The organism is Methylomonas sp. LL1 (genome assembly GCF_015711015.1).
GTDB lineage: Bacteria > Pseudomonadota > Gammaproteobacteria > Methylococcales > Methylomonadaceae > Methylomonas.
Genome location: NZ_CP064653.1, coordinates 2,304,244 through 2,361,914 on the forward strand (window position 1 = coordinate 2,304,244; position 57,671 = coordinate 2,361,914).

Consider the following 57,671-nt stretch of genomic DNA (forward strand, 5'->3'; position numbering starts at 1 on the left):
TTCCGACGTCTCTCAGTACTAGATCTTTGAGTTCCTGCCCGAAATTCATTGAGTTTGCGCTTACCTGCCAAGCACCCGCCTCGATGGTCTCCGGTGTTACTGAGGTCGGGTTATTTTTATCGCGACCTTCATTCCAATTCCATGATGATTCAAAACCAGCGAGTACGCGCATCACTTCTAGCATGACGGCACGTCGATGTTTTATATCCTTCCAAGGACCGAGCGTGTTTTTCACGCTTGAATAGATATCACTTATAAGATTGGGAGCGAAGATTTCATCGGGCGCTTGCTTACCCCAGGAAACTAGCTGATCAAGGAAGTCGTCGGGAGGGGTGCCTCGGTTAGAAACGTGCTGTTTGGTAGCAAGGTATTTCATGGCTAGTTTTTCCTCCACGTCTTCTGGTTTAATAAGCTTATTTATTTCAAAGTGCATAGGGTCATTGAATGACTTGCCCCAGGTAAATCCAAAGAGCTGAAAAACAGGGGCTATAGGTGCCACAGAGTCTCCAAATCCAGGATCATTTTCATTCAAGTCAATCGCAATTCCAAAGGCATGATTGGAAGGAAGCTTGCTTAAGGCACCGCTAGTTGGTTTCCGCAAACGTGGGTTCAGTGTTCCTGCACAGGTTTTAACCAGGGGAAGCTGGCCTTTAGCTTCAATTGAATTAAATACTGCTAGTAGTTGTTGGTGAGCCTGTTTATGAAAACGCAACTTTCCATTGTTAGAGCCTGGAATATCCTTAAGTTGTGGGATGACAATAGGCGTCACATCATTCAGATCGAAGCCAGCAATAAATATTATTCTATCTCCACGTTTCCATTCGGAGCTAGCCGTGCGAAATTTGATGGGACCGAATAATGGGTGAGTAAAGCTGCTTTCTGGCATGGTGTTCTCCTAATAGACGAGTTAACGGATTTTGGCGGGTGAAGAGCATAACAAGGACAAGATAAATTATTGATCAGCATGTAAATTTCGTTTCTGTATGTCATTCGGCGACAAGGCATTATGACTAACTACCAAAGCGCTGTCATTAATCGAATGGACGCTCGCTAAAAACCTAAAAGTGGTCTGCTTGGAACTTGATGTGGCTACACTAAACCGGACACACTTTTTAAAATAACCTGAAAAAGCGTGAATCCAAAATGAGCCAAGAAAAACCCAATACCTATACAGCCGAATTCAGAGCCTCAGCCGTCAAGTTGGCGAATGAATCCGATAAACCGATCAGCCAGGTAGCCCAGGATCTTGGCATTAACGTCAATACCTTGCATACCTGGATAGGAAAATACAGTCGCCCCAAAGACAGCAATAAAGCGGTCCGTACCGATGAACATCTGTACGATGAACTCAAGCGCCTTAAGAAGGAAGTGGCCCGATTGACCGAGGAGCGCGATTTACTAAAAAAGGCAGCGGCGTACTTCGCCAAGGAACAAAGATGAAGTACGCCTGGATCAAGCAGCATGCAGAGGACTTTGCGGTAGATACCCTGTGCCGGTTCATGAGGGTATCCCGAAGCGCCTACTACGACTGGCTGAAGCAAGGCCCCTCTGCGGGCGAACAAGACGATGCCGCCCTATCCGAGATGATCCAAAGCACCTTTGGCAAAAGCCGGGCAACCTACGGTACGCGCCGTCTCAAAGCCGCCTTATCCGCTCAGAACCGAACCGTCAGCCGCCGCCGTATCGGTCGTTTGATGCGGGAAGCGGGGTTGGCCTGTAAAACCAAGCGCAAATTCAAAGCCACGACGAATTCGAAGCATCATCAACCGGTTGCGTCCAATCACCTGGATCGGCAATTTGCCGTGGAAAAGCCCAATCAAGTCTATGCCGGCGACATCACCTATATCCATACGCAGGAGGGCTGGCTGTATCTGGCCGTGGTGATTGATCTCTATTCCCGGCAAGTCGTGGGCTGGTCTATGGCCGAACATATGCGGACCAAACTGGTGAACGATGCGCTACTGATGGCGGTTTGGAAGCGCAAGCCCGAGAAAGGCTTGCTATGGCATACCGATCGCGGCAGCCAATATGCATCGGACAGCCATCGAGCCTTATTAACGCAACACGGCATCCGGCAAAGCATGAGTCGTAAGGGAAACTGCTGGGATAATGCCGTCTCGGAAAGTTTCTTTCATACCCTGAAAACCGAGTTGATACATCACCAGACCTATCGAACCCGATCCGAGGCCAGGCAGGCCGTATTCGAATATATCGAAGTGTTTTATAACCGCGAGCGACTTCATTCCGCCAATGGCTACCTGTCGCCCGTTGACTACGAAGTGCAGCTTAAAGCTGCTTAGCTGTGTGTCCGGAAAAGTGTTGACACATCATATCGTCGCGGCTAAAGCCCCTCCCACACCGGCGACATGCAATCGTCGAAAACGAAAAGTTATGTTTGGCGAAAGCCTAAAAATCTCGCCGTTCCCGTTCGGAGCGAGATCATCCGAGCAAAAAGCCTCGTTATTCCAACAAAAAGCAAGACCATTCCCTTTCGGAGCGAGATCGTCCGAGCTAAAAGCCTCGCCGTTCTCGTCAAAAGCGAGACCGTTCCCTCTCGGATCGAGATCATCCGGGCAAAAAGCCTCGCCGTTCTCCTAAAAAGCGAGACCATTCTCTCTCGGAGCGAAATCATCCGGGCAAAAAGCCTCGTCGTTCTCGTAAAAAGCAAAACCATTCCCTTTCAGAGCGGGATCGTCCGAGCTAAAAGCCTCGCCATTCTCGTAAAAAGCGAGACCGTTCCCGCTCGGAGCGAGATCGATGATGTTTTGAGTTTATAGGCCGGAACATGGGCACAGCAAAAGACCGATTCAACATCCGACAATTCAGCTTGAACACCAGCAAACGGCGGCTTATTTGAAACGGTTTTCATCAGAACTGCTTGCCGCCGGTCCGCGTACTGTTTAGGATGGAAATATGTTGGCACCGCAGAAAACAGACCATGGCTTTGGCATTGAAAGACCGGCAACATCACACTTACGGCGATTATTTGGGCTGGAAGGACGACCTTCGTTACGAGCTAATTAACGGCAATGCTTATTTAATGCCAACGGCACATGACTTGCCGCATCAGGACGTAGCCGGAGAAATTTATTGTCAAACCGCCCACGCGCTATCAGGCCAACCCTATAGAGTTTTCATCGGGCCGCTCGACGTGCGTCTGCCCAAGAAAAACGAAACCGATAACCAAATCGACACCGTTGTCCAACCCGACGTACTGGTGGTTTGCGACAGCAACAAGTTGGATAAACGCGGCGTGCGCGGCGCGCCGGACTGGATCGTGGAAGTGTTGTCGCCATCCACCGCCGGCCACGATCAAATCAAGAAACGCAATCTCTACGAACGCCACGGCGTCCGCGAATACTGGCTGGTGCATCCGGTCGACCGGATGTTGACGGTGTATCGCCTGCAATACGGCGAATACGGCAAACCGGAACTATCGCAACTGGAAGGCGAAACTCCAGTCGGCATTTTGCCTGAGATCGTGATTCGCTGGGACGAACTGGCGGCGCGCCTGCCAAAGGATTATTGAGGCTGATCGTTTGAGAATCTTCTTACCGCCGCTACACCAGTTGGCCATTTTTATAGTCACTCATGGCCTGCTCAATCTGTTCGCGTGTATTCATCACGAAAGGCCCATACTGGACTACCGGCTCGTGTAGCGGGCGTCCTGCCAACAGCAGAAAGGCAGCGGACCGATCTTGAGTGCGTATTTCGATGCTATCGCCGCTAGACAGGACGCCGGCGGATTGCGATTCCAACTGACGCGCCTTATCGATGGGGCCGATCTCGATTTGACCTTCATAGGGATATACAAACGCATTGAGCTCCGAGGCAAACGCTTGGCTGAATTGTCCGTTGGCTGGCAAGCGAACATCCAGGAACAACGGTTCGGTAGTGATACCCTGAATTGGACCCCAGATAAGTTTGCCATCCATGTCTACAGAGCCGGCTATCACTTTAACTTCTCCCCCGTTAGGCAGAGCTATCCTGGGGATTTGATCCGGCTGAATGTCCTGATAACTTGCTGGTTTCATTTTTTCCTTGGCCGGCAAATTGACCCAGAGCTGGAAGCCTCGCATTCGGCCGCTTTCCTGTTGCGGCATTTCCGAATGGATAATGCCGCGTCCGGCCGTCATCCATTGGGCACCGCCGCTTTTCAAGTCGCCCTTGTTGCCAAGATGGTCTTCATGCAGCATATGGCCATCCAGCATGTAGGTGACGGTCTCGAAACCGCGATGGGGATGACTCGGAAAACCGGCGATATAGTCATCGGCGTTCTCCGAAGAAAATTCATCCAGCATCAGGAAAGGATCAACGCGCAGGGCTTGAGTTTGCCCCAGGCTACGGCGCAGCTTGACGCCGGCACCATCGGATGTGGCGATGGCGGGAATGATTTGTTGAAGGATACGTGTGCTCATATCTGACTCCTTAGCGGCCGATGGCAATTGGACAGCCTGTTGTCATCGGCCAAGGGTTTAAAAACCGCCGTTTCAAAAGCGCTCATGTCACCGAGACTTAGGCGATTTATGGAAATAAAGTTACTCAATCCGAGAAATTTGCCGTTGACTGAGCGGAGTCGAAGTCCATCATTCGCTTCGACTCCGCTCAGCGAACGAAGGTTTGGCAATGGGTACAATCTTTCTCAAAAGTCGTCTTATTGTTTGACGGCTTCAACCGGGATGGTGATGGTGATTTCGTCACTCACTTGCGGCGCATATTTGCCCATATTGAAATCGGTGCGTTTGATCACCGCCGTGGCATTAGCACCGCACGCATCTTTTTTCAGCATCGGATGCGGCATGCACTGGAAGGATGTCACCGTTAGGGTAACCGGCTTAGTGATGCCTTTCAGGGTTAGCGTGCCATCGACGGCAACCGGATTTTCACCCTCGAATTTGAACTTGTTCGATATAAAACTCATCGTCGGGTACTTGGCGCTATCCAGAAAATCCTCGCCTTGTATGTGTTCGTTGAATAACGGAATGCCGGTGTTGACTGAAGCCGTATCAACCACGACCTCTACCAAACCGGTCTTGGCTTGACGGTCCAGCACAATCTTGCCGGATGTTTTATCGAAGCGGCTAACTTGGGTGGAGTAACCAAAATGGCTGTAGGAAAAACGCGGCAAGGTGTGGTCGGCGTCGATGACATAGGTTTCGGGGGCGGCCAGCGCCGTGCCTGACAGTAATGCGGCTAATGATAATAGGGCTGTGTGTTTCATGTTAAAGCTCCTGGTTTTGGATGATTGAAAAATGAGAGCGGTATGTTTATGCAAACGGTCTAGCTGTTGCCTAGTTTCATGCGGCCAATGCGGTAATGCGTTGTTGAGCGGCCAGTAAGGCTTTGTCCTTGGCTGGCTCTCCCATGTTCAAGCCTTCCGCATAGATGAATTCAACATCGGTGATGCCTATAAATCCTAGAAAATCGCGAACATATGTGGTCTGACTGTCGAGCGCGGTGCCTGCATACAGACCGCCCCTGGTTGCGAAGACATAGACCTTTTTGTCTTCCAGCAAACCTTCGGGGCCGTTCTCGGTATAACGAAAGGTCACCCCGGCGCGGGAGATCTGATCGAAATAGGCTTTCAGGGTCGAGGGGATACCGAAGTTATACATCGGCAAGCCCATGACAATGATGTCCGCCCGTTGAATCTCGCCGATCAAGGCATCGGATTCCTCGACATAGGCCTGCTGCTCCGTTGTTCTGGCTTCCGGCAAGGTGAAAAATGCCTCAACGCGTTGGGCGTCGAGATGGGGCAATGGATCGCTAGCCAAATCTCGAACCTTGATCCGTGCATTCGGATTATGGCCTTGCCATTGGGCAACAAATGCATCCGCCAATTGGCTGGAGTTTCCGCCCGATGAAAAGATACTTGAATTGATTTGTAACAATGTGGTCATAGTGTTTATCCCCAATCAGTAAACGTGGTGCTATTTAACGCTTTAAATGATCGATAAAAAAGCATAATAATTCGCGCATAATGATCCATTCATTCGATAGGTAACCATGAGCCCTCATATTACGCTGGAACAATGGCGCTCCTTGATCGAAGTGGTCGATGCGGGTGGTTATGCGCAAGCGGCTGAAAAGCTGTGCAAAAGCCAATCGGCCGTCAGCTATGCGGTACAAAAAATTGAATCTCAACTGGGCGTCAAAGCCTTCGAAATTCAGGGCCGCAAAGCCATACTGACTCCAACCGGGCAAATGCTGTACCGGCGCGCGCTAGCGCTCGTGGATGAGGCCAACGAATTGGAGCGGGCAGCGCATAGGCTTTCAGCCGGCTGGGAAGCGGTTATCACCATTGCCGCTGAAATTCTGTTCCCGGCTAAATTACTACTGAACTGTCTTGAGCGCTTTGGACAGGAAAGCCCGGGTACCCGGGTTGAACTGATTGAATCGGTATTAGGCGGAACGACCGACGCTTTGCTGAGTGGATACGTGGATTTGGCCATTTCGCCACGAATCCCGCCGGGGTTTTTAGGCGAACTTCTGACTCGAATCCGCTTGCTGGCAGTGGCGCACGCGGATCATCCACTACATCACCTAGGCCGGGAGCTGAGCCATAGAGACTTGCGCCACTACCGCCATCTGGTTGTACGGGATTCCGGGGCTAAACGCGATCAACGCGCGGTGACGGTTGAAGTGGATCAACGTTGGACGGTGAGTCAGGTTGCCACTTCGATTCAGGCGGTCTGCATGGGTTATGGTTTCGCCTGGTTACCCGAAACACAGATCGGCGAAGAACTTCGGACAGGGCTGTTAAAGCCGCTACCCTTACGGGAAGGTCAGCTACGCGAGGTACCTTTGTACTTGATTATTGCTAATCCGGATGTTGCCGGACCCGGGGTAAGGCATATGGCGAATATTCTCAAGGCATCGGTCATCCCGTAAAAAAATAGGTTTTTTGCTGTATGCCGGAACAATCGATTAATCTCTGGACTTTCACTAACGGGCTAACTACCATTCCAATGCAAATTCGCCCGTCAGCCACTTCACGGTAATACGCCACACAACATGCAACAATCAACCGCCTTCGTTAATTGGTTTAGAAATTCCTCACCCTATATCCACGCGCATCGCAATCGCACCTTCGTCATCTTCTTTAGCGGGATGGCGGTTACCGAGCCTGACTTCGACAATCTGATTCATGACTTTGCCTTGCTAAGAAGCCTGGGCGTCAGACTGGTCTTGGTGCACGGCATTCGTCCGCAGATCGACGAACAGGTGACAGAGCACGGCGACATCCCGAAATTTCACCACCATTTGCGCATCACCGACGCACAAACCCTGCAATATGTAAAGCAAGCCGCCGGCCTGGTGCGGGTCGAGATCGAAGCATTATTATCGATGGGGGTATCGGGTTCGCCGATGGCGGGCGCCAAGATTCGGGTTGCTTCCGGCAATTTCGTCACGGCCAAACCGCTGGGCGTGCTGGATGGCATCGATTACTGCTATACGGGCAAGGTACGGCGCATAGACAGCCAGGCAATCCATCAACAACTGGATCAAAACAATGTGGTGCTGATCTCGCCTATCGGTTATTCGCCCAGCGGCGAGGTGTTCAACCTGTCCGCCGAAGAAGTCGCCACCGAAGTCGCCATTGCCTTGCAAGCGGAAAAACTGATCCTGTTGACCGAGCAAAGCTGCATCTCGCCGAAGGATAACCAGACTATCCAACAACTGACGACCGATCAAGCCGGCGAACTCTTACAGCAATCAACCGACATAGCCGTCGCCGTTGCGCTGTCGCTGCAGGCCGCCATCCAAAGCTGCCAAAAAGGCGTGCGCCGCGCCCATTTGGTCAATCGCCATTTGGACGGCGCCTTGCTGCTGGAATTATTTACCCGGGATGGCATAGGCACATTGATCAGTTCCACCGCGTTCGAAACTCTCCGCCCGGCCACGCTCGACGACATCGGCGGTATCATGGAATTGATTAAGCCGCTAGAACAAAATGGTATCCTGGTGAAACGTTCGCGGGAAAAACTGGAAATGGAAATTGGTGATTACATCGTGATCGAACGCGATGGTTTGATTATCGGCTGTACCGCCTTTCATGTTTTACCGGATCGGCATAACGCCGAAATCGCTTGTCTCGCGGTTCATTCGGATTATCAAAAAGGCGCGCGCGGCAACCGGTTGCTGGAACACTTGATCAATAATGCCCAAAAACAGGCCATTACCCGCTTGTTCGTCCGATCGACCCAGACGGTGCATTGGTTTGTCGAACGCGGCTTTATTCCTTGCAAAATAGAGGATTTACCCGAACCGATGAAAAGCGCCTATAACTATCAACGAAAATCCAAGGTCCTGTTTAAAGACGTTGACTGACCGCGAACACATGATCCGCTTCGATGCCCCTCTCAAGCCAGCTATTGCCGATTCAAAAATGCTTAGTCAAGACATCTTTATTGAAACCCTAAAACACACGCCGCTGGTATCCATCGATCTGATTGTCCGCTCCGCCAATCACGAACTATTGATGGGCAAACGGCTCAATGAACCCGCATCGGGATATTGGTTTGTGCCGGGCGGCAGAATATTCAAATCGGAAACACTGGAAGCCGCATTCCACAGGATTTGCCGGGCGGAACTGGGTCTAACTTACCGTTTGGGCGACAGCCAGTTGGTGGGCGCATTTACCCACCTGTACCCGAACAATTTTGCCCAGGTACCGGGCGTAAGTACACATTATGTGGTACTGGCTTATCGGTTAAACCTGGACATTGAAATACAACAACTCCCGCGGCAACAGCACTCGGATTATCGTTGGTTTAAGCAAGATGACAACTTAACCGAAGTACATCCTTACAGCCAGGCCTATTTCGGCTATTTATCATGAGCGGTTGCCGGCCACGACTATGCTAAAAGTCCTGCAAATCACAGACATGCACTTGTTGCCGCACTCCGGCGACATCATGCTGGGCATTGATACCGAGCATTATTTCAAGCTGACCCTAGAGCACGCCCACGCAGTCCATGGCCGCTTTGATTTGATTCTGCTAACCGGCGATCTGGCGCAAGATCCCTGCCCCGGCAGTTACCAACGCCTTTACCGACACCTGAACGGCTATGACACGCCTTGTCTGTGCCTGCCGGGAAATCATGACGATTTAAGTCTGATGACGAAATATTTGAATAATGGCTTGGTCAGTTGCCAAAAGCATTTGGTGTTGGGAAACTGGCTGATCATTGGCCTAAACAGCCAAAAGCCCAACAGCCCCGTTGGCGCGCTTAGCCGAGAGGAATTAGTGTTTTTGCAACGGACGCTGCAATCGAACTCTGACAGGCCAACATTGATTGCGGTTCACCATCACTGCTTTGCCAGCGGCTCGGCATGGCTGGATACCATGCAAATCCAAAACAGCGAGGCTTTTTTGAAATTGATCGAAGGATTTGGGCAAGTCAAGGCGGTGACCTGCGGCCATATTCATCAGGAATTCGCTTGCCAGGAAAAACCGATAGCCTTCTTTGCCACACCAGCCAGCTGTTTTCAATTCACGCCAAATTCCAGTGAGTTCAGCATTGATGAAACGGCCCCCGGTTACCGGATATTTAATCTATACGATGACGGCGGCCTGCAATCGGATTGTCACCGCTTACCGGTCAAGCTGGACAATTTAAACCGGAATGCTCACGAATATTAACCGGACAGGCCGGTCAAATAGCTTGTCGCGTCAACCTGAACATCCTCGGCGATCAACAAGGAACCCAGTTCATCCATGGCCTTGCGGTAAACCCGGCGCTTGAAATACACCACATCTTGCAGCGGGTACCAATATTCCACCCATTTGAAATTATCGAATTCCTGCTTGTGGCCGCAATCGAAACGCACCATCGATTCATCGCTCAACAGGCGCAGCATAAACCAGATTTGTTTTTGGCCGATGCACAGCGGCAGTGAATTCTTGCGGATATAGCGTTCCGGTAGCTTGTAACGCAGCCAGTAGCGGGTACGCCCCAGCACTTGAACATGCTCGGCGCGCAAGCCTGTTTCCTCCCACAACTCCCGATACATCGCCGTTTCCGGGTCTTCGTCGCCATCGATCCCGCCTTGCGGAAACTGCCACGAATTAGCGCCCTTGCGCTTTGCCCAGAATACACGACCCTCGTCATTGCAAAGGATAATCCCGACATTAGGCCGGTATCCTTTCGAGTCTATCATGTAAAAAACCTGTATTATTGCGGCCCGTTTTCGATGACTGAATGCTAAAATCAAAAATGGGCCGACCATTAAAATCAATGGCGCAATTGTTCCATAAATAAGCGGCATAAGCCATACGCCGCTTTGTTTTATTTACTTTCAACGGGTTTAACGTGAGCTTAGCGATTTTTGATTTGGACAACACGCTGATCGCAGACGACAGCGATTTTTTATGGGGACAGTTTCTGGTCGATCGCGGCATCGTCGACAAAGACTATTACGAAGAGGCTAACGCAAAGTTTTACCAAGACTACCAACAGGGCAAACTGGACATCATCGAGTTTCTGGATTTCTCACTGAAACCCTTGGCCATGCACGATGCCCAGCAGCTCTATCTCTGGCGCGATGAGTTTGTCGAAACCGTGATCAAACCGATTACACTGGCTGCCGCTCACAAGCTGGTCGAACAACATCGGGCCGCCGGCGACACCTTATTGGTCGTCACCGCCACCAACCGCTTCGTCACCGAACCCATCGTCAAACTGTATGGCATAGACAATCTGCTGGCCACCACCCCGGAATTCATAAACGGCCAATATACCGGCAACTTTATCGGTACACCGTGTTTTCAGGAAGGCAAGGTCAAACAACTACAAGACTGGTTAGCCGGCTCGACCGAGAGCTTGGCGGGCAGCTGTTTTTATAGCGACTCGCACAATGATCTGCCCCTGTTAAAGCTGGTCGACAAACCGATAGCCGTGGATCCCGACCAACAACTGCGCCTAGTGGCGGAACAAGCCGGTTGGCCGATTATCAGCCTTAGATAATTAAACGATCAGGCTACAAAATGCTTTGAATCCTGATTTTAATATTGAATCGCTTCTATTTTTTCTGTATAAAGAAAATCTGTTTGTCGGCTTCCTTTAGAATTTTCAGCGGAACATGTCCGGCCTGATCGATATAGACACCGAAATCCAGATGAGCGGCCGGATCGGTGGCAATCACCTTGACCACTCCGCCGCTCTCAATTTCCATAATCGCCTTTTTCAGGCGCAATAACGGCAAGGGACATTGCAAGCCGCTGGCATCCACTTCTAAGTCGAACTCGATCATTACTTTGTTTTCTCAATTGAGCCATAAACGCTTTTATCATATCACCAACTTAAACCCACGAATATCAAGCAGCGATGGATTACTTTCCCCTTTTCGTTAAACTCAAAAATCAGCCCTGTCTGGTGGTAGGCGCCGGCGAGGTAGCCGCGCGCAAAATCGAAGTATTAGGCAAGGCCGGTGCCAGAATCACGGTGATAGCCGAACAACTGGGGCCGAGTGTTGCGGCATTGCAATCCGCACTGAACCTGACATTAATACAAAAGCGCTTTTCCGCTGACGACGTGTTGGGCATGCGCCTGGTGATTTCCGCCACCAATAACAGGGCCACCAATGAGCTAGTCGCCGCCGCCGCTGAAAACCATCGGATTCCGGTCAACGTGGTTGATAACCCCGATCTGTGCAGCTTCATTTTCCCGGCCATCGTCGACCGCTCGCCGTTGATTGCCGCGATTTCCTCCGGCGGTGCTTCGCCGGTCCTGGCCAGAATTTTACGGGCCAAGATAGAAAGCCTGATTCCAGCCGCCTATGGTCGTCTGGCGCAATTTGCCGAGGAATTCAGGCTTTTGGTCAAGCAACGGATCAAACAACCCTCACAGCGGCGCATCTTTTGGGAAAACATGCTGCATGGACATGTGGCCGAATTGGTTTTCACCGGAAAGATTCAGGAAGCGGAATTAGAGCTCAAGTCCCAATTGTTGCTTGCGGAACAGGCTACAACCAAGGGCGAGGTGTATTTGATCGGCGCCGGCCCTGGTGATCCGGATTTGTTGACCTTCCGCGCCTTGCGCCTGATGCAGCAAGCCGACGTGATCGTGTATGACCGCCTGGTGTCGGATGGCATCTTGGAAATGGCGCGGCGCGATGCCGAGAAAATCTATGTCGGCAAACAACGCAGCAATCACAGCCTGCCGCAAGAATCGATCAACGAATTGCTGGCTAATCTGGCCTTATCCGGTAAACGAGTAGCCCGATTAAAGGGCGGCGACCCGTTCATCTTCGGCCGTGGCGGCGAGGAAATTGAAACCCTGATGCAGCAAGGCATACCTTTTCAAGTAGTACCCGGCATTACCGCCGCCTCCGGCTGCGCCACCTATGCCGGCATTCCGCTGACCCACCGCGATCACGCTCAATCCTGTACCTTCGTCACCGGACACCTAAAGGACGGCAGCATTAATCTGAACTGGAAACAGCTTGCGGCCCCGAATCAGACTATCGTGATCTACATGGGCCTGGTGGGCCTGTACACGATCTGCCAGGCTTTGATCGAGCACGGCTGCCCACCGGATCACCCCATCGCCATCATTCAACAAGGCACCACCCAAAACCAGAGGGTTATCACCGGCACCCTGACCGACATGCCGAGACTGGCCGAGCAGGCCGACATCAAGCCGCCAACCCTGATTATAGTGGGCACCGTGGTATCGCTGCATGAAAAACTTCACTGGTTTCAATCCGGGCAGCCGCCACACTCTTAACGCCGGCATTTTCAGCGAAGTTTAAGTTTTAATCATGACAATACAGCCGCAAGCCAGTGAAATCGTCCTGTTTTAGCGAAAATCGATTGAATTTTTCTGTAAAATTCCCTATGCTTTGCCGACTTTTTCCATTGGTCCGTGGGTTGCTCCGGCAACTCGTAGTCCTTTTTTTAATCACAACGAGAGATCATAATAATGAAAAAATCATTTGGTTTATTGGTAGGCGCGGCTCTGATTGCAATCAGCGGTCAAGTAGCTGCAAACGAAGCAGAAGAAGTTGGCGCGAAAATTTATGAGCGTGCTTTCGGCCGTGGTTGCGGCGCTTGCCACGACATCGCTTCCAACCCACAATTGAAAGAACTGATCAAAGCCGGCAAACTGCCTAAAGATCAATTCGCCAAAGTTCTGAAAGAAGGCAAAAACGGTATGCCTAAAGCAACCGCCGCCATCATGGAAGTCGGTCCTGTGAAAAAAGCAAACATGACCGAAGACCAAGCGATCGATGCCGTTTACTCTTATCTGGCAAAATAAGACCGACGCTTAGGCAAACAAAAAAGCCGCCCACGATTTGTGAGGCGGCTTTTTTATGCCCGTTAAAAACCCACGGGATCGGCTAATCCTGCTGACTACGACTCAGATAAATGGTATGGCTTTTCTGGTGGGTCAAACGATAGCGATGGCGCAACCAAACGCCCGCCACGGCCGCAATCATAAGCCCGCAAGAAATAAAGGTCAGATATACCAGATCCTTCAAATCGGTTAACTCCTTGATCAACTGCTGGTTAACCTCGGCTTCTCGAGGACTACCAACCTTGGGACCATCGGTATAAGCGCTGAGCACTTTTACATCGCTTTTCAAATCCTGAATCGTGTTCAATGAGTCGACGACACTGCCGCGCTTGATATTTTCCTCGAGCGAGCGCAGCTTGCTTTCGATGGATCCGCTAACAAGGCCAAATAACTGGCCCTTAAGGGTGTTGATCTCCGCTGAAATCGCCGGATTCTGCAACGCATAAGCCGCAGTCGTGGCCGGGTCGGCCTTGAGGTCGCTCAATCGATTTTGATTGGGCATTAAAACCAATCCCATCACAACAACCGCGACCATCAACAAAAACACCAACATCAACAAAAAACGATTGACCTTGACCAAGGCGTGATGTTTTTGGACAGCCTGAAGTATCGCTAGTGCACGTGATTCACTATTGGCATCATCCAGATTAATCTCAGGCATATTGCTCATTATTATTTTAGTGTGGCTAATCAGGAAGCTTTAGATTAAGGCCGGCCCATGCCGCCGGGGAGAACCCGATCCGTTATGAGCGCGAACTTAACCATACTAATTCATTATACAAGCTTCACTGAAAATGTCCTGCTTTAAAGGCCCGGAAAGATCTTATCGGCCTTTTTTGGCGGCAATCCGCATTCTCAAGGCATTCAGCTTGATAAAACCCTCGGCGTCTTTTTGATTGTAAGCGCCGCCATCTTCCTCGAATGTGGCGATATTTTCATCGAACAGACTATTATCCGATGCGCGGCCGACCACGATGACATTGCCCTTGTACAATTTCACCCGCACCTTGCCGTTTACATGAACCTGCGAGGCGTCGATCATGGTTTGCAGCATACTTCTTTCGGGACTCCACCAGTAACCGTTGTAAATCAACGAGGCATAACGCGGCATCAACTCATCTTTCAAGTGTGCTACTTCGCGATCCAGCGTCAACGACTCGATGGCCCGATGCGCTCTGAGCATCACAGTACCGGCCGGAGTTTCATAGCAGCCGCGCGACTTCATGCCAACATAACGGTTTTCGACGATGTCCAGTCGCCCTACCCCATTGGCGCCGGCGATTTTGTTCAGCTTCTCCATGACTTGATGCGGCGTGTGCGGCACATCATCGATGGCAACGATGTCACCGTTTTGATAGGTCAACTCGACATAGGTCGCTTGATCGGGAGCGTTTTCCGGTGAGACGGTCCAACGCCACATATCCTCTTCCGGCTCGGTCCAAGGATTTTCCAAGATACGGCCTTCGTAGGAAATATGCAGCGAGTTGGCATCCATCGAATAAGGCGAGGTTTTGCCTTTTTTCATCTCCACCGAAATGCCGTGTTGCTCGGCGTAGTCCAGCAGTTTTTGCCGTGAGTTCAAATCCCATTCCCGCCAAGGCGCGATGACCTTGATATCAGGGCGCAGCGCATAGGCGCCCAACTCGAAACGCACTTGGTCATTACCCTTACCGGTCGCGCCATGCGAAATCGCATCGGCGCCGGTTTCATTGGCAATCTCGATCAACCGTTTGGCAATCAGCGGCCGGGCAATCGAAGTTCCCAGCAAATACTCGCCTTCGTAAATCGTGTTGGCCCGGAACATCGGGAAGATAAAGTCACGGGCGAATTCCTCGCGCAAATCGTCGATATAGATTTGCTTAATCCCCGCGGCAGTGGCCTTGGCCCGCGCCGGCTCCAATTCCTCGCCCTGGCCGATGTCGGCGGTAAATGTCACCACCTCGCATTGGTAGACATCCTGCAACCATTTGAGAATAACCGAGGTATCCAGACCGCCTGAATAGGCCAATACGACTTTTTTGACTTCGGACATAATGCGCTTCACACCTTTAACGATTAAAAAAATGGCCTGATTATAACGGAAAACGCCTAGCGTTTCCGCAAACAACCAGCGACGCAAGCATCTGTTAAAGCCTCCGAGACAGCAAATCGGCTATGCGTCGCGTCGCACCCTGATTGCGCAATACGAAAGCTTTGGCTTTGGCGGTCAACTTGCTTCTATAACCGACATCGGCATGTATCCGCGACAGCGTTTCGGCAATCTGATCAAGATTGCGGCACTGCACGGCCGCTTCCTCGGCCAATATACGCTCGGCGATTTCCTTGAAATTAAACATCTGCGGCCCGAACAACACAGGCACACCGACCAAGGCCGGCTCCAGTACGTTATGCCCACCGACCGGCACCAGACTGCCGCCGACAAACGCCGCATCCGCCGCCGCATACAGCATCTTCAACTCGCCCATGCTGTCGGCAATATAAACATCAACATTCTCGGCAACAGGCTGATTTTCACTGCGCATCACCACTCTCAGACCTTGATCCAGACATAATTTCTTCACGTTCTGAAACCGCTCAGGATGCCGCGGCGCAATCATCAATAGGATTTGTGGAATCCGTTGCTTTAATTGGGCAAACACCTGCAATAACTGCTCTTCCTCGCCTTGGTGGGTGCTGGCCACAATCCAGACAAAACGACCGGTAAAGCTTTGCTGTTTTAGCGTTTGTCCTGCTGCGATTACGCTGTTGTCAATCGCAAGATCGAACTTGATATTACCTAAGGTCGTCACCCGCTCCGCTACGGCACCGATTTCAATAAACCGCAACCTGTCTTCCTCGGTTTGAGTGGCAATTTGGGTAACGCATTGCAAAGCCGGCTTAACCAAGGCCGGAATTTTTAGATAGGCTCGCGCCGAACGCGCCGACAAACGGGCATTGATCACAAATAAAGGAATTTGACGCTCGGCGCACTGCGCAAACAGATTGGGCCAGATTTCCTTTTCCATGAACACCGCCATTTTCGGGCGAAAATGCTCGAAGAAGCGTGCCAGAACAAGCTGCACATCATAAGGCAGATAGACATGTTCGACCCGATCCGCCAGCACATCGCTTACCCGAGCGGAACCGGTCGGCGTGGTAGTGGTCACCAAAAATCGTTGGCCGGGATGCTCGGCTTGCATCAACCGGATCAACGGGAATGCCGCCTCGGCCTCGCCTACCGACACACAATGAAACCAAACCACGGGCTGCCCGGATTCCTTGTTATAAAAGCCCAAGCGCTCTTGCCATCGGCGCCTGTACTCAGGGGCCTTGAAACCACGCCAGTAAAGCCGCAACAACACGGCCGGCAAGCCAACATAGAACAGCAAGGTGTAAAGCCGACGCACAGCGTTCAAGCCAAACCCTCGCTGGTAAGAACCGGTTTTGGCAAGACATTAAAACTAAAGACAACCATCATCACGCTCTCCTCGACAAGGCCGAAAAGTATAGCAAAGCGCCTAATGGAATTGAGTGAAATCGGCTAAATGCCGGATAAAAGCAGCATAGCCATCGAAATTCGAGCCAGGCACAAAAAGCTGGGGAAGCACTTCGGTCTTGCCCAAAACCTACCTGATAGAAGGGTTAGCCATCCTTGGCGGTCATCCTGACGAATCCTGAAACCAAAACTCCTTGCGCGGACAAACAACTTGTCTGTCCGCGACTTTCTCAAACGTTATTCCACATTCACCGCATCCTTGCGAGAGCAAAGCCATTCCTTCCCTGTAATCACGTGAAAACCTTCCCTGGCAGAGTCATCCTGACATATCCTTTATAATTTCCTTTTTTATTACAGCTTATGCAGCGACCGCGGCTTTGCGGCGGCCGAATCCAACCAGACCGGCGACAGCACTACCGAACAACCAGACTGCGCCGGGGACTGGGACGGCTTGCACATTAAGCGCATAGCTGGCTTGATTTCCGCTCCAGGTTTGACCGCCGTCGCTACCGCCTAGAATTACCGTATAAGTGTGACCAGCCAAAGCATGGAAGATCAGATAATCTTGATTATTGGCATTTAAAGTCAGGTTAGAACCATCTGAAAATCCAACAAAAGTTAAACCAGTCATGCCGATTGGATCGTTGCCGTTGATTCTAGCCAAGTTGGTTACGGACTGATCACCCAGGATATAACCGCCGTGCCAAGAACCGTGATGACCCCATGACTGCACATTGGTCATGCCGTCGTAAACGCTGATACCAAAATTGCTGTCGAAGCCGACAGTGTTAGCCAACACGCTTGCTGACAGACGAATGTCCGTATCCACAGCAGTTTGAATCAAGCCGACATCAACCGCATGGCGCCAACCAGTAGGAGCCGGATTATTTTGAGCATTCAACTGTGCGTCAACCCAAGCGCCTTTGCCGGTGTCGATGTCGGCGGCAACACCGTAACGATCAATCGCATCTTGGCGAGAAATGACGCCGGAATCAGTAGCCGAGGTCAATTGAACGGCCCAGTTCAAAGCGGTTTTGCCGGTATAACCGAATGGAACAGAACCAGCACCACCTGCCCAAGCATTCAATGTGCCACCTGTTGCGCCATTTTGTTTGCCGTCAGAATACAACCAGCCATCCGTTGTTTGTGCACTAGAGCTATAAGTACCTGGAGCTTGTCCCACGTCCCAAGTGTTGTACATGGTGGTCGAAGCCATTGCACTAGATGCGCCAGCAGACATTGCAACTCCGGCAACGGCTAGGGAAACCGCTTTAGCTAATTTAGTTTTGATCATAAATCTTCCTTTTCTTTTTGACTTAAGGTTATGGTTAAACAGCTTTCGACGCCGTGGACCGGATAACAGCGCTGTAAGCCCTGCCTGACAGCTGTATTTCTAATTAAGCAAACCTTATGCCAACAGCTAGAGTCTCGAAATATCTAGGCAAAAAACGAGGCAGCATCAATATCTCCAGAAAAATATGTGATACCCCTCACATCATTGCGTGAAATGCCTTATTTCCAATTACAACATCCCTACTTAACGATGTACTAATAAGACTTGAGGCCGAGCTTTTGTCCTCCGAAACCGACAAAACCCTTTATTAAACAGGATTTACAGAGTTTGACACTACACGGCAAAATCATGAATCGGGGTTTTAAGTGAAATGCCCTATTTAAACCAAAAACTCCAGATAATGGGATTTTGAACGCTCCCAATATGGAAACCCGAATTCAGCGCAACAAAAAAGGCGCATTCCTACAAATGCGCCTTTTTTAGCCTAGCGGAATAGTATGCCGCACCCTCGACAAGCACATCCGCCTATCCTCGACCTACAATCAAGCCGTGGCAAACAATTTGCGGCGACCCACACCAACCATCCCGACCAATGCAGTGCCGAACAACCAGACGGCTGCGGGCACCGGAACTTGAGAGACGGCGATGGTGTTGCCGGATAGGCTAAATTGAAGGTTATCAGAGCTAAACACGACTCGATAATCGCCATATCCTCCGACAATGGTATTGCGGATAGTATCGCTTGTATTGATGCCAGAAGCCGCCTCGGTCTCCGTCAAACGATAATCCGCCATCACAAACAAGTAATTGCCTGCGGCCAGCGTTACCTCGTATGCGGGATCGCGCTGGTAGTGAATCGAGCCGTCACTGGCACCAAAGGCTGCGCCCAGGTCGGTCAATTTAAAGCCAGGTGTGTCGACGGCTGAACAATTGTTGGCAATATCATCACAACGGGCCAAATGATTCGCTGCGTTTAGTAGCGAATTGGCGCTGCCGTCATCCTTCCAAAAATGGGTATCCGGGTCGATATAGGTAAATTCACCATCGCCGTTGAGATCGACAGCATTTGTCGTTGAGTTATCCGTGCTTTCGTAAGCTAACACGTTCACCTTGAAACTACCGGCTGTCGGCATGACGATTTTCCAAACATCGAAAGTCGAACCACCGATTTGCTGAAAAAGGCTGCCGTTGATTTCCAGGGAATTAGCCGCTTGCGCGGGCGTCAGATAGGTGCCGCTGACCAGTGTGGCGGCCGTAAGGATTTTAAGCAATGAATTCATGTCCGTTCCTTTTGACAGATGGAAACTAAAAAGGCGAAGCCTAAGCTTCGCCTTGACTTGATTTTACGCAGTCACTGCCGCTTTACGGCGGCCAAAGCCGACCAAACCGGCGATGGCGCTACCGAACAGCCAGACCGCGCCAGGGACGGGAACCGCAGCTACCGACATACTTGCTTTATAGAACTCATTCACATTGTCAGTGCCATTGCCCCCAACCCACAAACTGTAGTTACCAGCGGCCAGGTTATTAAAGGTATATGTTACTGAACCACCGTCCACAGTGGTTGCCGCGTGGCCGACATAGGTCAATTCGTTACTACCACGCGTGGTTGGTGCAAAAGGGTTTGCGTTCCATGAACCGTGCTTGCTGCTGGTAGCTGTAGCATCCCAACCACTCCACAAGGTAAAACCAGGAGCGAATGTGGAAGCCAGACTGGAATCGGCTTCGACCGTAATGGTCAAGTTTCCAGCCACTTCCATATTGATCAGACCGAAATCCAACGCATTACCCCAGCTTGAAGCTGGCTTCCATTTATTGTTAATGGATTCCAAAACAAAATTTGATGCAGCCCCCTTGTTGTTGATCGCATCAGCCGCCGATATTTCGTAAACAGTATCAACATGGTGAATATTGGCCACCCAGGTGACAGGCAAATTACCGTCATAAGAAGGTGCACCACCCGTCCAAGAGCCGGTTGCATCGGAACCATTGACGTTTGGAGCTTGTCCGCCGGCTGCATCCAAATGATAGGAAACATGCGCTTCAGCAGCAGTTGCACCCATGATTGAAGCGGCAATTGCTCCCGCGATAGCCAGTTTTTTAAATTGAATCATTGCTTTCCATTCCTAAATTGTTATGTAAATTGCATTCTCATCTGAACGAATGCACTCGCACCCCTCGTCTCCGAGAGGGCAACCCGGCCATCTTGTTAGGCTCAAGACCCGTGGCTTTCCGAACCCGCCTCGCGACGGGGGTGGCTGAAGCATGAAGCTCCCCAACAATCCTTTGACAGTGCTTTTGCTTACCACAAACAAGCCAAGTACAAAATCATGAACACGGCGAACCAGAGATTTGCCGGCATTCATTCAGCATGGGCCGGAAAAAATTTTGTAAGCACTGCCTGACAACTGCATTCGGACTAATGCAACCCTTATGCCAATTGCCAAACACCTGAAATACAGGGACTAAAAATAAAACCAGCGTTAGCAAGGACTCGGAAATACGTGATATGGCTCATCACGCAACGTGAAATACCCTATTTTCAGCTCTAACACACCTCATTTAGGCCGCATGAAATGATTATCAAAGAAGCTCATTGTCGGATAATACCGACGCATCATTAAAAACCGCCTTAGACGCCATTAAATGCCACGGAAGATTGAGAATTGGATTTTCCTTTGGGCAGAGGGTTACGATCGTCAGCACAAATAAACGCAGCTAATGATCGGACGAAAAATATCTTCCAGAAATTTTGGGAAGCAATATGGTAGATACTCTGTTCCAAGTCAACAAAATTCCATCACTTTTTCACTCAGCGATGATGGGTGTCGGAATGACATAAAACCGTGTGTTATCGAACGGCTGGTCGTGCTTTAGCATGCCATGGATCGCATGCAGTAATTTACGCATCACTGCGCAGACGGCCTGTAAAGGTTTCTTGCCGTTGTCGACCAAGTGCTGGAAATAAGCGCTGACATGGGGATCATGCTGTTTGGCGCTCAAGGCCGGCATATACAATGCCGAGCGAATATGCCGGTTACCCGCCTTGGACAGCCGCATTTTCTTATGTACGCTTTTGCCGGATTCAAAGGCTTTGGGATCGAGCCCGGCAAACTTGACCCATTCGCGATGCGACAGGTTGGGTGGCAATAACAGCAGTTCGCCCATCAAAGCAATGGCGCTGGTTTGGGCAATGCCTTTGATGCCGGTCAGCAACTCAAAAACACGCTTGAGTTCCGGGTGCTGGTTGATCAAGGTCATCGCTTCGGCGGCCAAGGTATCGATGCGTTTTTCCAATTGACTGATCGCCAGCTTGGCATCGCGCAGCAACGCCTTTGGAGTTTCCTGAGTCGCACTCAGTGCATGCAGATGGTTTTTCGCGGCAGCTTTCTGACCGGTCAGCGCATCAATGCGGCGGGCAAACCCGCGCAAAGCCAGGGTCTGATTCGATGGCCGGGTCCAGGCGACAAAGTCCATGCGCTCGACGTATTCGGCCAGGGTATTGGCATCAACGGCATCGGTTTTGCTGTTTCTCATCAACACCTTGGCGAAGTTATGCGAGGCCTTGGGATTGACGACCATCACGGGAATACCGGCGTCATGCAACGCAATTGCCAGGTCGAAATGGTAAATGCCGGTGGCTTCCAGGCAGACTTTGATGCCCGGCAGCTTGATCAGCTTGTTGACCAAGCGGGCACGGTCAGAGCGGGTATTGGCATATTTTTGTGGATCGAACGACTTGCCGTTCTTGCGGATCACCAGCACCAATTCATCGGCTCCGACATCCACGCCGGCAAACAGGCGGTGGATAGATTCAGCGATGGCATTGATTGGGAGGTTCGTCATAATCGTTTTTTAATTCAGTTAAAGGTTAAGTACACTATTCACCGGTTCCCGACCCTGCGCATGCACCTACCTTCCTTGTGTATGCAGGCTCTAAGCCTCGGATACTCCACGGTATGGGTGAATAGGGCGGGGGCCAATCTACAGCACAGGCTCTGGTATTTACCAGTCCTCAGGGGCGAACGGCCTCCCAATGAACGATGACAGCTTAATCGGTTCTTCTAGGCTATCGGTTGTTAAAATTCATCATACAAGGGGCGAATTCATTCGCCCGGTGAAATGCCATGAGGCGAATAAATTCGCCCCTACAGCAGACTCTGATCACAACCGCAATCGAATCGGGAAATTAATTTTTGCTGAATCCTGACTTGAAATATTTCGCAAGCGAGGATTTCTGCCTGTGCGGAGTAAAAATCAGCCGGTTAACGCCCCAAACGCCGTTCCAACTCCAGCACCCGCCGGGTGGTCTGCAGCACGGTGTCGGGATTTAAACTCATCGAGTCTATGCCGATCTCGACCAGATATTCGGCCATTTCCGGATAATCCGACGGCGCCTGGCCGCATAGCCCCGAATGCCTGCCGTTGCGTCGAGCGCCTTCCACAGCCATTCGAATCATGGTCTTGACGCCGGGATCGCGTTCGTCGAAGTCGTTGGCGACAATTTCCGAATCGCGATCCACGCCCAGCGTTAATTGGGTCAAGTCATTGGAGCCGATCGAAAAACCGTCAAACAGCCGGCTGAATTCGTCGATCAGAATCACGTTATTGGGTATTTCGCACATCACATAGATTTCCAGTCCGTTGTCGCCGCGCTTCAATCCATGCCGTGCCATCGCCTCCAGCACTTTCTCCGCCTCGCCGATGCGCCGGCAAAACGGGATCATCAACACCACGTTGGTCAACCCCATCTGCTCGCGCACCCGCTTCATCGCCGCGCATTCCAGCGCAAAGCCTTCGGCATAGGCCGGATGCACGTAACGCGAGGCGCCGCGAAAGCCGATCATCGGATTGGCCTCTTCGCGCTCAAACCAGCGTCCGCCCAGCAAGGTGGCATATTCGTTGGTTTTGAAGTCGGACATCCTGACCACCACCGGCTTGGGATAAAACGCCGCGCCGAGGGTGCCGACGCCTTCCGCCAGGCGTTGGATGAAAAAGTCCTCGGGCTTGGCATAACCCTCGGTCAAAAGTTCGAGCCGCTCCAATTCATCGGCATCCTCGACCCGCTCCGGATGGATCAACGCCAGCGGATGAGCCTTGATGTATTCGGTGATGATGAATTCCATCCGCGCCAGCCCGACACCATCATTGGGCAGGAAGCTATGCTTGAAGGCCAGCTCCGGATTGCCCAGATTCAGCATGATCTTGGTTTTCGGCCGCTGCATTTGCGATAAATCGGTACGAATGACCTCGAAATCAACCCGGCCGCGATAGACCTTGCCGGCATCGCCCTCGGCGCAACTGACCGTCACGTCACTGCCGCTGACGATAGTCGCCGTGGCGTTTTCGCAACCAATCACCGCCGGCACCCCCAACTCGCGGGCGATGATTGCGGCGTGACAGGTACGGCCGCCGCGGTTGGTGACGATGGCGGCGGCGGTCTTCATCACTGGCTCCCAGTCCGGCGTGGTCATATCCGCCACCAAAACCTCGCCGGGTTTGAAGGTCGACAATTTGGAAACATTGTCGATCACCCGGGCCGCGCCGACCGCAATCTTGCTGCCGACCGCGTGCCCCCTGACCAGAACCTCGCCGCCCTGCTTGACCAGATATTGCTCCAGCACATTGCCGCTGCGCTGCGAAGCCACGGTCTCCGGCCGGGCTTGGACGATGTAGAGTTGCCCGTCCAATCCGTCCTTGGCCCATTCCATATCCATCGGCCGGCCGTAATGGCGCTCGATCTTGATCGCATAATCGGCCAGTTGCAGCACCTCGGCATCGCTTATGCAAAAAAGGCGGCGTTCTTCGTTGGCGGTGGCGACATTACGGATAGGCTCGCGGGTACGGCCGTCGCTGTAGATCATCTTGATTTTTTTCGCGCCCAACGTTCGCCGCAATACCGCACGGTAGCCTTGGGCGAAAGTCGGTTTATGCACGTAAAACTCGTCGGGATCGACCGCACCTTGCACCACATTTTCACCTAGGCCGTATGCGCCGGTAATGAATACCGCATCCTTGAAACCGGACTCGGTATCCAACGAAAACATCACGCCGCTGGCGGCCAGATCGGAACGGACCATTTTCATCACGCCGATCGACAAGGCGATCTTGAAATGATCGAAGCCCTGGTCGAGACGGTAATGTATCGCGCGGTCGGTGAACAGACTGGCAAAGCAGCGTTTGCAGGCATCCATCAAGGCTTGGCCGCCACGGATGTTCAGATAAGTATCCTGCTGGCCGGCAAAGCTGGCGGTCGGCAGGTCTTCGGCGGTCGCCGAGCTGCGCACCGCGACGCTCAGATCATTACCGTATTGCTGCTGAAGCCGAGCAAAGGCGCGGTGGATTTCGGCCTGCAAATCGGCCGGCAGCGGCGCGGCGTAAACCAGATCGCGGGCCTGCTGGGCTCGATAGGCCAAATCGTTGACATCCTCGGCATCGACTTGATCCAGCAGTTCGTGCAAACGTGGCCAAGCTCCGGCCTGATCCAACATGTAACGGTAAGCTTCGGCGGTGATCGCGAAGCCGTTCGGAACTATCACGCCCTCCCCGGCCAGTTCCCGGTACATTTCGCCCAATGAGGCATTCTTACCGCCGACCAACGGAATATCGTTGATGGTCAGTTCGTTAAACCAACGTATGTAATGGTAGGATTCCGACATGTTGCGCTCCTTGGCTTATTATGATGACGCTAACAAGCATAAGCTCGGGCCGATGGAACGGCAAGCCTGGATGACGACACGCGTGGTTTCGACCTCCAAAACCATTAGGTTACTTTTCATTTCGGGCTACAATTCGTTTCAACGCCTTACCGCGGCTGGAATCGCCACGGAGCAGGCAGCCCCGAGGCAACCCACGCTTCGGCTCCGCTCGACGAGCCGGCATTGCCTTCGAGCAGACGATGTCATCTTCCGGGCTATTTCGATGAACAGGACTGATTAACATGACGAGCTCGAACTTTCCGGTTGTCTTTATCATGGCGCTGTCGGTGATGGTCCAGTTTACAGCCGCCGTGATGGCAATCCGCTTGATCGGCATTACCGGCAGACGCACGGCCTGGAGCCTGATCGCCGCCGCGCTGGTGTTGATGACCTTGCGCCGCCTGATGCCGCTCTACCGCCTAATGACAGGCGATACCTCTTTTCCGCCGGATCCGAGCAATGAAGCCATCGGCCTTGCCCTGTCGGTCGCAATGGCCATCGGTATCTCGCGGATAGCACCGCTGTTCCATGAACGTAGACAAAGCGAAGAATCGCTAGGCCGGCTAAATCGCGAACTACTCGCGATCGGCAATTGCCACCAGATTTTGATGCGGGCCAAGGATGAGCAAGCTTTGTTAAACGGCATCTGCCGCATCATTTGCGACGAGGCCGGCTATCGGATGGCCTGGGTAGGCTATGTCGAACACGACCCGGACAAAACCGTTCGTCCCGTCGCCTGGGGCGGAGTCGAACAAGGCTATCTGGCTACCGTCAACATTACCTGGGCCGACAGCGAACGCGGACGCGGCCCTACCGGCACCGTCGCCCGTAGCGGGAAAACCGCCTGCATCCAGGATTTCACCAGCGACCCCAAGGCGGCCCCCTGGCGCGAAAATGCCCAGCGACGCGGCTACCGATCCAGCATCGCGCTGGCCCTGAAAGATGAAAACGCCAATATCTTTGGCGTAATCACCATCTATTCCACATTAGCCCATGCCTTCACGCCGGCCGAAATACGGCTACTGGAAGAACTGGCCGACGATTTGGCATTGGGCGTCAGTGTGCTGCGCACCCGCGCCGAACGCAAACAGGCGGAAGCAATACGCACCCAATTGGCGGCTATTGTGGAATTTTCAAACGATGCGATCATCGGCAAAACCCCGGACGGCATCATCACCCACTGGAACAAAAGTGCCGAGAGAATTTACGAGTATGCGGCCGACGAAATCATCGGCAAGTCTATTACGGTGCTGGCGCCAGCCTCGCGCCATACCGAGATTCACCAACTTTTACGAAAAATCCGACAAGGCGAGACCGTCGTCAATCATGAGTCCGAGAGAATCCGTAAGGACGGCTCGCTGATCCATGTCGCGCTGACCCTATCGCCAATCAAGGATGCCACGGGAAACATCACCGGGATTTCCACCATCGCGCGGGACATCACCGAGCACAAACTGGCCGAGGCGCAACTCAGACACAGCGAGCATGGCCTGGCCGAAGCCCAGCGCATTGCCCATCTGGGCAATTGGGAGCTTGACCGGGAGCATAACCAGCTGGCTTGGTCGGACGAGCTATACCGCATTTTCGAAATCGCCCCGGAACAATCCGCCGACTCCTATGAGGCCTTCCTGGACAGGATACATCCCGACGATAAGGATAGGGTAGTCAAGGCCTATACCGAATCGGTCGAGAACAAAATACCGTTTGAAATCGTGCATCGCCTGTTGATGACGGACGGACGGGTGAAATACGTCAACGAAAAATGCGAGACTTATTATGACGAAACCGGCACGCCGGTGCGCTCCACCGGCACGGTGCACGACATCACCGATCGTTATAAGGCGGAGCTGGAATTGGCGGAACTAAGCCAGCAACACCGGCTAATCCTGGATTCCGCCGGGGAAGGCATTTACGGATTGGATATCGAGGGCCGATGCACCTTCGTCAATCCCGCCGCCTTGCAATTGCTGGGTTTCAGCGCCGATGAGCTGATCGGTCGGCCCAGCCATGCCATGTTTCATCACCACAAGGCGGATGGCGGGACTTACCCGCCGGAGGATTGTCCGGTACAGGCAGCCTACCAGCAAGGCGTGGTTTATCGCGGCAGCGACCTTTACTGGCGGAAGAATGACGGCGGCTTTCCGGTGGAATTCGTCAGCACGCCGATTTTGACGGCGGGTAAACCCACCGGGGCGGTGGTGATGTTCAACGACATAACCGAGCGCCAGCACTCGGAAGAAGAACTAAGGCGGTACAAGGATCATCTCGAGGAACAGGTACAACAACGTACCGCCGATCTGGTATTGGCCCGCAATGCAGCGGAAGCCGCGAACCAGGCCAAGAGTGTGTTTCTGGCCAACATGAGCCATGAACTGCGTACACCGCTGAACGCTATTCTGGGTTTTTCCAACATGCTGCGCAAGGATCCGCAGTTGCCGGAGAAGCCGAGGCAAAGTCTCGACATCATCAATCGTAGCGGCGAACACCTGCTGACCCTGATCAACGACGTCTTGGAAATGAGCAAGATCGAGGCCGGACGGGTGCAACTGGAAAACGCGCCGTTCGACTTGGGCGGCATGGTCCGGGATATTACCGATATGATGCGGATCCGCGCGCAGGAAAAGGGCTTGCAACTGCTGATAGACCAAGATTCGCGGTTTCCACGTTATATCGCCGGAGACGAGGCTCGCCTACGCCAGGTGTTGATCAATCTGGTCGGCAACGCGGTTAAATTCACCCTTCAAGGTGGGGTTACCTTGCGGTTGGGTACCAAACAAAATGCCATCTCTCATCTGCTGATCGAGGTCGAGGACTCCGGCCCTGGCATCAGCCCGGAAAATCAACAACGCATTTTCGAACCCTTCGTGCAACTGGGCGAACAAGGAGATAACAAGGGCACGGGGCTGGGACTGAGCATCACCCACCAATTCGTACATCTGATGGGGGGAAACATCAGCCTGCAAAGCACGCTGGGCAAGGGCTCGCTATTTAGAGTCGATTTGCCCCTGAACGAGGTTATGGAATCCGACATTGCCGAACCGACACCACAAGAAAAAGGCGAGGTGCTAAGCTTGGCGCCCGGACAGCCCGCATACCGGATCTTGATCGTCGAGGATCAGCGCGACAACCAGCTACTGCTAACCCGCTTGATGGAATCCGTCGGTTTTCAAGCCAAGCTGGCTGAGAACGGCGAGGAAGGCGTTCGGCTGTTCCAAAGCTGGCATCCGCATCTGATCTGGATGGACCACCGCATGCCGGTGATGGACGGATTGGAAGCTACACGGCGCATACGTGCATTGCCGGACGGCAAGGCGGTAAAAATTGTCGCGGTGACGGCCTCGGTCTTTCTCGAGCAGCGCGCCGAAATAATCGATGCCGGCATGGACGACTTCGTGCGCAAACCCTACCGTTCCCATGAAATCTACCAATGCTTGGCGGAGCAGTTGGGTGTAAGCTATCTTTACGCGCCAGTTCCTAAACCGGAATTGCCGGCCACGATATTGACGCCGGAGATGTTATCCGTGCTGCCCGAGAGATTGCGCGCCGAGCTGGCGAGTGCGCTGGAAAGCCTGGAAATCCATCGCATCGCGCTGGCGATGCAACAGATAGCATCGTATGATCCTATATTACAGAAGACTCTGACCCGCCTCGCCGATAACTTCGACTACCCCGCCATCCTAACCGCTCTACGAGAACTGACAAAAACCCTATGACCAACAAAGGCAATATCCTGGCCGTGGACGATACTCCGGCTTCCCTCAAATTATTGACGGACATCCTGAACGAGGAAGGCTATGAGGTGCGCGCCGCTCTTAACGGAGAGCTGGCCTTGCATTCCGCCACCCTTAATCCGCCGGAATTGATGCTGTTGGATATTTGCATGCCCGAGCTGGATGGCTTTGAAGTCTGCCGCCGGCTCAAGGCTCACCCCAAAACCCGGAATGTACCTATCATCTTCGTCAGCGCCATTTCGGACACGGACGACAAGGTACAAGGCTTCGAACTGGGCGCAGTGGACTTCGTCACCAAACCATTCAAACGCGAAGAGTTGCTGGCCAGGGTGCGTACTCATCTGGAAGTAGACCGATTGCGCAATCATCTGGAGGAGATGGTAGAGGAGCGAACCCGCGAGCTCAGAAAAAATCTGCTGGATTTCGTTACGGCCATCGGCGCCACCATCGAAGTACGCGACCCCTATACGGCCGGGCATCAACGCCGAGTGGCCCACCTCGCCACCGCGATCGCCAGGGAATTACAATTGCCCCCGGATCAGATCGAGGGGCTGAAACTAGCCAGCGTAGTGCATGATATCGGCAATATTCGAGTTCCCGCCGAAATACTCAGCAAGCCGGGCCGGCTGGATGAACTGGAGTTCAGCCTGATTAAGTGGCACCCCGAAACCGGTTACGACATCCTCAATCCCATCCATTTTCCTTGGCCGATTGCCCAAATCGTGTTGCAACACCATGAACGGCTAAACGGTGAGGGTTATCCAAATGGCCTGAAAGACGCGGAAATTTTACTTGAAGCCAAGATCGTGGCGGTCGCCGACGTAGTGGAGGCCATGGTATCGCATCGTCCCTACCGCGCCGGACTGGGCATCGAGGCGGCGCTAGCCGAGATTAGCGCTCAACGCGGAGTGTTGTACGACCCGGCCGTGGTCGATGCCTGCCTAAAACTGTTTCGGGAACAAGATTACAACCTGCCCAGTTAAAATGGACGATGCCGGTCGAACAGGGTTGAAAAATTGGTTGGGAATAATTTCCCTGAATTCAAAGGGGCGATTTAAATCGCCCAGGACATTCGAAATGGGAACTTATTTTGACGAAATCGTTAGCGCTAAAGCGGCACCGGCCCGGAAAACCTATCGGTTCAACCACTCCATATAGTGCTGCACGCCCTGCTCGACGGTTTTGAACGGATGCTCGCAACCGGCGGCTCGGAGTTTGTCCAGATTAGCCTCGGTGAAGCTTTGATAACAACCTTTCAGATGTTCCGGGAACGGGATGTACTGGATATGGCCGCGCCGGTGATAACGGATCACCGCGTTGGCAACATCGTTGAAGGTCTGGCTGCGGCCGGTGCCGCAATTGTAGATACCGGAAACTTGAGGGTTATCCAGAAACCACAGATTGACGTCGACCACATCGCCGACATAGATAAAATCGCGGCGTTGCTCGCCGTTACCGTAGCCGTCACAGCCTTCGAACAATTTTAATTGGTCGGACTGTTTGATTTGGTTGTTCAAATGAAAGGCAACGCTGGCCATGCTGCCCTTATGAGCTTCGCGCGGGCCGTAGACATTGAAATAACGCAGCCCCACCACTTGCGCGGTCAGCTTGGTTTGTCGGCGCAAATATTGGTCGAACTGAAATTTGGAATAGCCGTAGACATTCAGCGGACCTTCGTAAGCCAATTCTTCCTTAAAAGTCGGATCGGCACCGTAAGTCGCGGCGCTGGAGGCATAAATGAACGGAATTTTATGGCTTTGACAATAATGAAACAGCGTTTTGCTGTACTCATAATTGTTGTCCATCATGTAGCGGCCGTCCCACTCGGTGGTACTTGAGCAGGCGCCTTGGTGAAAAATCGCATCCACGGATTCGGCGGAAAAAGCACCTTGCTGTAAACGTTCCAGAAAGGCGCTTCTGTCCATGTAGTCCGCTATCCGGCAATCGACTAGATTTTTGAATTTGACTCCATTGGTCAAATGATCGACCACCAAAATATCATCGTAACCTCGGGCATTCAGGCCCAACACCAGATTACTGCCGATAAAGCCGGCACCGCCGGTTACGATGATCATGCCGGTTTACTCGGAAACGATTTTGATCGGCAAGGTTACAACTACATCGGTGTGCAGGTTGATCGCGATGTCGTATTCACCGATTTGGCGAATCACGCCGTTAGGCAAACGGACTTCATGCTTTTCAACTTTAACACCGGCGGCGCTGATCGCTTCGGCAATGTTTTGAGTACCGACCGAACCGAACAGACGGCCTTCGTCGCCGGTTTTGTGCGCGATGCTGACGTTCAGTTTGCTCAACGCCTCGCCACGCGCGGTAGCAGCCGCCAATTTTTCAGCCGCATGTTTTTCCAACTCGGCGCGACGCTCTTCGAATTCCTTGATTTTGGCGGGGGTTGCCATCGCAGCCTTGCCAGTTGGAATCAAAAAGTTTCTGCCGTAACCTGATTTTATGGTGACTTTGTCGCCCAGATTACCCAGGTTTGCTATTTTTTCAAGAAGAATAACTTCCATCTCTACCTACCTCGTTAATCGACTTATTGTCGAATGATGGCTGGGATTATTCAGCCGTTTGATTTGAAATTTTTTTTCGTAAGTTCAACCAGTTATCGGTCAAGCCACACAAGGCCACGATCACCATCACATGCGGTATCATCACCAAGGTGAGATACAGAAACGGCACCATGAAACGGCTGCCCTTCATCGCCGCGAAGCAGGCATGCAGCGCGGCCGTACCGATAAAGGTATACAGCACGAACAGCACCAGCGTCATGTTCCAGCTGACTTCGGCCAACGCACCGGAGGATAAAGCCGCCACCGCAACCAACACGATGGTAGCCATCGCCAGTTTGGCGTGACCTTTCAACGCCAGGAACTCGATTCTAAAACCGCCCGGGTTATACAAAGCCGCCTGCCACCATCGCGCCAGAAACAAGCCGAACAACAAGCCGTAAACACTGCCGGCCGCAATCGCACCGGTCATGAAATGGGCAAAAGCTTGCGCCGATTGCTTGATTTGTTCGACAGGCACCTCGGTGCTGCCTTGCAGCATCGGCTGCATCATCACCGTCAACACGCCCGCCCAAACTTGCGCGGGCTGCGGCTGATACAGATAGAACCCCAATACGGCCACGACACCCAACAGCACGGCAATCTCGATCGCCACGCCCAATTGCCTGCCTTCGCGTAAAACAATCGAGATCAACCAGACCGGCGTCCACAGCACCAAGCCGTACAGCAAGGCAAACTGGTAACCGATACTTAGGAAGACGCTCAGTACCGCCGCCGCCACGCAGGCGCACACCAGCACATACAAGCCTTCCTTAGCGCCCCGCCGCAAGGTGATCAAAGCCACCGAGGCCGAACTTACGATACTGACCGGAGGAAACGCCAATGACAGCAACGCCAAGGCAGCCGCAACCGTCATGGCTTGCAATCTGCCCTTCATGATGTAGGCCGCCAAAAATTGCACGCCCGCTCTCCGGATAACCTAGTTTATTTGTGCGCGTCGCAGAACGGCAGCAGCGCCAGAAAACGCGCTTGCTTGATGGCCGAAGTCAGCTGTCTTTGATATTTCGCGCTGGTACCGGTGATACGGCTAGGAATGATTTTGCCGGTTTCGGTGATGTACTCGCTCAACAAATCCAGATCTTTATAATCGATCACGATTGCATCTTCACCGCTGAAGCGGCAGCCTTTTTTACGTCTGATATTGTTACGTGCCATGTTAATACTCTTGGTTCAATTTGGATTATTCGGAATCAGCTTCAACCGCGGGGCTTTCGACAGCTTCTACTTCTGTCTCTTCCTGCTCTTCCTCGACTTCTTCTTTCACGCGGCCGCCGGATTTCTGGCCGTCGTTGCCGCTGGTCGCAATCGCGGAAGGCGCGGTAACGGCTTCTTTTTGCAGCAGAGTTTGGCTGCGCAAAATCGCGTCGTTGAAGCGAAAACCCGCTTCCAATTCTTCAAGAGTAGCTTGATCGCATTCGATGTTCATCAACACATAATGTGCCTTGTGAATTTTTTTGATAGGGTACGCCAAGTGTCTGCGGCCCCAATCTTCCAGGCGGTGAATCTTGCCGGAAGCATCCTCGATAGTGGATTTATAACGTTCTATCATGGCAGGCACCTGAGCACTTTGATCAGGGTGTACCAAGAAGACGATTTCATAATGACGCATGATTTCTCCTTACGGTTTAAAAAGCTTCCCACCAATGGCGGTGGTGAAGCAAGGATTTGGGATGGAATACCCCAAAAACCGGCCATTATAAAATCCGGCAGGATTCTTGCAAAGCTATTTTTTCAAAGTTCGACGGCATCGAGCCGGCTTCAGCGCAATTGCCGCATTTAAATCGCCAGCCTCTCCATCAAATAACACAAACAATCCTGCCGAATGACTCGCTCATTCGGGGTCAGCATCGACGGCATGATCGAGCGGATAATCTGTAATTGCCCCTCTTGTAGCCGGAAAAATTGTTCGGTAATCGGCTTGCCGTCGCTATCCCTGGCAATCAACGGCATTTGCCCACTCTTGACCTCCCCCAGCACGGTGCCCGGCGTAATCTCGGTGAAATTCATCCTCTCCAAATCGTGGCTCAACAATAAATCGGCACTGTCATCGCTAAAACTGAAACTGGCTTGCTCGTTGACCGTCACCTGAGCCACGGTATGGTAAACATCCACATCCTGCCTGGCGACTGGCTGCAACGGGAATTCCTGCAAATGCAGACAACTATCGATGAACCGGAATGCGTGTTCGACACCCCGCGGCTGATCCGGCCGGCCGCATTCCAAAGTCACCGCCGGGCAAAATTCGGCAAAAGCACCGGATTGCACGCCCTTGGGATGAGTAAAATACACCAGCAAGCGGCCAAACAACGCCCCTAAATGCAAAAACGTTTCATCCAGTCTGTTGACGCAAGCGTAATGCGGATTCAGGCCGGTATTGTTATGCACATCGATACTGGCAAACACCCCGCGCCGGCGCATCACCCGGCAAATCCGCCGCGCCCAGGCGGTTTCCGCCGTTTCTTCAATCCTCGTACCGGGCCAAATACGATTGAAATCCGGTTGATGATCCAATCGCCGTAGATTGAAGCGCGCGGCCTGAGTATTACCGAAGAACAGCGTCAATCCCCGCGGCAGGGTTTGATCCCGATATTTCCGTAATAATTCCTGCAATGCCAAAAAGCCGGTAGGCTCATTGCCATGCAGCAGCACCGAGACGAACAGCGTTTCCGAGCGCTTGCCGGGCAAATGAAACAAGCTAGGTTCGGGAATCAGCCTGTACAGCTGTTCGACAGAAACATCCAACAGGCCGTCGGGCAGGCGGTCGAATTGTTTTAGTTCGCAGTTAGCGGGTAGAGTCGGCTGCATGTTTAATTAGGCAAATTGGCTTGCCTCCATTCTATCGATATTTTAACGCCTGAAAAAAATTAGGCTGAGTTGTTACGACAGCGAGAGCCCAACTTAAAGATCTGCTTGGACGCCGAGGCGTCATTATCATCTAACCTGACTTACGAGCCAGATGATAACCGATATTATGCAAAAGCCGTTTTTGTGCCCGCCATCGGACAGGCAGCCCAATTTTCACTTACAGGCTCCAACCCGCAACCGTCTCTCCCTGCCTCTGCCGCTGTAAATACAGCCGAGTCAAACCGCTAAAATCGCCCGGACATTGCTTGATATAGCGCCGCTGCCAGTGGCTGCCGGTTTGTTGGTTGGTGATGCGTTGGCGAATGATGCCCAGATAATCATCAATGTCGGAGGCGGCAATGCCCAGCGACTGTAAGCCCTGCTCGGCGCGGGACAGCAGTTCGTTTTGAATCAGAGTTGCCAAGCGCTGTTTACGCTCGCCGAACCAGATCACATGGCTATCCAAGCCATGGCGAGCGGCCTGATAAAAATTGTCCTTGGCCTGGGAAAATCCCAAATCAGCCTGACCCGCCGCGCGTTGGTCGGATAAATTTTTCACCAGGCCGTAAAAAAAAGCGGCATTGGCGATCATATCCAGTACGGTCGGCCCGGCCGCCGGCGTGCGATGTTCGATGCGTATATGCGGGGTGCCGTCGGCATCGAAACCGACCAAGGGCCGGTTCCAGCGCCAGATGGTGCCGTTATGCAAGCGCAGATGGGAAAAACGCTCCGCCTCGTCATCAAACGTCTCCGGCAACAACACCGGAAAATGCCGCAGGTTTTCCTGAAAACATTCCAATATCGAATCCCGCGCAAAATCCGAACCGAAGCTGACCCGATGCAACGGCCCTTCCGTCGCGCCGCGATAGCCGCCGGCGGCGATAGCCTGCTCGAACATCGGGATACGGGTTTCCATCCAAAGGTCCTTGCCGAACAAATACGGTGCATTGGCGCACACCGCGACCATCGGCGCCGAGGCAATGATGGCCGCGTTATACACATGATGAGCCACGCTCAACGGGCACTGGATATGCAGCTGAAACGAAGTGGTGGCGGCCTCCAGCATCACATCGTGATGTTGGACTTTCAAATGCTCATGCCCGCAAATATCCAACAGGATCGGCTTGTCTCGGGCTTTCAACAACTGCCGATTCAAGGCCCGGTAACGATTCATGTCGGACATATTCGCCAGGTTCAACTCCCGCTGTTGCAGGGTCGGCAAGGTGCCTATCATCAACAGGTTTACATCCATTTGCCGGGCATGCCGATCGGCTTGCCGCCAGGTATCGGCCAGATTGTCATGCAACAGCCGGAAGGCGCCACCGGTAATAGCCACCGGCAGAGTGTTCAGTTCGACATTGAATTTGGCCAGCTCCGCCCCGGCCATTGGATGATTGAAGGAGCGCAAAAAGTCGGCGTTGAGTGGTGCGGGCCGCATATCGTCATGCAGCAACCAGGCTTCGATTTCGAATCCCGCGACCGGCGGCGCCTCCGAACAAATTCGGTCTTGGATAAAACGGCCGAGCAATTCGGTTTCGGCGGCCAAGCGTCGGTAAAAATACTGGAAGTCGGCATCTTGGTACGCCGAGGCGTGAATTTCCTGACCCATGTCGATAACCATCCACCATCCGACCGGAAAGCTTCAGATAGTAAGTGCGTTAGCGGCAACAGGTCAATCGTTGAAACATACTGCGGGAGGAACTTTAGCCTCGGCTGATTAAATCACGGCTAAAGCCTTTCCTACATCGTCAGGCAAAAAGACTCAACAAACCATTACTGGCAACCGCCCTACCCGCTTCGATTTCATCGACAATATCCTGGGCTTCGTTGACCGCACCATTGCCAAGACCATCGGCATCGGCGCTACGATTACGACCCTGCTCGCTAGCCATTTGAAAGAACTCGCGCGCGGGCTGGCGTTGATCGGACTGCTGTTGCGACACATTGACATCCGCCAGGTTTAACTGTTGACCATTCAACATTTCCCGCAATTTGGGGATAGCGGCCTCAATGGCTTCCTTGACCGCCACATTCTGGGCGGTGAAGGCGATACTGGCCTGATCATGGCTGACGTCAACCTTGATCAAGACCGGACCCAAATGCTCCGGATTCAAGCGCAATTCGACCGATGGTATCGATTGCTTATGCATCCAGATCAATTTTTCGCCCAACTCCTTATTCCAAGCCGGATCGCCAAAAGACTTGGCCATCTGGGGCTGAGCCGATGCCGACTCCCCGCGCACCGCGGTATTTAATTTGGCAATATCGGCCGCCGCGCCGGGTAAAGTCTTACTGAATTCCGCACCGTCGACTTGACTGTCAAGCTGGCTACCCAGTTGCCGACCCAGCGGATTTTCGCCCTTAAAATCCAGATTGGATTTATCCGACTGCGACTTGCCCTCCGCGCCTTCCCTAGCCAACATTGCACTGATGCTACGATCAAAGTCCAGAGCCGGATCAGCCGGTTCCGCGGCACTCGCATCGGCCGGACTATTTTTTAACCTAGTTTCCTGGCTCAGGATCTGCGCCGGTTTTTTGGCGTCCGCCAAAATCCCTGATAATTCGGCATCATCGGCAAGCTGATCGGCCAATTCATCCAACTCGGGTTGCGGCACGCTCACCGGCACCGGAACGGCGCTATTCATCATCGCAGCCCGATCCAGGGCGGCTTGCTCGGCATCCGACAGCGACGTCTGCTGAGTGTCGGTTTCCAATCCGACACTCGCTGCCGGCAAGGCCTGCGTATCGGCTTCCAATTGCTGCAATTGCTGCAACACATCAGCCAGGGTCTGCAGAGTGTCTTCGAGATCGATGTCCTGATTGATTTTGCTTCCGACCGGCAAGTCTTTACCGAACAAGGCGGCAAAATCTTGCAATCCCTGTCTGGCATCGCCGCCGGCCGCCGTTTCGGCCCAATTTTGAATCGCCGCCAAATCCGGACCTCCGGTGTTGGCGCCGCTAGCCAGATTACCTTGCAATAGGCCCAATTGTTCCATCAGGGCCGAAGTAAATCCGGCCTGATCGCCGTTAACGCCCCCCTGCTGAAGATTGCCCAGATTTTCCGATCCGGACAATAAGGACAACAAATTCGCACCTTGGACATTCATGACATTTCTCCCACACTTTTGCTTAACTTAAGCACTATTAATGCCATCTTTTCTACCCGTTCTGGCGGCCCTGGCATCTTGTTCATTTTGCTCACGCTTGTTTTCTACTTTTTGTTCCTCGGCCACCGCCAATTCGCTCAGTTTTTCCAAACTTTTGGTCCGCTGGTGACGCTCTTCCCAGGTGCCGCGGGCGCGTTGAAAATCACGTTCATGCTGGATCACGGCCTGCCGCTGACCTTCGATGGCTTTATCCAGCTTGTCGGCAAAGGCCCTAAATTCCAGCAACTGACTCACGTTCATGCCGATCTGCTGCCGCTCCGCTAGCTTGACCTGGTATTCATGCCGATAGGTCTGCAAGTGTTCCAACTGGGTTTGTTGTTCCTGCAATTGTTGCTGGCAACGCCCCATAATTTGCAACGCCTCTTTTTCCTGACTGACATGCAAATCGACGATAGTTTGCAAACGTTCCGATCGTTTCATCAGCTTGCCAGCAATTGCGACAATTCTTCAAGGCTACGGCTCATATCGACGGCCTCATCCATGTTCTGCTGCAAAAACTCCAATATGGCCGGATTTTTGGCGATAGCCTTATCGATACGCGGATCGGAGCCGGACCTATAGGCACCAACACTGATCAAATCCTTGTTTTGTTGATAGGTCGAATACAAACGCCTTAACTCCCGCGCCATCTGCAAATGCTGTTCGTCGACAATATCCGGCATCACCCGGCTGATCGAGGCTTCGATATCGATGGCCGGATAATGGCCGGATTCGGCCAGACTTCTGGACAACACCACATGCCCGTCCAACACTCCGCGCGCCGCGTCGGCGATCGGGTCGTTGGTGTCGTCGCCCTCGGCCAACACGGTATAAAAGGCGGTGATCGACCCGCCTTCAACATCGCCGTTACCGGCCCGTTCCACCAGTTGCGGCAGTTTGGCGAACACCGACGGCGGGTAACCCTTGGTAGCCGGCGGTTCGTCGATGGCCAAGGCAATTTCCCGATAAGCCTGGGCATAACGGGTCAAGGAGTCCATCAGCAACAACACATCCAAGCCCTGGTCACGAAAATATTCGGCAATACTGGTGGCACGCAAGGCACCATGCACTCGCATCAAGGGCGAATCGTCGGCCGGCGAAGCCACGACTACCGCCCGTTTCAAGCCTTCTTCACCCAAAATTTTCAATACAAATTCATTGACCTCCCGGCCCCGCTCGCCAATCAGACCAACCACGACGATGTCGGCATTGGTGAATTTAGTCATCATGCCCAGCAGTACGCTTTTGCCGACGCCGGTGCCGGCGAACAATCCCATCCGCTGGCCACGTCCGACACTGAGCACGGCATTGATGGCTCTGACACCAACATCCAGCGCTTCCCTGATCGGTTTGCGCGACAGAGGATTGATGGTGACGCCGGCCAGCGAGACTTTGGCGTCGGTTTCCAACGGCCCCTTATTATCCAGCGGATTACCCGCGCCATCCAGCACGCGGCCCAACAAGCCAAAGCCTACATTGGCCAAGCTGTTTTTGCCCATTGGGATCACTCGGCAACCCGGATCCAGGCCGTGGGTGTCGCCGGTCGGCATCAGAAACAAACGCCCACCGGAAAAACCAACCACCTCGGCTCCTATGCTTTTACCGCTACTGGTAACGACCTGACACAAGGAGCCGATTGCCGCCCGACAGCCTTCCGCTTCCAGGGTCAAACCCACCATGCGCGACAACTTGCCTTCGACCACCAGTTCCGGCACGTCCTTCAGTCTTTGCCGGTACGGTTTCAGCCGATCCAGCCAAATAGCACTCCGGTTGACCGACGGTATCATCGTGCCGCGTCCTGTTGCCGCTCGCCACCCAACACCGTGGCAATCACCGAAGCCAGCCTTTTTTCCAGCGAGGCGTCGACGGTGGATATTTCGGTTTCGACGGTACAGCCGCCACGGGTAACCAAGGGATTATCCTGCAATTTCCACGGCGGCGGGTTTTCATCCAGTTTCAAAACCGATCGCACCAATTCCGCATCCTCGGGATGTAGGCTTAACGTGATGTGCTGCGAAGCGAGCGGCAATACATTTACCGCCTCGCGGATAACGCCAACGATTTGACCGGGATCGAGTTTTATTTCGCGGCGGATGATTTGGCTGGCAATCGCAATCACCAATTTGACCAGTTCATTTTCGACTTCGTCATCCAGGCTCTTGAAGGGTTCGGCCAGCGCACCCAGCAAGCTGCTCAATTCCGACACCTGTTTCTGCAACAAATGCTGGCTTTCCGCGTAGCCTTTTTTCGTGCCGGCCTCCAGCCCCTGCTTCTCGCCTTGCTCAAATCCCTGTTTATGGCCTTGTTCGAAACCCTGTTGCCTGCCCAGTTCAAAGGCTTCGTCGTAGGCCTGTTTCTGCATGGCTTCGATTTGCTCGACGGTCAACACCTGCGTCGCCTGAGCCACTTCGACATTTTCCGAACGCGGCGCGCCGAAATTCTCCAGATCGGTCCAGGTATTCAAGGCCTCCAGTTCGGCCTGAGAGAACTTGGAAACTTTAGACGAACTCATCGCCACCGCCACCGCCCAGCGCTATTTCACCGGAATCGGACAACCGTTTGGCAATCGCCAAAATATCCTTCTGCGCCGCTTCGACTTCGCTGAGACGCGCGGGCGGCGCCGCTTCCAGATCGTCGCGCAACATTTCGGCGGCACGTCTTGACATATTGGCGAAGATTTTGTCGCGCAAGCCCGTCTCGACTCCTCGCATCGCCAACAGCAACTGGTCGGTCGACACCTCTCGCAACAATGTCTGGATGCCGCGATCGTCGACATTGATCAGATCGGCGAACACAAACATCTTGTCTTGAATACGTTGCGCCAGATCCGAATTGTTCTCGTTGACGTCCTGCATCATCGGTTCGCTGATCGCGCTCTCGATGAAGTTGAGGATGTTGGCCGCCGCTTCGATACCTCCGATTTGCGAGGATTTGACCCCATCGCTGCCGGTAAGCTGTTTTTCCATGATGTCGTCCAGCTCGCGCAACGCGGCCGGCTGCACACCTTCCAGCGTGGCAATCCGCATCAGAATGTCCGAACGCATGTTTTGCGGCAACAGCGTCAATACATCGGCGGCCTGGTCCGGATCCAGCAAGGACAGGATGATGGAAATGATTTGCGGATGTTCGATCCGGATCAGATCGGCAATGGACCGGGTATCCATCCATTTCAACTGATCGATACCCTTGCTGTTGGCGCCCAACAGAATCCGGTCGATGATGCTGCCGGCCTTGTCCGCGCCCAGCGCATTGGTCAGCATGTTGCGGATATACTCGTCGGAATCCAGCCCCAGACCGGTTTCGTTTTTGATCTCGATGATAAACTCTTCCAACACTTCATCCACCATCGACGATGAAATTGGCCCAAGTTGCGCCATGGTCGATCCGACCAGTTGCACTTCCTTGGGCCCCATGTGCTTCAACACGCTCGCGGCTCTATCCTGACCCACCGCCAATAACAGCAATGACGCCCGTTGGGAATGGGATAAATGTTTACTTTCTTCAGCCATCGTCTTTCAACCAAGTTTTAATGACTTGCGCGACCAGTTTAGGGTCTTCGTCTATCAGTTTTTGCACGTATTCCAGCCGTTTATCGTAACTTTGCGGCGCTTCCAGCAGCAACAAATCCTCGGCGCCGGCGGAAATACCCATAACCTCGCCGGTTTCCTCGTCCACCCTGACCGCCACCGGTTTACCGTTTTCATCGAAACGCACCACCCCGCCCATGGCTTCGGCGGCCTGCCTGGCTTCTTCCAGCGCCTTGAGTTGCTCCTCTTTTTCATCCTTGCCAATCAAGGTCGCAAATACCGGCCGTAATACCTTGAAGATTATCAACAACAGCACCGCCGCCGCCACCAGCAATTTCATGACATCCAGGAACCAGGCCCTTTCCCAGAGTGGCTCGGACACGTCTTCCAGAATTTCGGGTGCCTTGAAGGCGACATTGGTAACGGTAACCTGGTCGCCTCGGCTACTATCGTAGCCCACGGCTTGTTTAACCAAGTCGCGCAGCTGATTCAGATCCTCTTGCGAATAGGGTTGTTGAGTTAGGGCGCCATCCAGATTGATGCGTTTGTCGTCAACCACCACCGCCACCGACAATCTACGCAACGCACCGGCCGCCAATCGAGTATGGGTGATGGTTTTGTCCAGCTCGTAGTTACGGGTTGCGCTTTTGCTGCTGGAACCGGATTCGGCATTTGCCTGTTTTTCCTGTCCACTGGCCACTTCCGGCGCCACGCCGGTGGGCGGCGGCTGATTGGACAATGCACCGGGCACGCCCTGAACCTTGGATTGAGAATTTAGGTCTTCCTGGGTTTGCTCGCTACGCAAGGCCGGCAGGTCCGGATTGAACATCTCCTGGGTTTTTTCGGTGACGGTAAAATCGACATCGGCCGAAATTTGCGCCCGCATGCCGTCATTGCCGACCAGCGGCGCCAGAATATTTTCGATGCGTCCGCGCAGGTGCTCCTCGATATTGGTTTTGTATTCAAATTGCTTGGAGGTCAAGGAAATATCTTCCGACGTTCCCTTGCTATTCAGCAACCGGCCTTTTTGATCGACCACGGTCACCTGACTGGCTTCCATCAACGGCACGCTGGAAGCGACCAAATGGATAATCGATTCAATTTGCTCTTTTTCCAGCGAGCGACCTTGATACAACTCGACCACCACCGAGGCGCTGGGCTTTTTGCGTTCGCGCACAAATACCGACTGCACCGGTAGTGCCAGCAACACTCTGGCGGATTTGACGTTTTGGATGGTTTGGATGGTCAAGGCGATTTCGCCTTCCAGCGCCCGCTGGAAACGCATCATTTCGACGTTTTTGCTGGAACCGAAACCGTTATCCTTATCCAATAATTCATAGCCCAAGCTGGTACTGCGCGGTAACCCTTGCGCGGCCAGTTTCAACTTTAATTCACGCACGTCGGTTGCGGGCACCATGATCGCACCCGAGCTGGGTTCGACTTTATATTCCATCCCCAACTTATCCAGTGCTTCGATGATTTCCGCCGAATCCTTTTCGGCAATGCCGGAAAACAGCAAGTCATAGCTGGGAGCTTGCGCCCACAGCACCACGGCCAGTCCGATCGCAATACTCACAGCCAAGGCCAATATCAGGCCGATTTGGCGGGCAGCGGATAATTTCATCAGGTTCTTGAAAACCGGATGTTGATTATCGCCCGACCCAGACTGTTGCGGCTGTGCTTCGACGGGAAAATTATTGTTGGCTTCGCTCATGGCTTAAAAGTATAGCGCTCTACATGGGCATACTCATAACATCCTTGTAGGCATCCACCAGTTTATTTCGCACCTGTACCATGGCTTGAAAGGAAACACTGGCTTTTTGCGAGGCAATCATCACCTCGGCCAGGCTGACATCCGACCGGCCGGTTTCAAAGGCCGTGGCTAATTCAGTGGATGTCTTCTGCGCTTGATTGACCGCTTCGATGGATTGTTTCAGCATCGCGGAAAAATCGCCGGAATCGTTTTTTACTTCAGACTTGCTACCGGCATCGATAGACATGGCCCGCATCTGGGCCAGCACTTGATTGACATTGATATCTGACATAATTGTGACTCTTGCTAGGATATTTTCTATTAACTAGCATTTTCCAAGCCATTTTTAACAAGGCACCGAGACGCCGGCCTCTTTCATCCGGGCGATCTTATAGCGCAAGGTACGCGGACTGATACCCAGCTTTTCCGCGGTAGCCTTGCGGTTACCGCGAGCCTCGTTCAAGATTTGTAGGATGATTTTTTCCTCGGCCGAGCGTACCCCCTCGCCCAGGCTTTGCAGCTCGGCCGATTCGTCAACAGGATCGGCGGCATTGGCCACCGCCGGCACGACAATAGGTTGCCGACTAGGATGCCAATGGCTGATTGAACCCATATCATCGTCCTCGAACAGCAAGTCATCGGCCGTGATACAGCCGCCGCCTTGCAAAATCAATGCGCGCTGAACCACGTTTTCCAACTCCCTGACATTGCCCGGCCAATGGTAAGCCTGCAATTTGGCCGCCGCCACCGGATCAAAACGGAAAGCGCCCCTGGCATGGGGACTGTGTTTCATCAGTAATTCACCCGCCAACGGCAAAATATCGCCGACACGCTCGCGCAGGGGCGGAATCCTTATCGGAAAAACATTCAACCTGAAATACAAATCTTCCCGAAAACGACCTTGCCGCATATAGTCTTTTAATTTGCGGTTAGTGGTCGCCAAAATTCTGACGTTCAACGCAATTTTGCGCTGACTGCCGAGCCGCTCCACTTCTTTTTCCTGCAATACCCGCAGCAACTTGGCCTGCAGCCCCAAATCCATTTCAGAAATTTCATCCAGCAATAAAGTACCGCCTTGGGCTTGCTCGAACTTGCCGGGCATGGATTGGCTGGCGCCGGTAAAGGCTCCCTTTTCATAGCCAAACAACATGGCTTCCAGCATGTTTTCCGGAATGGCCGCGCAATTAATGGCCTCGAACGGGCCGGCGTGATAATGGGAATTGCGGTGAATATAACGCGCCAGCACTTCCTTGCCGGTACCGCTTTCGCCTTCGAGCAGCATCGTGACACTGGTTTTGGCGACCTTGTCCACCAGACCGTAAAGCTTTTTCATATTCGCATCGGTCACTATCCGTTCCGGCTCGGGCGGCGGCTCGATTACGATCAGGTTTGCAACCTTGTTGACCAGGGTTTTGGCTTCGAACGGTTTGATCAGATAATCGGCCGCGCCGGCTTGCATGGCTTCAACCGCCCGTGGAATCGTGCCGTAAGCCGTCATCAACAGCACCGGCAACTGTTCGAATTTTTTCCGTAAATTCTGTAACAACTGGATGCCGTCCATCAGCGGCATTTGCACATCGCTGACCACCAAGCCCACGGCATGTTTATGCAAATGGCTAAGCGCCTCGATACCGTTTTTAGCCGAAATCACCCGGTACCCTTCGATTTCCAGGGTATCGCACAGCGCTTCGCACAAGGAGGCGTCGTCTTCGACGATTAGCACGTCATACTGCTTCATAGCCTACCTCGCTTGACTGACGGTCCAAACCAGCCGAAGACAAGCCCAACTCGGGCTGAATCAGCGGCAGGGACACGGTAAATACGCTACCTTGCTCCAATTCGGACTGACAGCTAACCGATCCGCCATGAGCCTTAACCACGCTGTCCACCACGGCCAAACCCAAGCCGGTACCGTGAGTTTTCGTGGTATAAAAGGGTTCGAAGAGCAACTTCTGCCCCGCGTTGTCGATTCCCGATCCATTATCCCGGATCCTGATCTCGATATTCCGGCCAGTTTGCGCCGCAATCAGACTGATAACGTTGGCGCCGGCTTCGACCGCGTTATTCAGCAGATTCAACAAGGCTCCGCCCAAGGCATCTTCATTTCCAAATAACCTAGCTTCGGATAATTGGTTATCCAGTAAAAATACGCCGGGAAATTCATCCATCCGTTCCCCTATGCGCTCCAGCATCCGGCTCAAGGCAAAACCTTGCTTGGCAAGGCGCCCTTGTTTGGCAAAAATCAGCATGTCATTGACCTGACGCTCCAGATAGTGCAACCGCTCCAATATTTTTTCCGCAAACTGCTGGCGCTTTTCTTGCGGCAGCTTAGGCTGGGTCAGTTGCGACGCATATAAAATAGCGGTTGCCAACGGCGTTCTGATTTGATGCGCCAAACCCGCGACCATCTCACCCATGGCCGACAAATGCTTTTGTTGCGCCAGAGTATCCTGCAAGGCATGCAATTCGCTGACATCCGATAACAGAATTATCTGTTCGGCATCGTTGCCGAGCTGATTAAGGCTGATATTAACTATGCGGCCATTTTGAAGCCGACACTCATGCGGCGAATCGGGAACCGGCAACAGGCTGCGTTCCACAACGGTTTGCCATGGCTGCCCCAATAGAGGCTCGCCCAAAAAAGTGATCGCGCGGTTATTGCAATCGATGATCCGCCCTTCAGCATTCAAAACCAGGACAGCCGCCGGCAATGCCGCCAGAATTTGTTGCAAGCGGCTAGCGAGCGTTTCTTTTTCGATCAAGGTGGCTAGGCGTTCGCCGCGAGCAGCCGCTAACTGCCGATTGAGATTGGCAACCTGTTCCTGCAAACCTTGATAGGACAGCGCCAGGTTTTCGGAAAGCTGATTGAAAACCCGAAAGGCATCGGTTAAACGTTCGGCTTTTTGTTGCTGTTGCTGAGAGGCTATATTCATGACTATTCAGGCTTTTGACTGTAATTAGTCAAAAGCAACATTCAAGCCAGGATTTTATAAGCTTATTTACAAAGACTTAGGATGAATTAGACGGATTTTTGACGCGCCAATTAAGCCACATCGGTTTTGCGTAATTTTTCCACCAACGTGGTGCGCCGCATATTTAGCAATTTAGCGGCATGTGCCACGACCCCGTTACACTCTTCCAACGCCTGCCGAATCAGTTCATTCTCCAAATCGGTCAGATATTCCTTTAGATCTATCCCTTGTTCGGGTAATTGAATCGCCGTGCCCCGCGGAACCGGTACCGATTCTTCGCTCGCTCTGCGCTCCTGTGGCATGTCTTGGCTAACCGGGGCTTCAAGTTCCACCCAATCCAATTTGACACCCGACGGTACTTCATAGGCTTGAAATTTTTCCGGCAGGTCCGCGGCATCGACCAAGCCGCCCGGGAAGATAATCGCCAGGCGCTCAATCAAATTGGAAAGCTCTCGCACATTACCGGGCCATTTGTGCTGCATCAGCAGTGCAATCGCATTGCGCGTCAACCTGATTGAGCCCCGATTGGCCGCCTCCATCCGCCCGACCAGATCATTGACCAGATAAGGTATATCCTCGGCCCTATCGCGCAGGGCCGGCACTTCGATCGGAAAAACATTCAACCGGTAAAATAAGTCCTCCCGGAAACGCTTTTCATCGATCTCCCGTTCCAGATGCCTATGGGTGGCGGCAATGATTCGCACATCGCATTGTATGGTTTTATTGCTGCCCACGCGCTCGAAGGTGCGCTCTTGCAACACCCGTAACAGCTTGACCTGCATCGGCATCGGCATATCGCCGATCTCGTCCAGAAACAGGGTGCCGCCTTCGGCTAGCTCGAAACGGCCCTGGCGGGAAGTCAAGGCTCCGGTAAACGCGCCTTTTTCGTGGCCGAACAATTCGCTTTCCAATAATTCGCCGGGAATGGCGCCACAATTGACCGGCACGAAGGGTTTGTCTTTACGCATCGAGGCTCGATGCAAGGCTTGAGCCACCACCTCTTTACCGGTTCCGGATTCGCCCAGTATCAACACGGTCGCGTCCGACTTGGCTACCTGATCGATCAAACTACGGGTTTTTTCAATGGCCTTGCTGCGGCCGGCCAAGCCCTTGAGCGCCAGATTTTTTTTCCGCGCATCCCGCCGTTGCGGCAAGTTGTTCAACAATTCCGTCAGCACGGGATAGACGGTCGGCCATTCCAGCACGCCGGTGACCATTTGCTGAATGGCGCTGGAAACTGGCTGGGCATCTTTTTCCACCAGCAGAAATACGGGCAAATCGGCCGTTCTTTCGGTAACGGTTCTTAATAATGCCGCCTGTTTCTCGTCGGGCGCCCCGACAAACACCACGTCCACCGCATCCAGTTCTTGCAAGGCCGCTTCACAGTCATTGCTACCAACCGTGGACAACCCATATTCCAGAAATGCGACGACGGTCTCGACTTGCTGGACTCTGATTACATTGTCGTCAATTAACAAAATGTCTGGCAATACCATGCGGGTAATCTCTAATTAGGACAGTACGGAGCGATACGCGGTTGGAAACTTTTCAAGTTAAGCATTGAATCCATCGAATGTCAAAACAGCCTCCAATTCAATTCATTGGATAACAAACCTCATGTTGTTTTCAGAAAAATTCGGCTCCACGCCAAACTTAATAAAGCCTTAACGACTTGACAAAACTTCGCCAGCATAGAAACTAGCGAGATGTTTCGCAATCTTGAGCCACTTCGTTGAACGACATTCCTTTAAGTATATTGCTCGGTATACTGGCCCTTTTATTACTCCTATCCGCTTTTTTCTCCGGTTCCGAAACCGCCTTGATGACACTCAACCGTTATCGGTTACAACATTTGGTCAAACAGAAACACCGCGGCGCCATCAAAGCCCACCAACTGCTAAAAAGACCCGACCGTTTAATCGGTCTGATATTGCTGGGCAACAATTTCGTCAATATTCTGGCCTCGGCCATTGCCACCCTGATTGCCATTCGCGTCGGCGGTGATGAAGCCATTGCCCCCGCCACGGCGCTACTGACCATCGCCGTTTTAATTTTCTCCGAAGTCACCCCCAAAACCCTGGCCGCATTGAGGCCCGAGACCCTAGCGTTTATTTCGGCCTGGATTTACACACCCTTGTTGAAAGTTTTTTACCCTATCGTCTGGATTGTGAATGCGGCATCCAATGTGCTATTACTCATCGTCGGCGTTAATCCCAAAAAAGCCAAGAAGGATGCCCTGGATAAAGATGAATTAAAAAGTATCGTCTCGGACACCGATCACCTGTTGCCGGCCCGCTATCAAAACATGCTGTTAAGCATACTGGACCTGGAATCGGCTAGCGTTGAGGACATCATGACCCAGCGCAAGGAAATCGTCGGCATCGACTTGGAAGACTCGATGGAAGATATTATCGAGCAGTTACGCAACAGTCCGCACACTCGATTACCGGTCTATAAAAAGAACATCGACCGCGTCATCGGCTTTTTGCATATCCGTAACGTTTTATCCAGAATCACGCACGCCGACTTCGACAAACAGATCATCACCGACAGTTTGGTCAAACCCTTCTTTATCCCGGCCAGTACCTCGATACACAAGCAAATGCAGATTTTTAAGACCGAAAAATTGCGCATCGGTTTAGTGGTGGACGAATACGGGGATGTACAAGGTTTGGTGACACTGGACGACTTATTACAGGAAATCGTCGGCGAATTGGTCGCCGAGGAACCGGACATCAAAGTCCAAAAAGACGGCAGTTACTTGGTCGACGCCGGCGTGACCGTGCGGGAATTGAATCGCGTCACCCACTGGGATTTACCCACGGAAGGCCCCAAAACCCTGAATGGCTTGATCATCGAATACATGGAAACCATCCCGGAACCCGGCACCAGTATCAAACTGCATGGACACATCCTGGAAATACTCCAACGCGACGATAATACGGTGAAATTTGTGCGCTTCCACCCCCAGATAGAACTCCAATAGCCCAACACCGTTAGTTTGCCCATCCTTTGTTTTGATCTAATATCGCCCGACACTCAATTCAAAATCAAGGGATTGTCTCCGGTAAATACCCGCTCGGCCTAACATTCCCGAACAGATATTCCGTTTGAAAGTTCAGGCATGACGAATAACCTACTATTAAAGTAAACTATAGCCTTTAAAGAAGACTTGATGCCATGACTGCCACTGAAAACGTACATCCACACGAAATCCACAAATTCGGCTCGCAAGCCGAACGCTGGTGGGATCCAAACGGCGAGTTCAAAACCCTGCACGACGTCAACCCATTGCGCCTGGAATTCATCCGACGATATGCCGACTTGCAGAACAAGCGCGTGGTCGACATCGGTTGCGGCGGCGGGATTTTGACCGAAGGCTTGGCTAAATGCGGCGCCGATGCGCTGGGCATCGATCTCAGCGAAGAGTTGATCGACATTGCCGACCTGCATGGCCTGGAAACCGGCATCGCCGCGCATTACCAAAAAATCAGCGCGGAAACCTTGGCGGAACAACAACCGGCAAGTTTCGACCATGTCACCTGCATGGAAATGCTGGAGCACGTACCCGATCCGGCATCGATCATCCGATCTTGCGCCACACTGGTAAAACCCGGCGGCATGGTGTTTTTTTCCACCCTGAATCGTGTACCCAAAGCCTATCTGCTGGCTATTTTAGCCGCCGAACATTTATTGAAAATGGTTCCGAAAGGCACGCACGAATACAAAACCTTCATCAAGCCTTCCGAGCTAAGCCAGTCGGCCCGCAATGCCGGCCTAGAATTACAAGCCATGACCGGTATTCAATACAACCCGTTCAGCAAGCGCTTTAGCCTGGGCCAGGACATCGATGTCAATTACATCGCCGCTTTCAAGCGCCCCGAATAATCAATGACCTGTTTCAAGCTTGATTGCGTGTTATTCGATCTGGACGGCACCCTAGTGGATACCGCACCGGATTTGATCGCCTGTTTAAACCGGACCTTAACCGCGCATGGCTATGCCGCGGTAAATGAAGCCGAGGTTAAACCCTGTATTTCCCTGGGCGCATTGGCGATGATCAAACAGGCGGTGGCCGACGCCGATCAGGATCGGCAAAACCAACTACTGGAATTCATGCTGGATTGCTATCAAAACAATATTGCCGAGCATAGCCGGTTTTTTAGCGGTATCTACGAAACGCTGGAAACCATTGAAAGTCTGGGCTTGAAATGGGGCGTGGTCACCAACAAACGCGAACGCTTTACCCTGCCCTTGATGGATGCATTAAAACTGACCGAACGCGCGGCCTGCGTCATCAGTGGCGATACCACCGCCAACAGCAAACCGCACCCGGAACCCATGCTGGCGGCCTGTAGGCAAGCCGCGGTCAGGCCCGAAAACTGTGTCTACATCGGCGATGCCTCGCACGATATTGCCGCCGGCAAAAATGCCAACATGAAAACCCTGGCGGCCGTCTACGGTTATCTAAAAGACGGCGACCAGCCGGAAAACTGGGGCGCGGACGCTCTCATCGAGCACCCTCATCAACTGCAAAAATGGATACAGGCTACGCTATGTCATTGACCGATCAAGTTATTCTGATCACCGGAGCGGGCGGAGGACTCGGCGGCACCGCCGCGCTGGCGTTGGCCAAACGCGGCGCCAAACTGATTTTGCTGGATAAAAGCATCCCCAAGCTGGAAAAAATATACGACGCCATCGTTAATTGCGGCGGCACCGAACCCGTTATGTATCCCTTCGACTTGGCCGGCGCCAGCGAAGCCCAATACCAGGAAATGGCCGATGCCATCGGCCAACATTATGGCTCGCTGCAAGGCCTGTTGCATTCCGCCGTGGAATTCAGCGCTTATACGCCTCTGGCTATACATAAAACCCAGGATTGGGGCCACGCCTTAAACGTCAACTTGAATGCCCCGTTTTTATTGAGCCGGGTGCTACTGCCGTTGATGCAAAAAAGTCCGCATGCTTCGATTGTGTTTACCTCGGATTCCGCCGCGCGACAAGCCCAGGCTTATAGCGGCGCTTATGGCGTGTCTAAAATCGCGCTGGAGGGCTTTGCCAAGATTTTGGCCGAAGAACTGGAAGCCGGGCAAAAAATCCGAGTCAATACCCTGGTTCCAGGCCCGGTCGATTCGCCGCTACGCAAAAAAGCCTATCCGGCCGAAGACAAATCCAAACTGCCGCCAATGAGCAGCTTGGACCCGATTTACTGTTACTTATTTGACACGGCCAGCATCGGTATCACTGGTCAAATTATTGACGCACAGACTTTTACATTCGAATGACTATGGCAGAAAGAGAAGTAGTTACTTTAACCCGCGACGTCAACATGGTCACTATCCCCGACGGCTACCAAGGCACCTTGAACAAGGGTCAGGAAGTCACGATACACCAATCGCTGGGCAGCAATTACACCGTAATCACCGACTACGGCCATATGGTGCGCATTGCCGGCGTCGATGCCGATGCGCTGGGCAAGGAAGCGCATGAGTTGCATACCCTGGTCTCGGAAACCGACGCCAAAGCCGTGGAAAAAAACTGCTGGGAAGTCATGAAAACGGTTTATGACCCGGAAATTCCGGTGAATATCGTCGATCTGGGACTGGTATATGGCTGCGATGTCAGCGGCAACGCCCAAGGCGGAAACGACGTTCATATCAGAATGACGTTGACGGCTCCGGGTTGCGGCATGGGTCCCGTGATTCAAAGCGACGTGGAAAAATGCATCCGGGCCTTGCCGGGCGTCAGCTCGGTCAACGTCGAAGTGGTGCTGGACCCGCCCTGGTCCAGGGAAATGATGTCCGAAGTTGCGCAGGTGCAACTGGGTCTATTCTAAAATCCGCGCGGCAATTTTTTGCCACTCCCGGCAGCAAAAATAAATTAATAAATTGATTTATATAAAATAATTTAATCTGGCACAGCTATCGCTTGAACACGTTGAACCGTTGATTCGAGACCCGAGGAAGTGTCATGAAAGAAAAAGCAGCCGAACTAGCCGTTGTCAGCAATAAAAGTTTTGAAGCCTCGACAGCGGTTAACCTTCATCATTACGACATCAGCAGCGCCCTGCAAACCACGCTGGAATTCAACGAACTGATCTCGATATTCTGCAATAAAATCCAAGTTACCATTCCGCATAACAGCCTGGAATATGTCAACCCTGAATTCGATTTGGCGTTCAAGCGCGGCATCATCGGACGCCATTCCTGCAGCTATTCCCTGAAAGTCGAAGATCAACAGCTCGGCGAACTGAAATTGACACGCAGTCAACGTTTCGGCAAGGAAGAACTGAAGATGCTGGAAAGCCTGTTGTGCTGCCTGATTTATCCGCTGCGAAATGCCACCCTGTTCCATCAAGCCTTGCAAATGGCTTACACCGATCCGTTGACCCAAACCCATAACAGAACGGCGTTCAACGACACCTTAATGCGGGAAATGAAGCGCGCTAATCGCTGCGAACAGCATTTATCGCTGATCTTTGTCGACATCGACCACTTTAAATGGATTAACGATGAACACGGCCATGACTGCGGCGATCTAGCCCTGGCCTCGGTGGCCGGCTGGGTCAAAGACAGCGTGCGCGGAAGCGATATTGTATTTCGCTATGGCGGAGAGGAATTCGTGATTTTATTGATAGACACCAACCAGGAAGCCGCCGCCATCATTGCCGAACGGGTCCGCCTTGGCATCGAATCGCACACCATAGCTTACGGCATGGCCGTGCTGAATATCACCGCCAGCCTCGGCATCAGCACCTTAACAGGCAACGATACCATGGACAGCCTTATCAAGCGGGCGGATTCGGCCATGTACAAAGCCAAAAGCCTGGGCAGAAACCGGGTTTGTCTTGGCTAAATCCACTGCATAACGGTCCAACACCCTTCCTTTGACTGCCTGGCTGATCCATCAATGCTTGCCAGGCAGCCTAGCCTCAAGTCGCTTAGCCCGATTATCCGGCCAAACTTTCCGGGTGCGATTCAAACTGAGGCGGAATTCTTTTGTTTGCAATAAAACCGCGAAGCGGAAATATGCCGAAGGCATGGGGGTAATCCCCTGATACCGCCCCGAGCATCGCAGCATTTGACGAGAATAGCCCGCCATGGGAGTGGCAGGGGGATGCCGCTCGTTTTCGGAGGGGCTGGGAAGCCCCTTGAGAAAACCCTCGTCAAATACGAGAAGCGCAGGAAAGGCGGTATTGGGCGGCCTTTTCTTTGGTTGCTGTCTTTTGGCCGAGCAAAAGAAAGCAACTCGGCTGTCGGTCCGAGAACCGACTTTAAATCAGCTTCGCGTAGCGTTTCGTTAATTTACGCCTCGGTTTGAATCACACCCAACTTTCCAACATTCCATACCCACTAGGGCCAACTGCACAGTTTAGGTATCATTAGCGGTTTACCGTTAACCTAAACTCGTCCATGACTCTTCAGACTTTACTGTCCCAGCATACCGTGCATTTACCTGATGCCTTGCACAGCCAGGCGCTTACTTTCAGCGCCGAACTCGAAGACAAACTGACCGAGGAGGATTTGGCCATCTTCGATAACGATAATTTCCGCACATCGGTATTAAAAGTCTGCGGTTGCAGCCAGTTCATCAGCGATAGCTGGCTGCGCGATCCGCGCTTAATCACGGGTCTTGTGCAATCCGGCGATTTGTTTTCCGCAAGCCGCCGTGATGATTACGCCGCCGCATTGCAACATTCTCCGGCCGAGAGCGAGGCCGGTCTGGCCAAGCATTTGCGCTTGTTCCGGCGCCGAGAAATGGTACGCATCGCCTGGCGCGATCTGGCCGGCTGGTCGGATCTGGACGAAACCCTGGCCGATTTGACCGCACTAGCCGAAGCCTGCATCCAGACCGCCTTGGATTTTTTCTACCGGCAAGCCTGTCAACGCTGGGGCACGCCGACCCTGTCCGATGGCACGCCGTTCAACATCGTGGTGCTGGGCATGGGCAAACTAGGCGCCTGGGAGCTGAATTATTCGTCCGACATCGATCTGATTTTTGCCTATGCCGAAGACGGCGTGTTGAGCGAAAAAAAGGAAATCAGCTACGGCGAATTTTTCAGCCGTATCTGCCGTTCGCTGGTAAAAATGCTGGACGAAATCACCGTGGACGGCTTTGTGTTTCGCACCGACGTGCGCCTCAGGCCCTTCGGCGACAGCGGCCCCTTGATCATGAACTTCGACGGCATGGAAAATTATTACCTGACCCAGGCTCGCGAGTGGGAGCGCTATGCGATGATCAAAGCCCGGCAAGTGGCGGGTGATTTCAACACCGGCAAACAACTTGCCGCCTTGATAAAACCCTTCGTCTATCGACGCTATCTGGACTACGGTGCTTTCGAGGAACTGCGGTCGTTGAAATACCAGATCACTCAGGAACTAAAACGCAAGGACCGAATGGAAAACGTCAAACTCGGCCCCGGCGGCATTCGGGAAGTCGAGTTCATCGGCCAAGCCTTTCAACTGATACGCGGCGGCCGGGAGATAGCGCTGCGGCAACGGGAAATCCAGGTAATACTGGAGGTATTGGATGAACTGGGACTGATGGCAAGCGACGATGTGGCGACGCTGAAATTCGCCTATCGTTTCCTGCGCCGGGTGGAAAACCACATCCAGCAGTATCAGGACAAACAAACCCACGACCTGCCTCAACAACCGTTGGCCCGGCAAGTCCTGGCGTTTTCGCTGGATTTTGAAGACTGGGACAGCTTCAAGCGGGAACTGGACCGGGTCCGCGCCAGCGTACATGCTATTTTCGATCAGGTATTTTCACTCAGCGAACAGGACAATCAGCAGCAAGCCAGTCGCCAGGTTTGGGCCGGCGCCGACGAGGAATTGGCGCTGGAAACCCTGCTTGATTTAGGCTATGCCGATCCGCAGACCGTGTTTAGCGCCATTTTGGATTTCAAGACCTCCAATCCGATCAAGCGTATGTCGCGCAAGGGTGCCAGCGTGTTGGACAGACTGATGCCGCTGTTGCTCGAACGCATACCCTGCATAGCAAACCGCGACCAAACCCTGTTACGGATTCTGGACTTGTTCGAGGCCGTATCCGGCCGCAATGTCTATCTGTCGTTGCTGGCGGAAAATCCCGACGCCCTCACCCAGTTGATCAAACTGGCGGCCGCCAGCCAGTGGATTTGCGAATACTTGGCTCAATATCCGATTCTGTTCGACGAGTTGCTGGACCCGCGCACCCTGTTCGAGCCCCTGAAAAAAGCCGATCTAAGCCGCGATTTGCTCCGCGAACTCGACAAAGTCGACACTCAGGATGGCGAACAGTTGATGATCGCCTTGCGCCAGTTCAAACATCTGAATGTGTTGCGGGTGGCGGCGGCCGACATCATGGGCGTGATTCCGGTGATGATCGTCAGCGACTATCTGACCTGGACCGCCGAAGCGATACTGGAACAGGTGCTGGAACGGGCCTGGCAAATACTGACCGACAAACACGGCTGCCCGCCGGGCACCGATGTCAATCAAGCCCGCGGTTTTGCAATCATCGCCTTCGGCAAATTCGGCGGCATCGAATTGGGTTATGCCTCCGACCTGGACTTGGTGTTTTTGTATGACTGCACCGATGTCAACCTGATGACCGATGGCGACAAACCGATCAGCGCCGGCCAGTTTTATCTGCGTCTGGGGCAAAAAGTCCGCCACATCCTGGATACAAAAATGCTGTCCGGGGTCTTGTACGAAGCCGATTTGCGCCTGCGCCCCAACGGCGACTCCGGCTTGCTGGTGACCCATATCCAGCATTACGAAGATTATTTGCGCGATCAGGCCTGGACCTGGGAACATCAGGCCTTGGTGCGCGGCCGCTTCGTGGCCGGCGACTTGAGCTTGAAAGCCGAATACGAGGCCATCCGCGCCCGCATTCTAGCCATGCCGCGCGATGTGACCGAACTGAAACTGCAAGTGCGGGAAATGCGCGAGAAAATGCGTGACGCCCTGGCCAGCAAAAATGCCGAGGTTTTCGACTTAAAACAAAGCAAGGGCGGCATTGCCGACATCGAGTTTATCGTGCAATTCGGCGTGCTGGCCGAGACCGCTAAAAACCCAAGCCTTGCCGCCTACACCGACAATGTCCGTCTGCTGGAAGGACTGGCCGCGCATGGTTTCATCAGCAATGAAGATGCCGCCCTGCTGAAAAAAGCCTATTGCAGCTATCGCGATTACGGCCATCACCAAGTGCTGCAAGGCGAAAGCGCCACCGCCGGCGACGCCGAATTCAGCGAATTACGGGCACAAGTCGATAGAATCTGGCATGATTTTATGGAGTAGATCCAATCCATTTAAGAATTTATTGGTCATTCTCACGCTAAACATCGCTAAAAACCTGGGGTGTCGAGCGTAAGGAAACCATAAGCGGAAATAATTAGCCTATACCAGACTATTCGTAACCGTTCAGCGACGGGTAAAACCGATGATTTATTGTGCTTCGCAAGATCGGGATATTTAAAAAAACGCGCTGAATCGTTATGCCTCTATTTTTATCACTGTTAAGGAGCTGCCATCATGTCCGGCTTAAATTCCATCGCATACCGTATCACCCCGATTTGTTTCGCCATGGCGTTGAACGCCTGTTCGTTCTCGCATAGTTCGGAATCCAGCTCAACCAGCGTTGAAAGCTCGTCGGATCTGGCCTCATCGCCCTCGTCCCTGTCGTCGTCCATCAATTTTAAAAAATACGAATCCGATGTTGTCGACTACACCTACGCCTATCTGAAATCCACCTCCGGTCCGACCGATTACGAAGGTTTTCAAAAAGGTCTGGGAGAAATTGCAAACGATCACGGCGTCAGCGACTGGGAATCCGATCCGCACACCTATAAAGCGATCGGTAAAGCCTTGAAAAAGGCCGGTATTGATGGTGTCGGCTACGAAACCTTCAAAAACAATTTCGCCGACGGCGATGCCGAAAAAATGCAGTCTATCCAGGATGGCTACGACAGCCGGAAGTAACGGCGCTTGAAAGCCGCCGCAGGGTTGTTGGCGCTGTTATTTTGCTTAAACAGCGCCAACGCCGATACATTTCGCTACCTGTACATCGAAGCCAACGAGGGCAATTCCAGCGGTGGCCACGCCGCGCTGCAATTTGACGATCAGGTCTACCATTACCAATATAGCGATGGCCTGATCCGATTGGTCAAGGAAAATGCCGAAGACTTTAGCTTCGACTACCGTTACCTGCAAAACCGCACGATACACGCCGCCGATATCGAGGCTTCCGGCTCCACTGTTGCGTTATTGAAGGATTACTTCAAACGCCAATTCTGGGATCAGGACAGACGATTCAAACGCCAACAGGCCTTGGAAAATGACCGCCTGCTGCTGGAATGGTTATTAAATTTAAAGGGTGATCCTACATCCATAGCCGATAAACGGCTTAAACTGGCCGGAGCCGGCTTGTTTTATAGCGACCGGGATTTAACTCGCCCGGCAATCCCGGCCGGAGAATGCCAAACCGCCGACGCCGCCCGCGCCATCCTCGGTCGACTGCTTGAACAAATCAACCGGCAACAAGGCCCGGATTTTTTACCGCGTCGGTTGCAAGAATTGCATGGAGCCATTCAGCAACTACCGGTGCCCCGCTTCGATAACCCAACGGCGCAGACCGATTACGGATTTTTCCAGCGCTATACCGACTTATTAAACGGTTTATTGGCCGTGCGGGCATTGAGGGAAACCCGCCCCTTGGCCGAAGACACCTGCCATCAGCTAGATGAGGCCGACTGGCAACTGGACGAAGCCCAAAGACTGGCTCTGCAAAAATTTCAGCAGCATTTATCGAAAACAGCGCAAGCCTTGCTGAGCTCGAAACGGCCGGACTGGGGACAGGCTTTGTTTGTAACCTTGGCCCGATTAGTGGCGGTCGAGCAAAGCTTGCAGTCCGGACACTGGCTATTTCTGGACGATTTCAGTAGCGATGCCGGCGTTATTTCCACCGAAACCTATAGCCGCCAAGCCGAAGACATGCAACGCCAACGTCAGGCCGCCGAACAGGGGTGGCGTCAACAGTGGCAATCCCTGGACCGGAGCGAAACATTGGATGATCTGGCTTACACCGATCTGGAACGGGCGGCCAACCGGTATCGAGAATGGCGGCTCAGTCTAAGCCGAAAAAGCCTGCGTTATCGGGGCCAGCAAGCGCTGCCGCTCAAAGGGTTGGAATTGCCGTTATCGATGAGCCCGGATTTATCCGATCAGGCGCTGCAACAGGCCTTGCGGGCAATAGGGCTTATCGGCCCGCAACTGAAAACCGAACTGGAACAGCATTATGCTTACGACTTACTGTCGCGCAACTGCGTCACCGAAATTTTTCGTAGCATAAACCAAGCC

At 52.8% G+C, this 57,671-nt stretch carries 51 protein-coding genes, 1 pseudogene and 1 riboswitch (2 of these 53 only partly in view); of the genes and pseudogenes, 21 read left to right on the forward strand and 31 right to left on the reverse strand.

Going from position 1 to position 57,671, the window contains the following annotated elements; translation table 11 throughout:
• A protein-coding gene (locus IVG45_RS10745; protein ID WP_196437802.1) for a M15 family metallopeptidase crosses the window boundary here: on the reverse strand, nucleotides 1-886 show its 5' portion. 176 nt of this gene lie to the left of the window's left edge; the window shows 886 of its 1,062 coding nt (coding positions 1-886); its start codon is at nucleotides 884-886; its stop codon lies off the left edge, out of view.
• 257 nt (nucleotides 887-1,143) lie between these two features.
• Here IVG45_RS10745 and IVG45_RS10755 point away from each other — a divergent pair.
• The 3 genes and pseudogenes from IVG45_RS10755 to IVG45_RS10765 all read left to right on the forward strand — a co-directional run bounded on the left by IVG45_RS10755 (nucleotide 1,144) and on the right by IVG45_RS10765 (nucleotide 3,529).
• A pseudogene (locus tag IVG45_RS10755) lies at nucleotides 1,144-2,300 on the forward strand (IS3 family transposase).
• Nucleotides 2,301-2,366: 66 nt separating this feature from the next.
• Nucleotides 2,367-2,777, forward strand: coding sequence for a hypothetical protein (locus tag IVG45_RS10760; protein WP_196437803.1), 411 nt, complete (start codon nucleotides 2,367-2,369; stop codon nucleotides 2,775-2,777).
• Between the two features lie 161 nt (nucleotides 2,778-2,938).
• The gene (locus IVG45_RS10765; protein ID WP_196437804.1) at nucleotides 2,939-3,529 is read left to right on the forward strand and encodes a Uma2 family endonuclease; all 591 of its coding nucleotides are present in this window, start codon (nucleotides 2,939-2,941) and stop codon (nucleotides 3,527-3,529) included.
• A 31-nt stretch (nucleotides 3,530-3,560) separates the two neighbouring features.
• Here the strand turns inward: IVG45_RS10765 and IVG45_RS10770 are convergent, their stop codons facing one another.
• The 3 genes from IVG45_RS10770 to IVG45_RS10780 form a co-directional block, all read right to left on the reverse strand.
• Nucleotides 3,561-4,418, reverse strand: a complete 858-nt coding sequence (locus IVG45_RS10770; protein WP_196437805.1) for a pirin family protein — start codon at nucleotides 4,416-4,418, stop codon at nucleotides 3,561-3,563.
• A gap of 236 nt (nucleotides 4,419-4,654) precedes the next feature.
• Complete coding sequence (locus tag IVG45_RS10775) at nucleotides 4,655-5,221, reverse strand: YceI family protein (RefSeq protein WP_196437806.1); 567 nt, start codon at nucleotides 5,219-5,221, stop codon at nucleotides 4,655-4,657.
• A 76-nt stretch (nucleotides 5,222-5,297) separates the two neighbouring features.
• Entirely contained in the window at nucleotides 5,298-5,900 is a 603-nt protein-coding gene (locus IVG45_RS10780; protein WP_196437807.1) for an FMN-dependent NADH-azoreductase, read from the reverse strand.
• Between the two features lie 106 nt (nucleotides 5,901-6,006).
• Between IVG45_RS10780 and IVG45_RS10785 the strand changes: the two genes are divergently transcribed.
• From IVG45_RS10785 to cpdA, 4 genes are all read left to right on the forward strand, one after another.
• Entirely contained in the window at nucleotides 6,007-6,891 is an 885-nt protein-coding gene (locus IVG45_RS10785; protein WP_196437808.1) for a LysR family transcriptional regulator, read from the forward strand.
• A gap of 123 nt (nucleotides 6,892-7,014) precedes the next feature.
• Nucleotides 7,015-8,331 carry an amino-acid N-acetyltransferase gene (gene argA / locus IVG45_RS10790; protein WP_196437809.1) on the forward strand — a complete coding sequence of 439 codons (1,317 nt, stop codon included), beginning with the start codon at nucleotides 7,015-7,017 and terminating at the stop codon, nucleotides 8,329-8,331.
• Between the two features lie 58 nt (nucleotides 8,332-8,389).
• Nucleotides 8,390-8,842, forward strand: coding sequence for a GDP-mannose mannosyl hydrolase (locus tag IVG45_RS10795; RefSeq protein ID WP_196437810.1), 453 nt, complete (start codon nucleotides 8,390-8,392; stop codon nucleotides 8,840-8,842).
• Nucleotides 8,843-8,861: 19 nt separating this feature from the next.
• Nucleotides 8,862-9,647, forward strand: a complete 786-nt coding sequence (gene cpdA / locus IVG45_RS10800) for a 3',5'-cyclic-AMP phosphodiesterase (RefSeq protein WP_196437811.1) — start codon at nucleotides 8,862-8,864, stop codon at nucleotides 9,645-9,647.
• Here cpdA and rppH read toward each other — a convergent pair.
• Nucleotides 9,644-10,165, reverse strand: coding sequence for an RNA pyrophosphohydrolase (gene rppH, locus IVG45_RS10805; protein WP_196437812.1), 522 nt, complete (start codon nucleotides 10,163-10,165; stop codon nucleotides 9,644-9,646). The genes cpdA and rppH overlap by 4 nt on opposite strands.
• A gap of 152 nt (nucleotides 10,166-10,317) precedes the next feature.
• On the opposite strand from rppH, the gene IVG45_RS10810 reads away from it, so the two are divergent.
• Entirely contained in the window at nucleotides 10,318-10,971 is a 654-nt protein-coding gene (locus IVG45_RS10810; RefSeq protein ID WP_196437813.1) for an HAD family hydrolase, read from the forward strand.
• Between the two features lie 55 nt (nucleotides 10,972-11,026).
• On the opposite strand, the gene IVG45_RS10815 is transcribed toward IVG45_RS10810, so the two are convergent.
• Nucleotides 11,027-11,257 (reverse strand): sulfurtransferase TusA family protein, encoded by a 231-nt coding sequence (locus IVG45_RS10815; protein ID WP_196437814.1) that lies wholly within the window; start codon nucleotides 11,255-11,257, stop codon nucleotides 11,027-11,029.
• Between the two features lie 74 nt (nucleotides 11,258-11,331).
• Between IVG45_RS10815 and cysG the strand changes: the two genes are divergently transcribed.
• Both cysG and IVG45_RS10825 read left to right on the forward strand, forming a co-directional pair.
• Nucleotides 11,332-12,732 (forward strand): siroheme synthase CysG, encoded by a 1,401-nt coding sequence (gene cysG / locus IVG45_RS10820; RefSeq protein WP_196437815.1) that lies wholly within the window; start codon nucleotides 11,332-11,334, stop codon nucleotides 12,730-12,732.
• 195 nt (nucleotides 12,733-12,927) lie between these two features.
• Entirely contained in the window at nucleotides 12,928-13,263 is a 336-nt protein-coding gene (locus IVG45_RS10825) for a c-type cytochrome (protein ID WP_196437816.1), read from the forward strand.
• Between the two features lie 82 nt (nucleotides 13,264-13,345).
• Here IVG45_RS10825 and IVG45_RS10830 read toward each other — a convergent pair whose 3' ends face one another.
• The 8 genes from IVG45_RS10830 to ppsA all read right to left on the reverse strand — a co-directional run bounded on the left by IVG45_RS10830 (nucleotide 13,346) and on the right by ppsA (nucleotide 24,730).
• Nucleotides 13,346-13,972, reverse strand: coding sequence for a hypothetical protein (locus IVG45_RS10830; protein ID WP_230874835.1), 627 nt, complete (start codon nucleotides 13,970-13,972; stop codon nucleotides 13,346-13,348).
• A 153-nt stretch (nucleotides 13,973-14,125) separates the two neighbouring features.
• A complete protein-coding gene (locus IVG45_RS10835; RefSeq protein ID WP_196437817.1) occupies nucleotides 14,126-15,334 on the reverse strand; it encodes an argininosuccinate synthase in 1,209 nt (402 codons plus the stop codon).
• A gap of 94 nt (nucleotides 15,335-15,428) precedes the next feature.
• A complete protein-coding gene (gene waaA, locus IVG45_RS10840; RefSeq protein WP_196437989.1) occupies nucleotides 15,429-16,688 on the reverse strand; it encodes a lipid IV(A) 3-deoxy-D-manno-octulosonic acid transferase in 1,260 nt (419 codons plus the stop codon).
• A 447-nt stretch (nucleotides 16,689-17,135) separates the two neighbouring features.
• A complete protein-coding gene (locus IVG45_RS22665) occupies nucleotides 17,136-18,071 on the reverse strand; it encodes a hypothetical protein (protein WP_230874836.1) in 936 nt (311 codons plus the stop codon).
• Nucleotides 18,072-18,613: 542 nt separating this feature from the next.
• Nucleotides 18,614-19,351: a VPLPA-CTERM sorting domain-containing protein gene (locus IVG45_RS10850; protein WP_196437818.1), complete on the reverse strand. Its 738-nt coding sequence runs from the start codon at nucleotides 19,349-19,351 to the stop codon at nucleotides 18,614-18,616.
• 63 nt (nucleotides 19,352-19,414) lie between these two features.
• Nucleotides 19,415-20,185, reverse strand: coding sequence for a VPLPA-CTERM sorting domain-containing protein (locus tag IVG45_RS10855; protein WP_196437819.1), 771 nt, complete (start codon nucleotides 20,183-20,185; stop codon nucleotides 19,415-19,417).
• A 74-nt stretch (nucleotides 20,186-20,259) separates the two neighbouring features.
• Nucleotides 20,260-20,340: riboswitch (cyclic di-GMP riboswitch) on the reverse strand.
• A gap of 539 nt (nucleotides 20,341-20,879) precedes the next feature.
• Complete coding sequence (locus IVG45_RS10860) at nucleotides 20,880-21,917, reverse strand: IS110 family transposase (RefSeq protein ID WP_196434802.1); 1,038 nt, start codon at nucleotides 21,915-21,917, stop codon at nucleotides 20,880-20,882.
• A gap of 419 nt (nucleotides 21,918-22,336) precedes the next feature.
• Nucleotides 22,337-24,730: a phosphoenolpyruvate synthase gene (gene ppsA / locus IVG45_RS10865; protein WP_196437820.1), complete on the reverse strand. Its 2,394-nt coding sequence runs from the start codon at nucleotides 24,728-24,730 to the stop codon at nucleotides 22,337-22,339.
• A gap of 281 nt (nucleotides 24,731-25,011) precedes the next feature.
• Between ppsA and IVG45_RS10870 the strand changes: the two genes are divergently transcribed.
• Complete coding sequence (locus IVG45_RS10870; RefSeq protein ID WP_196437821.1) at nucleotides 25,012-28,482, forward strand: PAS domain S-box protein; 3,471 nt, start codon at nucleotides 25,012-25,014, stop codon at nucleotides 28,480-28,482.
• On the forward strand, nucleotides 28,479-29,483 hold the full coding sequence (locus IVG45_RS10875; RefSeq protein WP_196437822.1) for an HD-GYP domain-containing protein: 1,005 nt from the start codon (nucleotides 28,479-28,481) through the stop codon (nucleotides 29,481-29,483). Before IVG45_RS10870 ends, IVG45_RS10875 begins: the two co-directional genes overlap by 4 nt.
• 150 nt (nucleotides 29,484-29,633) lie before the next feature.
• On the opposite strand, the gene rfaD is transcribed toward IVG45_RS10875, so the two are convergent.
• From rfaD to IVG45_RS10960, 17 genes are all read right to left on the reverse strand, one after another.
• Nucleotides 29,634-30,575, reverse strand: coding sequence for an ADP-glyceromanno-heptose 6-epimerase (rfaD, locus tag IVG45_RS10880; RefSeq protein ID WP_196437823.1), 942 nt, complete (start codon nucleotides 30,573-30,575; stop codon nucleotides 29,634-29,636).
• Nucleotides 30,576-30,581: 6 nt separating this feature from the next.
• Complete coding sequence (gene rplI / locus IVG45_RS10885; RefSeq protein ID WP_196437824.1) at nucleotides 30,582-31,028, reverse strand: 50S ribosomal protein L9; 447 nt, start codon at nucleotides 31,026-31,028, stop codon at nucleotides 30,582-30,584.
• 46 nt (nucleotides 31,029-31,074) lie between these two features.
• Nucleotides 31,075-31,986 carry a hypothetical protein gene (locus IVG45_RS10890; RefSeq protein WP_196437825.1) on the reverse strand — a complete coding sequence of 304 codons (912 nt, stop codon included), beginning with the start codon at nucleotides 31,984-31,986 and terminating at the stop codon, nucleotides 31,075-31,077.
• Nucleotides 31,987-32,009: 23 nt separating this feature from the next.
• Nucleotides 32,010-32,240: a 30S ribosomal protein S18 gene (gene rpsR, locus IVG45_RS10895; RefSeq protein ID WP_013818223.1), complete on the reverse strand. Its 231-nt coding sequence runs from the start codon at nucleotides 32,238-32,240 to the stop codon at nucleotides 32,010-32,012.
• Between the two features lie 25 nt (nucleotides 32,241-32,265).
• Nucleotides 32,266-32,694 (reverse strand): 30S ribosomal protein S6, encoded by a 429-nt coding sequence (gene rpsF / locus IVG45_RS10900; RefSeq protein ID WP_196437826.1) that lies wholly within the window; start codon nucleotides 32,692-32,694, stop codon nucleotides 32,266-32,268.
• 167 nt (nucleotides 32,695-32,861) lie between these two features.
• The gene (locus tag IVG45_RS10905) at nucleotides 32,862-33,890 is read right to left on the reverse strand and encodes a M14 family metallopeptidase (protein ID WP_196437827.1); all 1,029 of its coding nucleotides are present in this window, start codon (nucleotides 33,888-33,890) and stop codon (nucleotides 32,862-32,864) included.
• A gap of 217 nt (nucleotides 33,891-34,107) precedes the next feature.
• Entirely contained in the window at nucleotides 34,108-35,550 is a 1,443-nt protein-coding gene (locus IVG45_RS10910; RefSeq protein ID WP_330165392.1) for a glutamate--cysteine ligase, read from the reverse strand.
• Between the two features lie 127 nt (nucleotides 35,551-35,677).
• Complete coding sequence (locus tag IVG45_RS10915; protein ID WP_196437828.1) at nucleotides 35,678-37,036, reverse strand: flagellar hook-length control protein FliK; 1,359 nt, start codon at nucleotides 37,034-37,036, stop codon at nucleotides 35,678-35,680.
• 27 nt (nucleotides 37,037-37,063) lie between these two features.
• Nucleotides 37,064-37,516 (reverse strand): flagellar export protein FliJ, encoded by a 453-nt coding sequence (gene fliJ / locus IVG45_RS10920; protein ID WP_196437829.1) that lies wholly within the window; start codon nucleotides 37,514-37,516, stop codon nucleotides 37,064-37,066.
• Nucleotides 37,516-38,862, reverse strand: coding sequence for a flagellar protein export ATPase FliI (gene fliI / locus IVG45_RS10925; RefSeq protein ID WP_196437830.1), 1,347 nt, complete (start codon nucleotides 38,860-38,862; stop codon nucleotides 37,516-37,518). Before fliI ends, fliJ begins: the two co-directional genes overlap by 1 nt.
• Nucleotides 38,859-39,587: a flagellar assembly protein FliH gene (locus IVG45_RS10930; protein WP_196437831.1), complete on the reverse strand. Its 729-nt coding sequence runs from the start codon at nucleotides 39,585-39,587 to the stop codon at nucleotides 38,859-38,861. Before IVG45_RS10930 ends, fliI begins: the two co-directional genes overlap by 4 nt.
• The gene (gene fliG, locus IVG45_RS10935) at nucleotides 39,574-40,584 is read right to left on the reverse strand and encodes a flagellar motor switch protein FliG (protein ID WP_196437832.1); all 1,011 of its coding nucleotides are present in this window, start codon (nucleotides 40,582-40,584) and stop codon (nucleotides 39,574-39,576) included. The genes IVG45_RS10930 and fliG overlap by 14 nt, the downstream gene beginning before the upstream one ends.
• Nucleotides 40,577-42,316: a flagellar basal-body MS-ring/collar protein FliF gene (gene fliF, locus IVG45_RS10940; protein WP_196437833.1), complete on the reverse strand. Its 1,740-nt coding sequence runs from the start codon at nucleotides 42,314-42,316 to the stop codon at nucleotides 40,577-40,579. The genes fliG and fliF overlap by 8 nt, the downstream gene beginning before the upstream one ends.
• 19 nt (nucleotides 42,317-42,335) lie before the next feature.
• Nucleotides 42,336-42,647: a flagellar hook-basal body complex protein FliE gene (gene fliE / locus IVG45_RS10945; protein WP_196437834.1), complete on the reverse strand. Its 312-nt coding sequence runs from the start codon at nucleotides 42,645-42,647 to the stop codon at nucleotides 42,336-42,338.
• 54 nt (nucleotides 42,648-42,701) lie between these two features.
• The gene (locus IVG45_RS10950) at nucleotides 42,702-44,093 is read right to left on the reverse strand and encodes a sigma-54-dependent transcriptional regulator (RefSeq protein ID WP_196437835.1); all 1,392 of its coding nucleotides are present in this window, start codon (nucleotides 44,091-44,093) and stop codon (nucleotides 42,702-42,704) included.
• On the reverse strand, nucleotides 44,080-45,288 hold the full coding sequence (locus IVG45_RS10955) for a sensor histidine kinase (protein ID WP_196437836.1): 1,209 nt from the start codon (nucleotides 45,286-45,288) through the stop codon (nucleotides 44,080-44,082). Before IVG45_RS10955 ends, IVG45_RS10950 begins: the two co-directional genes overlap by 14 nt.
• 110 nt (nucleotides 45,289-45,398) lie before the next feature.
• Nucleotides 45,399-46,823 (reverse strand): sigma-54 dependent transcriptional regulator, encoded by a 1,425-nt coding sequence (locus IVG45_RS10960; protein WP_196437837.1) that lies wholly within the window; start codon nucleotides 46,821-46,823, stop codon nucleotides 45,399-45,401.
• Between the two features lie 236 nt (nucleotides 46,824-47,059).
• Between IVG45_RS10960 and IVG45_RS10965 the strand changes: the two genes are divergently transcribed.
• From IVG45_RS10965 to IVG45_RS11005, 9 genes are all read left to right on the forward strand, one after another.
• Complete coding sequence (locus tag IVG45_RS10965; RefSeq protein ID WP_196437838.1) at nucleotides 47,060-48,313, forward strand: HlyC/CorC family transporter; 1,254 nt, start codon at nucleotides 47,060-47,062, stop codon at nucleotides 48,311-48,313.
• Between the two features lie 194 nt (nucleotides 48,314-48,507).
• Nucleotides 48,508-49,215 (forward strand): bifunctional 2-polyprenyl-6-hydroxyphenol methylase/3-demethylubiquinol 3-O-methyltransferase UbiG, encoded by a 708-nt coding sequence (gene ubiG / locus IVG45_RS10970; RefSeq protein ID WP_196437839.1) that lies wholly within the window; start codon nucleotides 48,508-48,510, stop codon nucleotides 49,213-49,215.
• A 3-nt stretch (nucleotides 49,216-49,218) separates the two neighbouring features.
• Nucleotides 49,219-49,893, forward strand: a complete 675-nt coding sequence (locus IVG45_RS10975) for an HAD family hydrolase (protein WP_196437840.1) — start codon at nucleotides 49,219-49,221, stop codon at nucleotides 49,891-49,893.
• On the forward strand, nucleotides 49,884-50,615 hold the full coding sequence (locus tag IVG45_RS10980) for an SDR family NAD(P)-dependent oxidoreductase (RefSeq protein ID WP_196437841.1): 732 nt from the start codon (nucleotides 49,884-49,886) through the stop codon (nucleotides 50,613-50,615). The genes IVG45_RS10975 and IVG45_RS10980 overlap by 10 nt, the downstream gene beginning before the upstream one ends.
• Before the next feature lie 2 nt (nucleotides 50,616-50,617).
• Nucleotides 50,618-51,166 (forward strand): putative Fe-S cluster assembly protein SufT, encoded by a 549-nt coding sequence (sufT, locus tag IVG45_RS10985; protein ID WP_196437842.1) that lies wholly within the window; start codon nucleotides 50,618-50,620, stop codon nucleotides 51,164-51,166.
• Between the two features lie 134 nt (nucleotides 51,167-51,300).
• Complete coding sequence (locus tag IVG45_RS10990; protein WP_196437843.1) at nucleotides 51,301-52,185, forward strand: GGDEF domain-containing protein; 885 nt, start codon at nucleotides 51,301-51,303, stop codon at nucleotides 52,183-52,185.
• A 557-nt stretch (nucleotides 52,186-52,742) separates the two neighbouring features.
• Entirely contained in the window at nucleotides 52,743-55,613 is a 2,871-nt protein-coding gene (gene glnE / locus IVG45_RS10995; RefSeq protein ID WP_196437844.1) for a bifunctional [glutamate--ammonia ligase]-adenylyl-L-tyrosine phosphorylase/[glutamate--ammonia-ligase] adenylyltransferase, read from the forward strand.
• Nucleotides 55,614-55,847: 234 nt separating this feature from the next.
• Nucleotides 55,848-56,294, forward strand: a complete 447-nt coding sequence (locus tag IVG45_RS11000) for a putative lipoprotein (RefSeq protein WP_196437845.1) — start codon at nucleotides 55,848-55,850, stop codon at nucleotides 56,292-56,294.
• A gap of 6 nt (nucleotides 56,295-56,300) precedes the next feature.
• Nucleotides 56,301-57,671 carry the 5' portion of a hypothetical protein gene (locus IVG45_RS11005; protein WP_196437846.1) on the forward strand. It continues 474 nt past the right edge of the window, so 1,371 of the gene's 1,845 nt are visible here — the first part of the coding sequence; it begins with the start codon at nucleotides 56,301-56,303; its stop codon lies off the right edge, out of view.

What these genes read in the sequence shown, in the direction of transcription:
- IVG45_RS10760 (WP_196437803.1), top strand. Translation starts at nt 2,367, where the DNA reads ATGCAATCGTCGAAAACGAAAAGTTATGTTTGGCGAAAGCCTAAAAAT.
- IVG45_RS10765 (WP_196437804.1), top strand. Translation starts at nt 2,939, where the DNA reads ATGGCTTTGGCATTGAAAGACCGGCAACATCACACTTACGGCGATTAT.
- IVG45_RS10770 (WP_196437805.1), bottom strand. Translation starts at nt 4,418, where the DNA reads ATGAGCACACGTATCCTTCAACAAATCATTCCCGCCATCGCCACATCC.
- IVG45_RS10775 (WP_196437806.1), bottom strand. Translation starts at nt 5,221, where the DNA reads ATGAAACACACAGCCCTATTATCATTAGCCGCATTACTGTCAGGCACG.
- IVG45_RS10780 (WP_196437807.1), bottom strand. Translation starts at nt 5,900, where the DNA reads ATGACCACATTGTTACAAATCAATTCAAGTATCTTTTCATCGGGCGGA.
- IVG45_RS10785 (WP_196437808.1), top strand. Translation starts at nt 6,007, where the DNA reads ATGAGCCCTCATATTACGCTGGAACAATGGCGCTCCTTGATCGAAGTG.
- argA (WP_196437809.1), top strand. Translation starts at nt 7,015, where the DNA reads ATGCAACAATCAACCGCCTTCGTTAATTGGTTTAGAAATTCCTCACCC.
- IVG45_RS10795 (WP_196437810.1), top strand. Translation starts at nt 8,390, where the DNA reads ATGCTTAGTCAAGACATCTTTATTGAAACCCTAAAACACACGCCGCTG.
- cpdA (WP_196437811.1), top strand. Translation starts at nt 8,862, where the DNA reads ATGCTAAAAGTCCTGCAAATCACAGACATGCACTTGTTGCCGCACTCC.
- rppH (WP_196437812.1), bottom strand. Translation starts at nt 10,165, where the DNA reads ATGATAGACTCGAAAGGATACCGGCCTAATGTCGGGATTATCCTTTGC.
- IVG45_RS10815 (WP_196437814.1), bottom strand. Translation starts at nt 11,257, where the DNA reads ATGATCGAGTTCGACTTAGAAGTGGATGCCAGCGGCTTGCAATGTCCC.
- cysG (WP_196437815.1), top strand. Translation starts at nt 11,332, where the DNA reads ATGGATTACTTTCCCCTTTTCGTTAAACTCAAAAATCAGCCCTGTCTG.
- IVG45_RS10825 (WP_196437816.1), top strand. Translation starts at nt 12,928, where the DNA reads ATGAAAAAATCATTTGGTTTATTGGTAGGCGCGGCTCTGATTGCAATC.
- IVG45_RS10830 (WP_230874835.1), bottom strand. Translation starts at nt 13,972, where the DNA reads ATGAGCAATATGCCTGAGATTAATCTGGATGATGCCAATAGTGAATCA.
- IVG45_RS10835 (WP_196437817.1), bottom strand. Translation starts at nt 15,334, where the DNA reads ATGTCCGAAGTCAAAAAAGTCGTATTGGCCTATTCAGGCGGTCTGGAT.
- IVG45_RS22665 (WP_230874836.1), bottom strand. Translation starts at nt 18,071, where the DNA reads ATGATCAAAACTAAATTAGCTAAAGCGGTTTCCCTAGCCGTTGCCGGA.
- IVG45_RS10850 (WP_196437818.1), bottom strand. Translation starts at nt 19,351, where the DNA reads ATGAATTCATTGCTTAAAATCCTTACGGCCGCCACACTGGTCAGCGGC.
- IVG45_RS10855 (WP_196437819.1), bottom strand. Translation starts at nt 20,185, where the DNA reads ATGATTCAATTTAAAAAACTGGCTATCGCGGGAGCAATTGCCGCTTCA.
- IVG45_RS10860 (WP_196434802.1), bottom strand. Translation starts at nt 21,917, where the DNA reads ATGACGAACCTCCCAATCAATGCCATCGCTGAATCTATCCACCGCCTG.
- ppsA (WP_196437820.1), bottom strand. Translation starts at nt 24,730, where the DNA reads ATGTCGGAATCCTACCATTACATACGTTGGTTTAACGAACTGACCATC.
- IVG45_RS10870 (WP_196437821.1), top strand. Translation starts at nt 25,012, where the DNA reads ATGACGAGCTCGAACTTTCCGGTTGTCTTTATCATGGCGCTGTCGGTG.
- IVG45_RS10875 (WP_196437822.1), top strand. Translation starts at nt 28,479, where the DNA reads ATGACCAACAAAGGCAATATCCTGGCCGTGGACGATACTCCGGCTTCC.
- rfaD (WP_196437823.1), bottom strand. Translation starts at nt 30,575, where the DNA reads ATGATCATCGTAACCGGCGGTGCCGGCTTTATCGGCAGTAATCTGGTG.
- rplI (WP_196437824.1), bottom strand. Translation starts at nt 31,028, where the DNA reads ATGGAAGTTATTCTTCTTGAAAAAATAGCAAACCTGGGTAATCTGGGC.
- rpsR (WP_013818223.1), bottom strand. Translation starts at nt 32,240, where the DNA reads ATGGCACGTAACAATATCAGACGTAAAAAAGGCTGCCGCTTCAGCGGT.
- rpsF (WP_196437826.1), bottom strand. Translation starts at nt 32,694, where the DNA reads ATGCGTCATTATGAAATCGTCTTCTTGGTACACCCTGATCAAAGTGCT.
- IVG45_RS10905 (WP_196437827.1), bottom strand. Translation starts at nt 33,890, where the DNA reads ATGCAGCCGACTCTACCCGCTAACTGCGAACTAAAACAATTCGACCGC.
- IVG45_RS10910 (WP_330165392.1), bottom strand. Translation starts at nt 35,550, where the DNA reads ATGGTTATCGACATGGGTCAGGAAATTCACGCCTCGGCGTACCAAGAT.
- IVG45_RS10915 (WP_196437828.1), bottom strand. Translation starts at nt 37,036, where the DNA reads ATGAATGTCCAAGGTGCGAATTTGTTGTCCTTATTGTCCGGATCGGAA.
- fliJ (WP_196437829.1), bottom strand. Translation starts at nt 37,516, where the DNA reads ATGAAACGATCGGAACGTTTGCAAACTATCGTCGATTTGCATGTCAGT.
- fliI (WP_196437830.1), bottom strand. Translation starts at nt 38,862, where the DNA reads ATGATACCGTCGGTCAACCGGAGTGCTATTTGGCTGGATCGGCTGAAA.
- IVG45_RS10930 (WP_196437831.1), bottom strand. Translation starts at nt 39,587, where the DNA reads ATGAGTTCGTCTAAAGTTTCCAAGTTCTCTCAGGCCGAACTGGAGGCC.
- fliG (WP_196437832.1), bottom strand. Translation starts at nt 40,584, where the DNA reads ATGGCTGAAGAAAGTAAACATTTATCCCATTCCCAACGGGCGTCATTG.
- fliF (WP_196437833.1), bottom strand. Translation starts at nt 42,316, where the DNA reads ATGAGCGAAGCCAACAATAATTTTCCCGTCGAAGCACAGCCGCAACAG.
- fliE (WP_196437834.1), bottom strand. Translation starts at nt 42,647, where the DNA reads ATGTCAGATATCAATGTCAATCAAGTGCTGGCCCAGATGCGGGCCATG.
- IVG45_RS10950 (WP_196437835.1), bottom strand. Translation starts at nt 44,093, where the DNA reads ATGAAGCAGTATGACGTGCTAATCGTCGAAGACGACGCCTCCTTGTGC.
- IVG45_RS10955 (WP_196437836.1), bottom strand. Translation starts at nt 45,288, where the DNA reads ATGAATATAGCCTCTCAGCAACAGCAACAAAAAGCCGAACGTTTAACC.
- IVG45_RS10960 (WP_196437837.1), bottom strand. Translation starts at nt 46,823, where the DNA reads ATGGTATTGCCAGACATTTTGTTAATTGACGACAATGTAATCAGAGTC.
- ubiG (WP_196437839.1), top strand. Translation starts at nt 48,508, where the DNA reads ATGACTGCCACTGAAAACGTACATCCACACGAAATCCACAAATTCGGC.
- IVG45_RS10975 (WP_196437840.1), top strand. Translation starts at nt 49,219, where the DNA reads ATGACCTGTTTCAAGCTTGATTGCGTGTTATTCGATCTGGACGGCACC.
- IVG45_RS10980 (WP_196437841.1), top strand. Translation starts at nt 49,884, where the DNA reads ATGTCATTGACCGATCAAGTTATTCTGATCACCGGAGCGGGCGGAGGA.
- sufT (WP_196437842.1), top strand. Translation starts at nt 50,618, where the DNA reads ATGGCAGAAAGAGAAGTAGTTACTTTAACCCGCGACGTCAACATGGTC.
- IVG45_RS10990 (WP_196437843.1), top strand. Translation starts at nt 51,301, where the DNA reads ATGAAAGAAAAAGCAGCCGAACTAGCCGTTGTCAGCAATAAAAGTTTT.
- glnE (WP_196437844.1), top strand. Translation starts at nt 52,743, where the DNA reads ATGACTCTTCAGACTTTACTGTCCCAGCATACCGTGCATTTACCTGAT.
- IVG45_RS11000 (WP_196437845.1), top strand. Translation starts at nt 55,848, where the DNA reads ATGTCCGGCTTAAATTCCATCGCATACCGTATCACCCCGATTTGTTTC.